Raw genomic sequence first — 41,217 nt, 5'->3', positions numbered from 1 at the left:
CGGTTAAAACGGGTTTTTGCTGACGTTATTTTAGTCGTGATAGCGTTGGTGCATGATGGGATATTGGTCATTTTTATTGAATACCAAATCAAGGCACGATAGTAAGGTGCAGCAAGTTAAGTGAGGCTACTTGTCGGGCTGTGGGGGCTGACAATGAGTCGTGTTATCAGTCATTGTATAGAAAAAGGGTACTTTAAAGCTAATTTCAAGCCTTAAAGCACCGCTAAAATAATGGGGGGGTTTACTGATTTAGTTCGGAATAAAATCCATAAACATTTCAGTTTCTATGACCGAATTATTCTCGATACTTGCAATAAAGATAGGGTATGAATCATAATCCACATGTAGCACCCACATTTTATAGCCATACTTTTCAATAAAATCTTGTAAGAGGCTAAACTTTTCTGCGAAGTAATCCGTACTGCTTTCAAACTCTTCATTCTCTAATTCACTGTTATCAACATGCTCTTTAAGCGTTTTGAACAGCTGTTCTTTTTCAAGGGTAGGATCAAATTGGGAGATCCGCTGAGACAAAAAGGTGATTAACTGATCATCATCATCTTCACCACGCCAATCAATAGCGACAACGATATTATGACTGTGACAGAAGATATCAAACAGTAGTTGTAACCTATCGTCGTCATCTTCATCAAACACAGCTTCTAAATCCGAATAGTTTGAATATTTTTCATCTTCTAAAACATCATCGGGATGATGAATAGCTTTTTGCAAAAGTGAATTCCACTCAGCGAGTTCGGAAGGCGGTAATATGGAAGAGGCAAGAGTACTGATTTGTTCCATTTCATCTTCATCAAAAAGAGTCGTATTTTGTTCCATGATCATAAGGCCCATGTTTAATTTTATTTATCTATTAAAGTTAAATTATACAATTTGATGAAAAGGCTGAACAAGATTATTCTTGTTTTTGGTTTTAGTTAAGTCAATGCTTTTTACTGATGATAATGAAAAGTATGAGTTAAATAATTAAGTAATTCGATAGGGGAATTAATTAACTGTAGGAGGAGATCAGATCTTTCAATCTTAGAGTTAGGGTTTAAAGCTATTTGTGAATATTTTTATATTAGCTATCGTTAAATAAGCGTGATTGATAGGGAGTTTTTAACAATAGGCGAGCATGGTTTAAAAACCATTTATGTATTTCCCCCAGACATTAAACAATCATGGCTGAGGGATTTTTTTATTCATCTGATTAACTGAGTGCAACTCGAACCCCGAAAGCAATAAGTACAACGCCAAGCACTTTATCGATATATTTTTGTACTTTAGCTAACCCTTTTCTTACAGGAGCACTCTGGATCAAACACACCAGCAGTGGCCAGTAAATAGCAGCAAGCCCCCAAATGATAAAGGCGATCCACAGCTTTTCACCAAACGTCGAATCAACACTTAAAACTTGAGTAAAAACAGCAAGAAAGAACAATGTTGCTTTAGGGTTTAAAACATTACAAAGGAAACCTTGCATAAATGCTTTTTTGAAAGTGACGATTTCGTGTTGTGTATTGTTGAGGTCTAGGTTTTGTCCTTTATTTGGCATCAAACTTTTAACACCAATCCAAATCAGATAAGCCGCTCCTGCGTATTTTAATACGTTAAATAACCAAGGTGTGGTGGTGATAAGAACCGCAAGCCCAGCGACACAATAAGTCATATGTAGGGCAACCGCACAAATGACGCCCATTGCAGTCATGAGCGCTGCTGAACGCTGATAGCGCGCTGAGTTTTTAACGATAAGAAAAAAGTCTGGCCCGGGGGAAAGCATGCCTAATGTGGCGATAGTGGCAATTAAAAGGGAGGTCTCGTACATTTGCACTCTCTATATTGATTTTATTTTTAATGTTATTTTTAGTCGGCTTTATCACTAACTGAGTATAAATTAATAATCACTTTTTAAGGAAGATTAAATTTAGTCGACGAAGCATTTCTGTTTACGTATAGTGAGCACAAATTTGTATATTAGCCTCTAAGGTGACTCAATGAATATTAGTTTAATCGCAGCGATGGCGATTGATCAGGTTATCGGCATGGAAAAAGCGATGCCTTGGCATTTACCCGGTGATCTTGCTTGGTTTAAACGTAATACGTTAAATAAGCCAGTCATAATGGGTCGAGTGACTTACGAATCAATTGGTCGTCCGCTTCCACAGCGCGTCAACATTGTATTAAGTAGTAAGCCGGGTTCGGATAAAAATGTTATCTGGGTCTCCTCCGTAGAAGAAGCATTGGCGGCGGCTAAGCAAACCAAGACAGGCTCTGACGATGATGAAGTCATTGTGATTGGAGGCGGAAAAGTTTACCAACAGTTTTTACCTCTGGCGAATAAGCTGTATTTAACTCACGTGGATGCAGAAGTGATTGGCGACACTCATTTCCCAATTTACGAGCCAGATGAGTGGGATTCTATTTTCACCGAGTACCATGAGGCGGATGAGAACAATTCACATGGTTATTGTTTTGAGATTTTAACCAAAAGAATTTAATAGCGTCGTAATTTTAAAAACGGAGCGTATTGCTCCGTTTTTGCTTATTAATATATGAAAGCAGCGAATTAAATCACTATTCAAAAATAAATCTAATGAATTTATTACCACTATTCAGTTTAAATTAAAAAGAATAGCTTTTAAGTTATGTCTATTTAAGGGAAATAAACATAACTTAATGATTAATCTTTACGGCGTTTTTGGTGTGATTTTTGGTGGTAATACTGTTTTGCTTCCCAATGGAACAGCGTCAATTCTCCCCCCCAGCAACAACCAGTATCTAGCCCATACACATTTTCTGGCGTATGTTTCCCTTCCAAAGACGCCCAATGACCAAAAAAGATAGAATAGCCTTCAGGGAGTTTATTGGGCAGTGCAAACCAAGGTTTAAGGGGAGAAGGGGCTTTGGCTGGACTTTCCTTACAAATCATATCCAGTTGACCATGAGGGAAACAGTAGCGCATCCGTGTTAATGCATTTGTACTAAAGCGTAAACGCGGTAGCCCCATTAAATTCTCAGACCAATTATTTGGCATGTCGCCATACATAGAATCAATGAATAGCGGATAAGCATCGCTTGATAAAACCGATTCTACTTCCCGTGCGCACATGCGTGCTGTCGGCAGATCCCACTGTGGTGTGATCCCAGCGTGAGCCATGATGATCTTTTTCTCTTCATCGACCTGTAGCAGCGGTTGGCGGCGTAACCAATTGATTAATTCATCAGCGTCGGGCGCATTGAGTAGCTCATCGAGATGATCTTTCGGTTTATTCCGGCTGATTTTGCAGTAAATACCTAATAAGTGCAGATCGTGGTTACCTAGCACTATGCGTACGGAATCACCGAGGCTTTTGACATAGCGAAGGACCTGTAATGAGTCAGGCCCTCGGGCAACCAGATCGCCAGTGAGCCACAAAGTATCTTTTTGCGGCTCAAAATTCACTTGTTCGAGTAATGCACGCAATTCGCGATAGCAGCCGTGTACATCACCAATAAGATATGTCGACATAATTAATTAATCAAAGTAGGTAAAGCAAGGCGGAATGGAGGAATATCCACATGAATGTGTTCTCCTCGGCTGTTTAACATGACGTAATAACCTTCCATTGTACCCATGGGAGTTTCTAATATTGCTCCACTGGTATAACGATATACCGCACCGGGCTGGATGATTGGTTGTTCACCGACAACGCCTTCGCCTTGAACTTCAGTTTTATGACCATCACTGTTAGTAATGAGCCAATAGCGGCTCATTAATTGTAGTGGCTCTCGGCCTAAGTTACGGATAGATATGGTATAGGCAAATACATATCGTCCTATTTCAGGTTGAGACTGGCTGACGATATAGACACTCTGTACTTGGATGCTAACATTAGGTTCGTTAAGCATAGTGCCTCCTTTTCGATACTTATTCAGACAAACTTGCTAGGTAGTTCGCCATTTTGCAATAAGCTTCAACGGAAATATTTTCAGCGCGAGTACCGGGATCAATGCCTAGCTCTGTGAGCTGCTCAACATTGAGTAAATCCCCCAAACTATTGCGGATCGTCTTACGACGCTGGTTAAATGCTTGTGTGGTAATACGACTGAGCATTTTAATATCTTTCAGCGGGTAAGGGTTCTCGCGATGAGGTATAAGTCTAACAACCGCAGAATCAACTTTTGGTGGCGGTGCAAAGGCCGTTGGTGGCACTTCTAACACCGGAACAACTTGGCAGTAATATTGCGCCATAACGCTTAAACGGCCGTAGGCTTTACTCCCAGGACCTGCAACTAGGCGGTTTACAACCTCTTTTTGCAGCATAAAGTTCATGTCAGCAATAGAGTTTGTAAAGGTAAATAGGTGGAACATTAGCGGGGTCGAGATATTATAAGGCAGGTTACCAAAAACACGTAAAGGTTGCCCTGCCTGCTTCGCTAATTCACCGAAATCCACTGTCATGGCATCTTGCTGGATAATTGTAAGCTTATCTTTTAACTGTGGGTGAACATGCAAGCGCGCAGCGAGATCACGGTCTAGCTCAACAACCGTCATCTTATCCATTCTACTACCAACAGGTTCAGTCAGTGCGCCAAGACCGGGGCCAATCTCGACGATAGCTTGCCCTGGTTGTGGATGTATTGCATCTACAATACTGTCGATAATAAATTGGTCAGTTAAAAAGTTCTGCCCGAAACGTTTGCGGGCAAGATGCCCCTGATGGACTCGATTATTCATGAATTCTTATATGTCATTTGGATAGCTAACTTCAATGCGGTAATAAAGCTGCCCGCATCGGCACGACCCGTACCTGCTAACTCTAGCGCAGTGCCATGGTCAACAGAAGTACGAATGAAAGGCAGACCCAGCGTAATGTTCACGGCTCTACCAAAACCTTGGTATTTTAACACAGGAAGACCCTGATCGTGATACATTGCGAGTACGGCATCCGCATCTTCTAAATATTTAGGCTGAAATAGGGTATCAGCGGGCAGCGGCCCGATGAGATTCATACCTTCAGCACGAAGACTCTCAAGTGTTGGGATAATGGTTTCTATCTCTTCCATTCCCATATGTCCTCCTTCACCCGCATGCGGGTTTAGGCCACAGACATAGATATTTGGTGTATCAATCGCAAATTTTGTACGTAAATCGTGATTTAAGATTGTAATCACTTCCCGCAGACTTTGTTGAGTGATTGCCGCTGAAACATCTTTTAAGGGTAAGTGGGTCGTGGCGAGAGCCACTCGTAACTCTTCTGTGGCTAACATCATCACCACACGGTGACAATGGCTCCTATCGGCAAAAAATTCAGTATGCCCGCTAAATGGAACCCCCGCATCATTAATCACCCCTTTGTGGACAGGGCCAGTCACAATGGCAGAAAATTCTCCACTTAGGCAACCATCACAGACCCTTGCTAATGTTTCAGTAACATACTTCCCATTGGCAATGTTTAGCACACCGGCTTGCGCTGGTGCTTTCAAATTGACGGGAAGGATAGACAGAGTTCCCGGTACTTGGGCGTCATGTTCATTACCTGATTGATAGTTTTTTAATGACAGTGGCAGGTTGAGTTGTTTGGCTCGAGCGAGTAGTAATTCAGGATCAGCACACGCAACAAGCTCAACAGGCCAAAACTCTTGGGCAAGTTGAATAAGTAGATCTGGGCCTACCCCGGCAGGCTCGCCGGGGGTTATTACGATTGGTTTATTGAGATTTTTCGTCATTAGATTGGTTATCACGTCCATCGATGACATTAACATATGCCGCCGCACGTTGCTCCTGTACCCAACTTTGTGCTTCTTCGTTGAATTTACGATTGAACAATAAACGGTAGGCTTGATCTTTTTGTGCCGCATCTGTTTTATCAACATTGCGGGTATCTTCTAGCTGAATAAGGTGCCAGCCAAAGTTTGAGCGAACAGGTTGACTGATTTCGCCTTTATTAAGTCTCATCAAGGCATCACGGAAAGCGGGATCGTATACATCTGGCATATTCCAGCCTAACTCACCGCCTTTAAGCGCACTGCCCGGATCTTCAGAGAACTCTTTTGCCGCATTTTCAAATGTGGTCTTGCCGCTACGAATATCCTGTGTGATCTGAGTGAGCTTTTGTCTCGCTTGGTTATCATCCATAATTGGTGATGACTTAATAAGGATATGGCGAGCTTTCACTTCGGTGACTGAAATGGTTTTATTGGCGCTGTTCATTTCGTTAACGCGCAAAATGTGGTAGCCAACACCAGAACGAATAGGGCCTACAACATCGCCTTTCTTCGCACTTTTCAACTGTTCAGCGAAAACAACTGGTAGCTCTTGTAGGCGAGACCATCCCATATTACCGCCTTTCAGTGCTTGTGGATCTGCGGAGTAAGCAATAGCCAGTTTGCCGAAGTTGGTGCCTTTTTTGATCTCATCCATGATCTTAGCAACAATCGCATCTGCTTTTTGTAATTGCTCTTGAGTTGGGTTTTCAGGTAATGGAATGAGAATATGACTTAGGTTAACGCTCGCTTCATAGTCTGCTTGGCTGCTGATCTGTTTTGCGAGAGACTCAACTTCTTGGGGTAAAATAGTCACGCGACGGCGTACTTCGTTATTACGCACTTCAGCGATCAGCATCTCTTTACGGATCTCACTACGGTATTTTGCCATATCAATACCATCCGCTTTTAGACGTGCTTGCATCTGCTCAAAAGTTAAACCATTTTGGCGAGCAATATCCGCAATTGTGGCATTAACGGCTTCTTCAGGGATATTGATTTGCATCTGATTTGCCATCTGTAACATGATGTTATCAGTGATCAAACGCTCAAGGATCTGGTGACGAAGAGTCTCATCATCTGGAATTTGTTGGCCAGCATTGCGTGCGTTCAGTTTTACTGTGTTTAACATATTCTGGACGTCACTTTCCAGCACAACTCCGTTATTGACTACAGCAGCAACTTTATCCATTTGCTGTGGTGCAGCCAATGCTGTGGAGCTTGCAAACATCAGTCCCAGAATAAGCGTTTTCCAATTCTTCATAATGGTCCTATCTATTGATTTAGGTTCCGCCAGAGGCAGGTTAATCGTTTTATTTATGCGACACTGCTTACTATTTGGCGAGCAGATAACTCGCCTTATTGTGAGTAAGCAGCGGCATCAAATAGCTTGTGTTTATTATCAGAAAGCACGCTGATAAGGGATGATACCTCTATTAAGCATTTCCTGACTACCTAAACTATGATTGTTATTTAGGCCTCTAAGTTCCACATTGAATGACCATTTATTATCATATTCACTGCTGAACTTGTCTTCTTGCCATCCAACAATCTTACGTTCATAACCTACATTGAACGCCCAACAACAAGTATTGTATTGTAAACCAATTAATTGGCTGGCGGATTGTTGCTGCTTAGTATCATAGTAATAAGAGCCAACAAAGCCCCAACGCTCACTTAATGGCCAACTTAATACCGCACCCACTTGGGAAATCCCTTTTTGGTATTCCGGTAGGGTATAAGTGTTGCCACCTGATTCATCACGACGGAAGGTCGCTTGAATATAGTCACGGTCGACAAAACGGTAGTTTAACTGTAACAAACGATCAGCATCAATGCGATACTCGGTCACAGCATTCCCCATGGTGACGTTGCCTAAACGGCGATCGTATTGTAGCCCACCACGGATCCCCCACTTATCGTTGATACGCCAGTAAGAGTCTGTTGCCCACAATAACGAGCCAGTATTACTTTTATCGTCGATTTTCAGGCTGGAGTTACCCGCACGCGGACGTTCAAAATAGTAGATTTGCCCGACAGAGAAGTTAAAGCGTTCGGCCAAGGATTCATCATAAATACGCGTTGTGATACCTGTCGTGATTTGGTTCGCGGAAGCGACTCTATCAAGACCACTATAAATTCGGTCACGGAACAAACCATTATAGTCTGACTGGAGTAAGGCCGAGTCATAGTTGTTAATGTTGTCCTGATCTTTATATGGAATATAGAGATATTGGACACGAGGCTCTAGGGTTTGAACAAAGTCACTGCCTTCAAGTAGATCTCGTTCGAAAACGACTTTGGCATCGCTCTTAAATATAGGAAGAACACGTGTGACATTTTTCTCTAAGCTGGCGTTGTTATTCGCTTTAGGAATATCTTGATCATAATGGGTTGCCAGCAATTTGAAGCTGTTGTTCATGTTCGCCCAGCCGTTTGACAGCGGAAGGCTTAATTCAGGCTCGATATGCAAACGCGTTGCATCTGGGTTATTTTTGCCAACACTGGTAAAGCGAGCAGCTTGCGCATAGGTGTGTAAGTCAAAGGCACCTAAATTATTTTTGTAGTAGTTAAAGTCCAACTGCGGCTCAGCTTTATAAGCACGGCGATTGGGATCTTCCACAAAAATTTGGAACTGCTTATGCGTTAGGGTTGCATTCCAGTTTTCAGCCGAATAGCCAGTACTGAATTTTTGCGTCGCATAACCGTCTGTTGTATTCCCGTATTGCGAGCTAAAGTCCGTAAAGTATTGGCGATCACTTACTTTGGTGTAATCGGCGTTGAAGTTCCAATGTTGGTTATAAGTTCCTGAATGGCGCCAGTAGAATAACCAGCGGTCATCACTGTCACGTGCATCACGTTTATTACGCTCTTTATCTTTCACATACGCGCGGTCGTGATTAATAAAATCGAAGGCGATAGTTCCCGTTCCCGGCGTGACCAAGTAACGAAATTCGTTATTTAATTTTATGCCACGGTGGGTCATGAATTGTGGGGTAATTGTCGCATCGTAATTAGGCGCGATATTCCAATAGTAAGGCAGTGAAAACTCTAGACCATCATTATTAGAGTAGCTTCCTGTTGGAATTAAGAAACCGGAGCGACGTTTGTTACCGATAGGTAATTGCATGTATGGGCTATAAAATACCGGGACATCACCCAAGCGAAAACGTGCATGCCAAATTTCAGCCACTTCTTCTTCACGGTCAATAATCACTTCGGAGCCTGCAACGCTCCAGCTATTATTGCCCGGTAAACAGGTGGTGAATGTACCGTCTTCCATAATGGAATAGCGGTTTTCACCACGCATTTTCATTTTTTTCGCTTCACCGCGACCCTGACGACCCACCATCATATAGTTGCCGTCATTCACGTCAGTATTTTTATTATTCAGGTTAGACCAAGCACTAGGGCCTTTGAGAATAATTTGTGGGTCATCATAGTGAACGTTACCTGTTGCAGTAACTTCACGGATTGGATCAGCACTATCAGGGTTAACCTGCGTCAATTTAACGCTATCGGCTGTCAGCGTTTGGTTACCTTGTTGGATATCCACATCGCCGCTGTATTCAATAAAGTTAGGGTATTCGCCCTGAACATCTTCAGCGGTGATACGGATCGGTAAATCTTTGGGATCGCCCTCAACTAGTGGTTTGTCATAAACCGGGACGCCCAGCATACATTGTGCTGCTAGGTCAGCATGCGCTTGCTGACTATAAATTGCCATCCATACCATGGATGCAAGTAGTGTTGGATAACTTTTTTTCATCATTAAATATGCGGTTCCGTCGTAATTGGCATAGCCGACAAACGCTCAAAGACTAACTTAGCCAACTACATTGCGCCAGTATAATGTATAAAACTTTACGCGCTTGTAGTTATGCACCGAGCAGAATGGATAGTATGATAATGCAAAATTGGATTCTGAGCATTGAAGAATTGAGGGATATATGCACTATTGGGGCAAAATTATTGGTGTCGTACTGGCAATAGCCTCTGGTTTTGGCATTTGGGGCACGCTAATTGGTTTAATTTTAGGGCATGGTTTTGATAAGGCCTTGGCACAACGTAAGTTTGCTAGTGCAATGAATAAACGTGATCGTCAGGTTATTTTTTTCGCCAGTACCTTCCAAATATTGGGTCATCTAACTAAGTCAAAAGGCCGTGTAACCGAGACAGACATTCAGTTAGCATCAAATTTGATGGATAGAATGCAAATACATGGGGAAACACGAAAAGCGGCGCAACAAGCGTTTAGGGAAGGTAAATCACCGGACTTTCCACTACGTGATGTACTGAAGCAATTACGTATGGCTTGCTATGGTCGTTTCGACTTAATTCAGATGTTTCTGGAAATTCAGTTACAGGCGGCATTTGCCGATGGCAGCTTGCACCCAAACGAAAGAAAGGTTCTGTTTATTATTGCAGAAGAGCTAGGGATCTCTAAAACACAATTTGAACAGTTTTTAAATATGATCCAAGGTGGCCGACAGTTTGGTCACGGCTATTCTCATCAGCAATCAGGCGGATACTATCAATCATCGAATGGCCCAACTCTTGAAGATGCTTGCAAAGTACTTGGTGTTTCTATTAATGATGAACCAACGAAAATTAAACGGGCGTATCGTAAATTAATGAGTGAACATCACCCTGATAAGTTGATAGCGAAAGGGTTGCCCCCCGAGATGATGGAACTTGCGAAACAGAAGGCTCAGTCAATACAAGCGGCTTATGATTTAATCAAAAAAGAGCGCGGCTTCAAATAAATTTTCTCGCCATATCGCACTCTGCGATGTGGTTTTTATTTAGCCAATAGGCCGTAGCATTGTTGCTATTACGGCCTAATAGTTGATGAATAAATTTAAAAATCGGGTTGGCAGCTAAAATGCATCGGTGTGCCATAGGCAGGGTGCGTGATGTAAAGCTCTTGGGCGTGAAGCTGTAAGCGAGGGGCAAGTGCTCGCGCTTGCTCATGGGCATAAAACCTATCTCCAAGAATTGGATGGCCTAGCGCTAACATATGTACGCGGAGTTGATGAGAGCGGCCTGTAATAGGGGATAGCTTTACACGGGTTGCTTGCTCTTCATATTCCAAGACCTGATACTCTGTTTGTGCGGCTTTTCCTGTTTCAAAGCAGACTTTTTGCTTTGGTCGATTTGGCCAGTCGCAAATAAGCGGCAAATCCACTAAACCTTCCTGCTTCTCTAAATGGCCCCAAACTCGGGCAATATAGTGTTTTTTAGGCTCTCGCTCACGGAATTGGCGCTTTAATTCCCGTTCAGCGGCTTTATTTAGTGCGACAACCATGACGCCACTGGTTGCCATGTCTAAGCGATGGACAGACTCAGCGTGTGGATGGTCGCGCTGTATGCGACTCATAATACTATCATGGTGTTCAGGGGCTTTACCGGGAACAGACAGTAACCCACTTGGCTTATTCACCGTAATGATATGTTCATCTTGATACAGAACATATAGCCAAGGATCAGTAGGGGGATGGTAAGGCTCCATCATAGACAATAAGGCTCCAAGATCTCACTAAATCAATGATCAGCATCGCGCGTGGATAAACGCCAAAAGCCAATTCATTGCGTTATCAGCAAGGTTATTTCTCCCTTAGTGAGAGAAATAACCAAGCGGTGTTAGTTTAATTAAAAACGTGTGACTACTGGTGAGTGACAACCACTAAACGAATAGCATCAAGACGCCATGTTGCTTGCCCAATATTGGTGAGCAGTTGCTGACGCTCTTCCTCGATCACATCCAACTCTTCATCACGGATATTTGGGTTAACCGCTTTCAGTGCTTCAAGACGAGCTAATTCTAGTGAAAGAGCTTTATCCGCGGCCTCTTTCGCATTCGCGATAAGCGTTTCGGCTTCTTTTTCCACCATCGCTTCGGACATTTTCAGGACCGAATGCACTTCATTTTGTACCGCATTAACCAATTTACTTGCCATATGGCGATTAATCGCATTGAGCTGACGGTTAAAACTTTCAAACTCAACTTGTGAAGAGAGGTTGTTCCCTTTTAAGTCAATCAACAAGCGGATCGGGGTTGCAGGCAAGAAACGGCTAATCTGCAAGTGCTTCGGTGCTTGTGCTTCTAGGACATACACCAATTCGGTAAGTAATGTTCCAACAGGAAGCGCTTTATTTTTAAGCAGAGAAACGGCACAGCTCCCTGTGTCACCAGACAAGACTAAATCTAAGCCATTGCGGATGATCGGGTGCTCCCAACTAATAAACTGGGTATCTTCACGAGATAACGCTTGCTCACGGTCAAAAGTGATTGTGCAACCATCTTGCGGTAGCCCTGGAAAATCAGGAACTAACATATGATCGGATGGGGTCAAAATCAGCAAGTTATCACTTTTATCTTCTTGGTTAATGCCAACAATATCAAACAAGTTAAGGGCAAAATTAACCAATTCAGTATCATTGTCTTCCGCACCGATCGTTTCGGCTAATTGAATACCTGATTCCCCCCCGTTGGAGTGCATTTCAAGTAGACGGTCGCGGCCTTGTTCTAACTGTGCTTTTAATGCTTCGTGCTCTTCACGGCAGGTTTTTAAGAACTCTTCAAAACCGTCGGTTACCGTTGGCTCAGCCATATATTGCAGCAGTTGTTGATAATATTTATCGTAAATGGAGCGTCCGGTAGGGCAAGTGTGCTCAAAAGCATCTAAACCTTCATGATACCAACGCAATAACACGGCTTGAGCAGTATTTTCTAAGTAAGGTACGCTTAAAACGATGTCGCGTGTTTGCCCAATACGATCTAATCGACCAATACGTTGTTCTAATAGGTCTGGGTTGAAGGGGAGGTCAAACATCACCAATTGGTTAGCAAACTGGAAGTTGCGTCCTTCAGAGCCAATTTCAGAGCAAAGTAGAACCTGTGCGCCATCCTCTTCTGAAGCAAAGTAAGCTGCCGCACGGTCACGCTCAAGTAGTGACAAACCTTCATGGAATACCGCGGCGCGGATCCCTTCACGTTCACGCAATACTTGCTCTAATTGCAACGCTGTGGCGGCTTTTGCACAGATCACCAAAACTTTTTCGTTACGGTTAGCCATTAGGTAGCCCATGAGCCACTCAACGCGAGGGTCAAAGTTCCACCAAGTTGCATTTTCACCTTCGAACTCTTGGTAAATTTGCTCTGGATAGAGCATCTCTTTAGCGCGTGTTTCGAGATCTTTTTTCGACCCCATAATACCTGCAACCTTGATTGCTGTTTGGTATTGGGTAGGAAGCGGCATTTTCAGCGAATGCAATTCACGACGAGGGAAGCCTTTAACCCCATTACGGGTATTTCTAAATAGAAGACGGCTAGTACCATGGCGATCCATTAACATGCTGACCAACTCTTGGCGAGCCGCGTTGCCATCTTCACTGTCAACATTAGCGGCTTTCAATAACGGCTCAATATCTTGCTCTTTGATCAGATCATTGAGTAGATTTTGTTGGTCATTGGTGAGTTTCTCACCAGTTAATAGCAGTGCGACCGCATCCGCAACAGGGCGATAGTTGGCTTGCTCATCAATAAACTCTTGATAATCATGGAAACGATTGGGATCGAGCAGGCGAAGACGTGCAAAGTGACTTTCTTGGCCCAGTTGCTCCGGCGTTGCGGTTAGCAGCAGAACAGAAGGGATATTCTCTGCCAAGGTTTCAATCACTTGATATTCACGACTAGGAGCTGCTTCACTCCATTGTAAATGGTGAGCTTCGTCGACAATCATCATATCCCAACCCGCTTCAACGAGCTGGTCGAAGCGCTGTTTGTTGCGACGTACAAAGTCTAATGAGCACAGCACCAACTGTTCTGTTTCAAATGGATTATCGCTGTCATGTTGCGCTTCACTATAACGACCATCATCAAACAGTGAAAAACGGAGGTTGAAACGACGTAACATCTCAACGAGCCATTGATGTTGCAAGCTTTCAGGCACAATGATTAACACACGTTCAACACGGCCTGCCATTAACTGTTGATGGATGATCATCCCAGCTTCAATGGTTTTACCCAGACCCACTTCATCGGCCAGTAATACGCGAGGGTGGTGGCGTTTACCTACCTCATTAGCGATATGTAGCTGATGTGGGATAAGGCTTGCGCGAATACCACGTAAACCTGTCGCTTGGTGCTTAACTTGCTCACTTTGAAATTTACGTGCGCGATAACGTAAAGCAAAGCGATCCATACGGTCAATTTGACCTGCAAATAGGCGATCTTGAGGTTTATTGAAGGTGAGTTTGCTGTCGAGAAAAACTTCTCTTAGGCTAACGCCTTGCTCTTCTGTATCAAGGCGAGTACCAATATAAGTGAGTAGGCCGTCATCTTCTGTGACGCTTTCGACCTTGAGTTGCCAGCCTTCATGGCTGGTAATGATATCACCTTCATTGAACATAACTCGGGTAATAGGTGCATCATTACGTGAATAGAGACGATTCTCACCACTGGCGGGAAAAAGTAAAGTCACCATACGGGCATCAATAGCCACAACGGCGCCTAATCCGAGTTCGCTTTCTGTATCGCTTATCCAGCGCTGACCAAGAGTAAATGGCATAGGTTTAACTCAGTTCCATAAATTTAATAGTTTATTTTTAGATTTTTTAAGACAAATTATATATTTGCCTTCACTCTGTGTTAGTAAACAAGGGCAATGTGAATATGAATTGTAGTCGCTGCCCAAAGGACAATTATTGTTAATTGTCTCGCAAACATAGTGTAGAAACGAAGTGCGAGATACCAAAGGGGCGTTATATTAATTCAAGCAAGGCTTATCGTCACCTGTTAAAAAAACAACAATACCAAAGCAATAGTGTTTCTCACTATTGTGCTATCAGGTATTTTCCCTTTTGATTCTAGCAATGAAGGTTTTCAACCAGAAGTTTGGTTGATGGTTTCCCATTTTAGCAAAAAATTGAGTAAAAATTAACCCCAATCTTAAAAGAGTAAAGTTATCTGACCCGTTAAAATAGTATCAAAATCATCTTGTAAAAAAGGTAAAATGGCGTCGGCAATAGGCTTTATCTGCTTCAAAATATAGTGCTCATAGTCAGGCTTTGCCGTGATAATTTCTAAAGGCTCAGGCCCCGCGAGAGTGATGATATAGCTTATCCATCCCCCATTTTGATACTGTTGTGGGCGCTGTTGTTGTAAATTGTATTCATCGGCTTTGCGAGCGGCTCTTACATGAGGCGGCACATTACGTTGATAATCAGATAATTTGCGGCGTAGACGCTTACGGTAAACAAGGCGTTCATCGTATTCGCCATTACGAATCGCTTGCACATAGTCACGGATAAATTCGCGGTAGGGTTGCCGATGAAAAATACGTGTATACAGCTCTTTTTGAAACAATTGTGCTAGCGGGGTCCAATCGGAGCGGATTGTCTCTAATCCCCTAAACACCATTTTATCCCCACTAAGTCCAGCATAACGCTTTTTACTGCCTGACTCGGAACCTCTAATAGTCGGCATTAAAAAACGTCGATAGTGGGTTTCGTACTCTAACTCAAGCACCCCTTCTAGCTGCCATTCATCCCGCAAATGCTGTTTCCACCAATTATTCACGTAATCACGCAGCTCGAAGCCAATTCTTTGTGCTTGCTCCTGTGTATGGGCTTCTTTCAACCAGACAAAAGTGGAGTCAGTATCCCCATAAATTACTTGATAGCCTTTGGCTTCGATTAATTGCTTGGTTATTTTCATGATCTCATGACCCCGCATGGTAATGGATGCGGTAAGACGGGGATCAAAAAAACGACATCCTTCAGCACCAAGGACGCCAGCAAAGGCATTCATAATAATTTTAAGTGCCTGAGATAATGGCGCATTACCTTCTCGTTTGGCTTTATCACGGCCTTGCCATATATGGCTGACAATATCAGGCAAACAGTGTGTTTTACGTGAAAACCAAGCTTGACGAAAACCGCGAACGGAATGTTGCTGATCAGGGTGAGCTAACCCTTCAATCATACCGGCAGGATCAATCAAAAAAGTACGAATAATCGAAGGGTACAAACTTTTATAGTCGAGTACTAATACCGAGTCATATAAACCGGGCTGTGAATCCATCACAAAGCCCCCGGGATTATGTTGTAGCTTTTGCTCTGTCAGGTTTGGTGCCACAAACCCTAAGCGATGCAGGCGGGGAATGTATAAATGTGAAAATGCCGCCACGGAGCCACCCATACGATCTACCGCCAGCCCAGTGACAGTCGAGCGTTCTTGCAAGAAAGCCATTAAATCGGTTTTTTCAAAAATACGATGGACTAATAGGCAGTCTTGAATATTGTAGTGAGCCAACGCGGGCTTATCATGATGAAAGCGGCGATTGATCTCATCCATACGGTCATAAGGGCTGTCAATGGCTTTCCCTTCACCCAGTAAATCTTGCGCAACAAACTCAAGACTGAATGAGGGAAAGTTCCATGTCGCTGCTTTGAGCGCATCTATGCCATCAATAATTAAACGACCTTCTGCCGAAGCAAAAAATACACCTTGTTTGAAGCCATGTTCACGCCACTCCAGCTTTTTCCCTTGGCGACCAAGCTGGAGTGGGATGCCATAACGTTCGGCGTGCTTTTGGAGTACATTTAAATCGAATTGGATGAGATTCCAGCCAATAATGGCATCGGGGTCATACTGTTGTAGCCATTCATTCAGTTTATCAAGCAATTGTGGGCGGCTATTCACATAAACAAGCCGATGGGTATTGTTGAGTGCAGAGCCTTGCTCTGGCCCTAACATAAAAACCACATTATCACCGCAGCCGGATAACCCAATTGAATATAATTCACCGTATTGGCTGGTTTCTATGTCTAACGATACAGCTTTAATCAGTGGACGATAGCTATCACAAGGTTTGAGTTGGTATTCACCTTGCTGATTTTGTGAAAACCATACAGGCGCAGTGATAAAACGCTCCATAAGATAGCGCTCGCAGGGGCGAATATCCGTTTCAAGCAATTCAATACCGAGTTCTTGGCAGCGTTTATCCAGATTTTGTAATTGGCGATATTGTTGACAATAAATAGCCGCAACTTTTTCACGACGAAAATCGGATAACTCAACGGGGCGATAGGATAAGTTTGCTTGTTCATCAAGCAGAGGTTTGATCGCCGGTAGTGATGAAAGGGGAACAAAAGCGATGGCTTGTTGCAGAGGAACCGTCACTTTACGAGGGCCATTATCAGTGATAAGCCAATAGCTAACCTCAACCCCATGGCGGGTGTCTTTCCAATGACGACTTAAAATAAAGCCTTTTTCAGCAGGAGACATAAATTGAGGCATAGAGAGGCTCGCATCAATAATTAACAAGCCTACTATACGACATGGGTGGGGTTTTATACAGTATTTTTTGTTATGCCTAATAATTCAGAGGCTGAATTACTACCTGATAACAGTGTTTTGGTACAGCCGTCATACGCCACAGCACCTTCATGAATCACTAGCGTTCTTGGGGCGATTTGTAGTGCATCTTCAATATTATGCGATACCATGACCAGTGTGATATCTCGTGATTGGCAGATCTCATCAAGGAGTAATAGCATCTCATTGCGTAAGGCGGGATCGAGAGCTGAAAAAGGTTCATCCAATAAGAGGATTGGCTGCTGGCGGATCAAACAGCGAGCCAGTGCAGCCCGCTGGCGTTGCCCCCCTGATAATTGGGCGGGTAACCTATCAAGAAACTCATCGAGGCTAACTTGCGTAGCAATTAATTCAACCTGTTGTATTTGTTCTCGGCTTAACCGCAGCCCCGGATGTAACCCTAATCCAATGTTTTGTCTGACCGTTAAATGAGCAAATAGGTTATTTTCCTGAAATAACATCGAAACTGGGCGTTTGGCAGGAGGCGTGAAGGTATGATCAGCCCCTGCTAGCTGAATTGAGCCGCTTTTGGCAAATTGGAAGCCACTAATAAGGCTAAGCAGTGTACTTTTGCCCGCACCGCTAGGCCCCATTACAGCAACGCGCTCGCCTACTTTGATGGAGAAATCAAATTGCATATTCAGGTTATCATATTGATAATCAATGTTATTTAACTTTATCATAATCTTTTCCTGATATACGTTCGAGTAGGCTAAATAAAGTAAAACATAATAAAAGGAGTAACATCGCTGTTACGGCACCGTCATTTGTTCGATAAGCCCCTATTTGCTGATAAAGGTAATAAGGGAGAGTACGAAAATCTTCATTACCGAATAACGCCACGACCCCAAAGTCACCAATAGAAATAACGCAAGCAAAAGCGAGAGCTTGAGCGAGGGGCTTTTTTAACGCTTTTAATTCAATGATCCGTAATCGATTGAAGCCACCAATCGCTAGTGATTGGCAAAGAGGGTTGTAGCGTTCAGCCAGATCCCGCATTGGGTTTTCTAAGACTTTTAATGCATAAGGGATGGCAAGTAGGGCATTAGTCAATATGATTAACGCATAGGGCGATTCAGGAATACCAATCGTTTCATTAAAGAGAATAAAAAAACCAGTCGCAAGTACGATGCCAGGCATGGCTAAAATCACAAGCCCACTTAATTCCATCGCTTGCCCTAATTTTATTGCATGGCGTAAGCGTAATTCGCGGCTACTCCATAACAGCATCATGGTGAGCAAGACACACAATAGGCCAGCACATAACGCGATAAATAGCGATGTGGAAGCGGCTTGCCAAAGCGCGGATTGGTTAAGAACATCCAACAAACGGCCATTAACCCCATCAGCAATAATTGCGAGCAGGGGCGGAAGCAGCAGCAAAATCGCGGCGGTGATCACAAGGGCATCTCGTACTCGGCGAAAAATATTGTCTGCGGGATCATACCAATGATTGTGTTGGCTATGACCAATAGAAAACAAACTGTTTATTTTCTGACTGAGAAACATTAATCCAACACAGAAAAATAACTGGATGAGCGCCAAAATTGCAGCACGCCCCGGATCAAAGTCGTAATTAAGAGCTTGATAAATAGCCAGTTCAATCGTCGTTGCTGCGGGGCCACCACCAAGAGCAAGAACCGTTGCAAAGCTGGCAAAACAGAGCATGAAAATTAACGCTGCGGTAGGTAGCATCTGTCTACGCAAATATGGCCACTCTAAAATACGAAATTGTTGCCACTCATTAAGCCCGAGTTGTGCTGCAATTTGCCGCTGCTCTATTGATATACTTTCGAGCGATTGCAGCAACATACGAGTAGCAAGTGGCATATTAAAGAAAATGTGGGCAAGTAAGATCCCCTTTAGGCCATAAGGGGTGAATTGGTATTCGATATCGACCAACTGAAAGAGTGATGAGAGCCAGCCTGTTTTTCCATAAACAGATAAAATACCAAAAACAGCGACAAGGACGGGTAAAACAAGCGTCATTGCACAGAGGCGTAAAAATAGCGTTCTACCGGGGAAGCGGCGTCGATAGAGCGCTCTGGCAAGGAGAATGGCAGGCAGTACAGAGAACAGCGCTGATAAAAAGGCTTGCCAAAAAGTAAAGCCGATCACATGCCATAAGTAGCGGTCGCTAAAAATCTCACTCCATGAAGTTTCAGGCGAAAAAAGCCACAGTGCACCAAAAGCCAATAGTGCAACAGACACTAATAAACCAGAGGCCAAAGCCCCCGGTATAAGTGATAAATTAATTAACGACTGACGACGGATTGCCATAAACGGACCCATGACTGACGTTCTTTGGCAACTTCTTGTGCACTAAATTGCAGTGATTTTTTAGGCACAGGAAGGACGTTATAAACTTCAGGGAGTGGTGTATCAATGACAGGATACATCCAATTAGTCGTAGGGAGTGTATTTTGGAATTCAGGCGTTAACATAAATTGTAAAAACTGCTTTGCCAGCTCAGGCTGCGAGCTATTTTTCAATCTTGCTGCAACTTCCACTTGCATATAGTGCCCTTCTTCAAATAAGGCAGCCGCATAATTATCTTTATTATCATTGAGTATTTGATAACCCGGCGATGAAGTGTAGCTAAGTACAAAGTCACCTTCGCCCTTGAGGAATAAGCCATAGGACTCACTCCAACCTTTTGTTACTGTTAGGGTTTTATTCGCTATTTTTTGCCACGCATCGGCAGATTTATCGCCATAGAGTTTTTCAATCCACAGCATTAAGCCTAAGCCGGGTGTGCTGGTTCGAGGGTCTTGGTAAATAATTTTCCATGGCTGCTCACTATTGAGTAGCTCATTCATGCTTTTGGGTGGGTTTTTGATTTTATCTGTGTCATAGATAAACGCAAAATAGCCATAGTCATATGGGATAAAAGTTGAATTATTCCACTCAATAGGTAATTTCATTGCATCAGTATTGATCTCTGCTGGCGCAAATAACCCTGTGTTCTCGGCAGAATCTATCAAGTTATTATCTAGCCCTAACACGATGTCCGCTTTACTTTTTTTCCCTTCCATACGTAAACGATTGAGAAGAGCGACACCATCTCCTAACGAAACGAGCTTAAGTTCACAATGACATTGTTTTTCGAAATTTTTTTTAATTTGTGGCCCAGGTCCCCATTCGGCAGCAAATGAGTCATAGGTGTAAACGGTTAAAGTCGGCTTTTCTGCCCATGCTATATGGGTAATACCGAGAGCAGTAAGTGCAAAGAGTGACTGAAGGAGCGATTTTTTAAACATGTTTTTTCCTGCGTTAGAGAGAAAGCACACAGGATTTGAGAGGGCACCATAACAAATTATGTTGATGGTAGCTCAAATCCCTACGCCGGCATTGCCCGGATCAGGTTCTACGGGTTAATTCTCAGCCTAAATAATGTTTGGCACCCCGTTGAGATAGACGCTATTGTAGTGTCTTTACTCATATCTGCAAACTCTATTGATATAGGTTTACCAGTTAGGGTATGTGTGAAACAATTAGTTATCTTTCAAATTTGGTTATTGAGGTAGTCTGGTGATCGATGATGATGGCTACCGCCCGAATGTAGGAATTGTAATTTGTAATCGGCAAGGGCAGGTTTTATGGGCCCGCCGCTATGGTCAACATTCATGGCAATTTCCTCAGGGAGGAATCAACCCAGGGGAATCGCCAGAACAGGCTATGTACCGTGAATTGTTCGAAGAGGTTGGCCTACAACGTAAAGATGTTAGGTTGTTAGCTTCAACTCGCAATTGGTTGCGTTACAAATTACCCAAGCGTTTGGTGCGTTGGGACACAAAACCTGTTTGTATCGGGCAGAAACAGCGTTGGTTTTTACTACAACTTCAATGCAATGAAGCAGATATAAACGTTCAGCGCAGTAAATCGCCAGAATTTGATGGCTGGCGATGGGTCAGTTATTGGTATCCTGTGAGGCAAGTGGTCTCTTTCAAACGGGAAGTGTATCGCCGTGTTATGAAAGAATTTGCACCTGTTGTCATGTCATTACAGGAACAAAAGCCAGTACAAAGACCTGCATTTACTCATCGTAGGCGTGGAGCGAGATAATATCATGTTGACGCGTCTACGTGAGATTGTTGAAAAAGTTGCCATGGCGACAAGTTTAACCGGAGCGCTAGAAGTTTTGGTCAATGAAACTTGTCATGCCATGCAGACTGACGTTTGTTCAATTTATTTGGCAGACCACTCACGTCAATGCTATTACCTAATGGCAACCCGCGGGTTAAAAAAGCCTAGCGGTGTTGCTATTCGCCTTGGTTTTGATGAGGGAGTCGTTGGTGCGGTTGGACGCCAGTCTGAGATGTTGAATCTTGCTGATATCCGTGAACATCCCGAATTTAAATACCTTCCCCAATTAAAAGAAGAGCGATTGAAAGCCTTTTTAGGTGTCCCTATCGTATATCGTCGCCAATTACTTGGGGTGTTAGTCGTTCAACAACGTGAGCGACGTTTCTTTAGCGAAACCGAAGAATCTTTTATGGTGACGCTATCCATGCAATTAGCCGTAATATTGTCGCAAGCGCAAACCAAAGGGGTGTTTGGTCAATATAGGCAAAGCCGTATTAAAGCCATTTCAGTTTCTCAGGGAATTGTCATGGCATATGGCTGGCAAGATAGCTCACAACCGTCATTCGACAGTATTTTTGAGGCGTGTGCCTTAGACCAAAATGCGGAAAAACAGCGTTTAATAACTGCGATAGAAAATGCCGCCTCAGAATGCCGCCGTATCAGCAAACGTTTTATTGCAAACTCCCAAAAAGAGAGTGCTGCGATTTTCGACCTCTACAATCATCTACTCCATGACCCTCAACTAAAAAAACGCTTATTTTCCGCAATCGAACAAGGCTCAATGGCGGAGTGGGCGGTTAAAATCGTTATTGAGGACTATGTTGAGCAGTTTTCACGCTTACGTGATCTCTACCTTCGCGAAAGAGGAGCCGATCTACGCGCGTTAGGACAGCGTTTGCTATTCCATCTGGATGACAGCTTGACTTCAATGGATCAGTGGCCTGAACGTTTTATTTTAGTGGCGGACGAATTGAGCGCGAGTTTGTTAGCTGAAATGCCATTAGAGCAACTTGCAGGTGTTATCGTGCGAGATGGCGCGACACACTCTCATTCGGCTATTTTGATACGGGCAATGGGGATCCCCGCGATAATGGGGGCGGATATTGACCCTTCATTGCTTCACAACCGCTTTTTGATCCTTGATGGTTATCGTGGTGAAATTTTCATAGAGCCTGAAAATATTGTTGCTCAGGAATATAAACAAATTATTGCAGAGGAAGATGTACTGAGTCGGCTCGCTGAAGGTGCACTTGAGCAGGAATCAGAGTTAAAAAATGGCGAGCGCGTACATATCCATCTGAATGCAGGTTTAAGCCCCCGTTATGAACAGCAGATCAATGTCGCTGTTGATGGTGTTGGGTTATACCGCACAGAACTCCCTTTTATGCTCCATAATGGCTTCCCGTCAGAGGATGAGCAGAAGCAGTTATACCAAGAGATTTTACAGTTATTTGCCGATAAGCCTGTGGTATTGAGGACATTAGACATTGGTGCAGATAAGCAATTACCTTATATGCCAATCAATGAAGAAAACCCATGCTTAGGTTGGCGAGGCATTCGCGTGATGCTAGATCAGCCAGAAATTTTCTTAATCCAGCTTAGAGCTATGCTACATGCAAATGTTGCAACACAAAACTTGCGCATATTACTGCCGATGATCACGAGTATCAATGAGGTGGATGAAGCGATCACATTGATTAAGCGGGCAAAAGAAGAAGTAAGTTTAGCAACGGGGCAAACCGTTCCTATGCCGGAAATTGGGGTAATGCTTGAAGTTCCGTCTTTACTGTTTCTTCTTCCTGAGTTAAAAAAACGGATAGATTTTATCTCAATTGGAACGAATGATCTGACGCAATATTTACTTGCAGTTGACCGCAACAATACGCATGTTGCCACCATTTATGACAACCTCCATCCTTCAATGATCCGTTTTTTAGCAAAAGTTCATGAAGAGTGTCAACGGGTTGGGATATCAGTCAGTGTTTGCGGTGAAATGGCGGGGCAACCCCTTGGGGTGATGGCGTTAATTGCATTAGGCTATCGTTCCTTAAGTATGAGTGGAAGAAGCGTACCAAGAGTGAAGTATCTTATTCGAGGGCTACAGCCTGAAAAAGTTGAGCAGCTAGTGCCTGAGCTTTTAACTGCGGAAACAAGCGACAGTATTAGGCAAATAATAAGTCTATTTATGGAGAAAAATGGGCTTGGTGGCTTTGCTCGAGGCGGGATCTAATCTGCCTTATTCACCTGCGTATGAGCTATGCTATGATGCGCTATGATTTTAGATTAACAAATAAAGTGGGGAACGATGAGTAACAGCTACTTAGCATTTCCGGAAATTGATCCCGTAATGTTCTCAATTGGGCCAGTATCACTACACTGGTATGGTTTTATGTATCTTGTAGGGTTTGTTTTCGCATTGTGGCTTGCTAGCCGCCGTGCAAGCAAACCAAATAGCGGTTGGACAAAAAATGAGGTTGAGAACTTACTCTATATTGGCTTTGTAGGTGTCTTTGTCGGTGGAAGACTCGGCTATGTTTTCTTCTACAACCTTCCTGTATTTTTAGATGACCCCCTTTATTTATTTAAGGTTTGGGATGGCGGTATGTCGTTCCATGGCGGTTTAATTGGTGTTATTTGTGCAATGATGTGGTTTGCGCATCGTACACGCCGTCGTTTTTTGCAAGTTTCAGATTTTGTCGCTCCACTGATCCCATTTGGTCTTGGCATGGGGCGGATAGGTAACTTTATTAATGGTGAGTTGTGGGGGCGTGTAACACTTGATACCCCATGGGCATTTTTATTCCCTAATTCCCGTAGTGAAGATATTCAACTTGCGGCACAAGACCCTTCATTAATCCCTATTCTAGAGCAGTATGGCGTGCTTCCTCGCCACCCATCTCAACTTTATGAGATGTTTTTAGAAGGCGTTGTGTTATTCCTTATCCTTAACTTATTTGTCCGTAAACCTCGCCCAATGGGCAGTGTTTCAGGTTTATTCTTAATTGGTTATGGTGCATTCCGCATTATCGTTGAGTTCTTTAGGCAGCCTGATGCTCAGCTAGGCTTATTCAGTGGGATCAGTATGGGCCAAATTTTATCAATACCGATGATTATTATTGGTGTGTTGATGATCATTTGGGCATATAAGTATGGTAAAAATGTTCCCGCACATAAGCCTGATAATAAAGAGCAGCAGCCAAGTAAATAAATCAATATAGGGTTGTCATACTCCAAGTAGTTAGGTTGTCGGCTAAGTTTCCTCACATTTAGCCACAACCTGAATGGTTGATTTATTTGCCGCCAAGCGGTACTTCGCGTTAGTTAAAATCTATTAATATTATAAGGTTACAGTTATCGGCAATTTTGTAGCCTATTGAGTAAGAGAGTGATTATGAAGCAGTATCTTGAGTTATGTCAGCGCATCATTGATGAAGGCCAGTGGGTTGAAAATAAACGTACAGGGGTACGTTGTTTAACTGTGATTAATGCTGATCTGGAATATGATGTTGCGAATAACCAGTTTCCATTAATCACGACCCGAAAAAGCTTTTATAAGGCAGCTATTGCCGAGCTATTAGGCTACCTACGTGGCTATGATAGCGCAGCTCAGTTTCGTGAAATTGGCTGTAATACATGGAATGCTAATGCCAATGAAAACCAAGCATGGCTAAATAATCCCCATCGAAAAGGTGAAGATGATATGGGGCGTGTATACGGTGTCCAAGGTCGCTCTTGGCAACGTCCTGATGGTTCACACCTTGATCAGCTTAAAAAGGTAGTTAATAACCTAAAAAATGGTATTGATGACCGCGCTGAAATCATTACTTTTTATAACCCCGGTGAATTTGAAATGGGGTGTCTGCGTCCTTGCATGCACACCCATACATTTTCATTATTAGGTGATACCCTCCATTTGACCTCTTATCAACGTAGTTGTGATGTACCACTAGGTTTAAACTTTAACCAAGTGCAGTGCTTTGTATTATTGGCATTAATGGCACGAATTACGGGTCATAAAGCAGGTAAGGCGTACCATAAAATTGTGAATGCGCATATTTATGAAAACCAATTGCCATTGATGCGTGATGTACAGCTGAAGCGTGAACCTTTCCCTTTGCCTTCATTATCGATAAACCCTCAAATTAAAACGTTGGAAGATATTGAAACTTGGGTTAGCACTGATGACTTCACCCTAGGGGGGTATCAGTGCCACGAAGCTATCAAGTATCCATTTACGGTATAACGCAACCTAGAGATACGTTGATAAACCAAGGCGTATGGTCATTTTGAACCGCGCCTTGGTTTTTTTTACCTTTTCCAAATTCAGTTTGTTACCTCTTTTTTTCGCCCTCATCATTTTTTGCGAAGCGCTTCCTAAAATAACGAAACAGCTATTATGAATTTCATAATAGTTTGCGAAAGGCTATGTAGAGTGAACTAATCACGCTGTTTTTATTTGCCATCGTCGACAATATTAAGTGCACATTTTGCGAAGATAATGGCGGCGATATATGGAAATTCGAATAGTGAAAGGAGAGAAAGGCTTCACGCTCATTGAGCTTTTAGTGGTGTTATTTATTTGTTCTTTAGCTTTGTTACCCGCGTTATATAACTGGCAGCAACAACAGCAAAAGCTACGCTTAATTGATGCTGCACGGCAGGTTACCGTATTTATTTACCGTCATTTGATGGAGAGTGTTTATTTAAATCGACATCGCATTTTATCGATAGCACTCTCTCAAGGAGAATGGACGTTAAGCATCAAGGAGGCCGGAGCTAGAAAATCCATTGCAGCATTAGCATCGACCCAATTTGAAGGCATTGAAATTAAAACGGCTTCTCGTTTATCTGTTGATTTTTATGGGAAGCAAGGGACTAGCCACTCTTTTCGTCTTGAATTGAAAAATGATTTTGGGCAGATCACGGTATTCATGTCAGCGATGGGGCGGATCAGGGTGTGTAGCAATGATAAACTGACTGGAATTCCGCGTTGTTGAGTTTCTCTTATGAAAATCAATGAACAACACGGTTTTTCCTTAGTTGAAACATTGATAGCAATGGCTATCAGTAGCTTAGTTTGTCTTGCTGCCATTGCTGTTCTCCCGAATTTGTTTAAACAGACTCACCAATCTTATATTCAGTATCAGGTAGATAGGGAGGTTAGGCAGGTGCTTATTAATATGGAAAAGGATTTTAGGCGTATTGGCTATTGTAGTAGTTTCTCTTGCCAAGGAGAGCCTATCAAGATCGGTGCTAAATTTTTAGGTCGTCACCCTAATTCCTGCATTATTTTCGCTTACGACCAAAATTTATCAGGTACATGGAGACCTGTCAGAGGCAGAAATAAGGAGTCTGATTTTTTTGGTTACCGGCTCAATGATAGAAAATTAGAGTCAAACCGTAATGTGATGGATTGTGATGGCAATCGGTGGTTATCCTTGTTTGACCCCTTAATGATTAAAGTGAATTCAATGAGATTTACTTGGGATCAATCACAATCAATACTTGAAATGAGCCTTGATATTGAAAGCCCTCATTTGCCTCACAAAGTGCTGCATTATCGTACCGCTGTTTTGCTGAGAAACTTACGATGAGGCGAGTTGGGGAGCAAAGAGGAAACATTGCGTTAGTCATGGTCATTGTGTTGATGACTATGGGGTTATTATTATTAAAAACCTTACATTTTTATCAAGATAATGCCCGTGATGAGTTTTTTCGTGAAAAAAACTATATCGAAGCTTTTAACCAAGCAGAATCAGCGCTAGCGTGGGGGTTAAAGCAATCTTGGCGGTTAACGACGTACAGAGGGGCAAATTGGCAATGCCAACGACCACCAACTCAAACGTGGGTGAGCTGTATTAAACATTATAAGAGTGGGCAGTTTGTTTTATCGGGCAAAGGTCTATATAAAGGGCGGCACTATGTGACGGTTTATCGTTGGGTCGCGCCTATCTCTAAAACCCAAAAAGTCAGGCCACGTATAAAAGGTTGGTTGGATTATTGCCCTGTTAATCAAAAAGGATTTTGTTCATGAGGTCGCCCACCAGTCAACAGGAAGGTTTCGCATTAATAGAATCAATGATCGCCCTCGTTGTTTTTGCTATTTTGTTAATTGCTCTGTTAAACTACAGCCAATATATTACCTTGAATTTCAATTGGATATTTCATAATTCAATAGCATTAAGAGAGTTACAGAGCAATTTGGAACGCACAACGGTGGGTGTGGTGCCCATCCCTGAAAATTCAGGGGGTATGTACCCCGATTGGCAGCTAAGCTCACAGACATTCACCGTATTAGATGGTTGTCGTGATATCAAAGTAACCCTATCAACGACTAGGCAAGCACTTTCTCTAAACCGCTGGTTTTGTAGAACAGGAGATAACAATGTTTCAGGTTTATCATTCTAATCAGTTAGAGCTGTTAAAGGAACTGATAGCTCACTTAATGGAGAATGAGCCTCTTTCTCACCCGTTCGAACAAGAGATAATCTTGGTACAAAGCCCCGGTATGTCTCAATGGTTACAGATAGAATTAGCAAAACGCTTCGGAATAGCAGCGAATATTTATTATCCATTACCGGCAACCTTTATTTGGGATATGTTTCGACGGGTATTACCGGATATACCAAAAGAGAGCGCTTACACTAAGCAGGCGATGACATGGAAGTTGATGAAAATCTTACCTGAAGTGATCGATGAAGATGAATTTGAGCCACTACGCCATTACCTTCATAATGACTTAGATAAACGTAAGCTACATCAACTTGCTGGGCGTGTCGCGGATCTATTTGACCAATATTTAGTATATCGGCCTCAGTGGATTGAAAAATGGCAACAAAATGAGCTTATTGATGGTTTAGGAACCAATCAGCTATGGCAGAAACGGTTATGGCTGCGGTTAGTTGCTTATACTGACTCACTTGGGCAATCCCCATGGCACCGAGCGAATCTTTATCAGAGCTTTATCGATAAATTGTCCACCACTCAGGGCGTACGAGATGCTCTACCAAAACGCATTTTTATTTGCGGTATCTCTTCATTACCACCTGTTTACCTGCAAGCATTGAATGCCATTGCAGAACACACAGATATCCATTTAATGTTTACTAACCCTTGCCGCTACTATTGGGGGGATATCCATAGCCACGCTTTTCTCGCAAAACTTCAAAAAAGAAAACTGCATCATTATATTGATAAGCATGAAATATCACGTTTTAAAATAGATGAGCATGCTCAAGGGTTATTTAATGCAGAGGGAGAGCAAGAGTTAGCGAACCCACTGCTGGCATCATGGGGAAAATTGGGGAGAGATAACCTCTATTTTATTTCACAAATCGATGGTGCAAATGAAATTTCAGCATTTGTGGATACCGATCGTAGTTGTTTACTAGAGCATTTGCAGCAAGACATTTTAGATCTCGAAAACCATGCTCAGCTAGGAACCACATTAACGGATTACAATACAAGTCAAAATAAGCGGGTATTAACCTTATCTGATCAATCCGTCACATTTCATTCTTGCCACAGTGCTCAAAGGGAAGTGGAAGTTTTACAAGACAAATTATTGGCGCTGTTTGAACAAGACCCCTCATTGACCCCGAGGGATATCATTGTGATGGTTTCGGATATTGATAGTTATACTCCATTTATCCAAGCCGTCTTTGGTAATACCGCGTCTAAGCGATATATCCCGTTTTCTATTTCAGATAGAAAAGCCTTACAAGCACACCCAATCTTACAGGCATTTATACTGTTACTCGACCTGCCTCAAAGCCGTTTTTCAACGGAGCAAGTACTCATATTACTTGAGGTCTCTGCTTTTGCTGCACGCTTTGATATTGATGAAAGGGAATTAGGCTTGTTACGCAGGTGGGTTAATGAATCAGGTATCCGCTGGGGATTGGATGATGACAACGTTCGCGCTTTATCGCTTCCAGTGATAGGGCAAAATACCTGGGAGTTTGGTTTAAGTCGCATGCTGTTAGGTTATGCGATGGACAGTCGATATGGCCCTTGGCATGATGTTCTACCGTATGATGAGAGTAGTGGTTTAGCTGCTCAATTAGCAGGTAAACTCGCTTTATTAGTGAATACACTAAAAGAATGGCGAACCTTACTAGACGTTGAAAGAACTCTTGATGAGTGGAAAGAGGTTTGCCAGCAGCTAATTGATAGCTTCTTTCACGTTGACGGAGATACTGAGTTAGTACTTACTCTTGTTACAGAGCAGTGGCATAAAATTATCCAAAATGCGCAGGGCTCTGGCTATGATGAACAGGTTCCTTTACGCTTAATTCGGGATGAATTGGCAGTCTGTTTCGATGAAGAGAAGATCAGCCAACGCTTTTTAGCGGGAGCTATCAATTTTTGTACACTAATGCCTATGCGTTCAGTGCCCTTTAAGGTGGTCTGCTTGCTAGGCATGAATGATGGTATCTATCCTCGAACAATTCCGCCATTAGGGTTCGATTTAATGGCAGAAAAACCAGCTAGAGGGGATAGGAAGCGTAGGGATGATGACCGTTATCTGTTTTTGGAAGCATTGAATTCAGCTGCACAACAGCTCTATATCAGTTATATCGGCTTATCTATCCAGGATAATCAGGTGTGTAACCCATCGGTATTGGTTACCGAGTTGTTAGATTATATTTGCCAGAGTTTCTGTCTGGAAGGCGATGAAGCCCTTAATATTGATGACAGCGCGATAAAATTAAAAGAGCATTTGGTGTTCCAACACAATAGAGTGCCATTTGCGAAAGAAAACTTTATAGCTAATTCACCCTATCAAAGCTTTGCGAGTGAGTGGTTACCAGCGGCCAAAACAACTTTTCAAGGGAACAAATCATTTATCTCTACCTTGGATGAACGAGAGCCAGTGACCGATATTTCGATTGAACAACTGTTACGCTTCTATCGGCACCCAATTAGGGCTTTTTTCCAGCAGCGCTTAAAAATTCATTTTACGATTGAAGAAACAGAGCTACCAGAAGATGAACCTTTTATTCTGGATAGGTTACAGCGCTATAAAGTGAATGAGCGACTTTTAGCCTTACTCATTAAAGATGAGAATCCGGCACCTTTATATCAGGCATTAAGGGCGGCGGGGCAGCTACCTGCAAAACAATTTGGTCAGCTTTTTTGGGAGCAGCAAGTTAAGGATATTGCGCCACTTGCAGAGAAGATTAAAGAGCAGAATGCACAACTATTTGATCACGTTATTGATATTCAAATTAATGGCATCAAAATTAATGGGGTATTAAAGAATATTCATGAAAAAGGGGTGTTGCGCTATCGGCCTGCCTATTTAACCGCAAATGATGGCGTTCAGCTGTGGGTTGAACACTTATTATTTAATTTTGCTATCGCTGAAGGTGAGAGTATCGCGCTTGGTAGAGAGAATAGCATTTGGCACTTTTCTAGTGTAAAACAAGACGATGCGAAAAAATACTTAGAGCAATTAATCACAGGTTACTGTGATGGGCTAAATTCACCATTATTATTGTTAAATCAAAGCGGTTGGAACTGGTTGTCCGCTTGCTTTGATAAAAAGAGCAAACAGTATGACTTTGTTTCTGAGGAGATTCAGCAAAAAGCACTGTCCGCATTAATGCAAAGTCTTCAAGGTTCTTCAATGAAAAGAGGTGAAATGGAAGACGATTATGTTTTACGAGTTTGTAGAAACATCGATCAGAACTTAATTCAGGCGCTGTTGGAAAATACTCAGCGTTACCTTCTGCCAATGGCAGAACATTTAAAATAAAAAGGGGAGCATTAAAGGATGCTACGTTTATCCAAAAGTATCGCTCAATTTTTCTTGTTGTTGGCCTTAGTGGCTTGGGGGGGAGCGGTAGCCGCACAACCCCTTTGGCAAGTTTTACCTGAGACTATCAATAAGAGTGAAAATGACCCAAGAACTTATCAAGCCATCAAGTTAAATAATGGCATGGTTGTTCTATTGGTGTCCGATCCTAAAGCGACAAAGTCATTAGCGGCGGTATCCATTCCTGTTGGAAGTCTAGAAAATCCAGATAGTCAATTGGGGTTAGCGCACTATTTAGAACACATGGTGTTGATGGGCTCTAAAAAATATCCAGAACCAAGCAGTTTGTCTGAGTTTTTGCAAAAACACGGTGGTAGTCATAATGCAAGTACTGCCGCTCATCGTACTGCTTATTATTTGGAAGTTGAAAATAGTGCACTTCAACAAGCAACCGATCGATTGGCTGATGCATTGGCAGATCCATTGCTCGACCCAACTAATGCAGACAGAGAGCGTAATGCGGTCAATGCTGAACTGACGATGGCGCGCTCCCGTGATGGCATGCGGTTATGGCAGGTTCGTTCGGAAACGTTAAATCCTCAGCATCCGAACTCACGTTTTTCCGGTGGGAACTTAGAGACGCTACAAGATAAACCGAACAGTAAATTACAAGCAGAGCTGGTGGGTTTTTATAAGCAATACTACTCTGCAAATTTGATGAATGGTGTGCTTTATGGCGACCAGTCTATAGAGTCATTGGCAAAAATAGCAGCAGAAACCTTTGGACGCATCCCAGATCGTCAAGTCACTGCACCATCGACAGATGTGCCAGCCGTTACAGATAACGAAAAGGGGATTATCATTCACTATGTTCCCGCTCAGCCACAAAAAGCAATTCAGCTTGAGTTTAGCATAAAAAACAATATGGCTGACTTTCGTAGTAAAAGTGATGAGTATATTGGTTACCTAATTGGGAATCGCAGCCCAGGTACGCTTGCTGATTGGTTAATATCTCAAGGGCTTGCCGAAGGGATCAGTGCGTCATCAACACCAAATGCAGATCGCAATGATGGTGTTTTCTCAATTTATATTACGTTAACCGATAAAGGGTTAGCAGAGCGCGATCAGATTATTGCGGCTGTTTTCTCTTATATCGATTTACTGAAAAAAGACGGTATTAATAAAAATTATTTTGAAGAAATTGCTAATGTACTGAATCTCTCTTTTCGTTATGGCTCCATTGTCAGAGATATGAATTACATTGAGTGGTTATCAGACCAAATGATCAATGTACCAGTGAAGCATGTACTGGACTCAGATTATATTGCTGACAAGTATGATCCTGCTGCCATTAAGGCTCGTCTATCTGAATTAACGGCAAAAGATGCGAGGATTTGGTTTATTAGCCCGGATGAGCCTCATAACAAAAAAGCTTACTTTGTGAATGCACCTTATCAGGTTGATAAAATTACAGAAAAGCAGTTAGCACAATGGGATAAATTGGAATCTAAAATGAAATTTAGATTGCCTGAATTAAACCCATACATTCCTGATAACTTGTCATTAATTAAGGTTGATAAGACATATAAGCACCCAGAGCTTATCTATCAAACAGATAACACTCGAGTGCTCTATATGCCTAGCCAATATTTCGCGGACGAACCGAAGGCAACAATTAATTTATCTCTTAGAACGAAAGAGGGGATGCAGGATGCTAAATCGCAAGTGACAGGCGCGTTACTGCAATATATCGCTTCTTTAAAAATGGATGAATTGCAATACCAAGCATCCGTTGCTGGGATGTCTGTTTCTGTTTCCCAAGGACTTGGCTTACAGTTTAATGCGAGTGGTTATACACAGCATTTACCTGAGTTGTTTTTATCAATGACCAAGCTTTATGTCAGCTTTGAACCTACCGAAAGGGAACTGGCTCAGGCGAAATCTTGGTATCAGGAGCAAATTAAAGTTGCTAATAATGCCAAAGCTTATGAATTAGCGATGCAACCACTGCGTCGTATCGATACCGTACCTTATTTTGAGCAAGAAGAACGGTTATCAGTGCTTGATAGCATTTCGCTAAAAGATATTACAGATTATCGTAGCAAAGTTGTGGATAGTGCAGCGCTACAGGCGATGGTTATTGGTAATTTAACCGATAAACAAAGTGTGAAAGTGATCCAAGATGCCCAAAAGTTACTTAAGAGCAAAGGAACAAATTGGTGGCGTGGTGATATCGTCGTTGTTGATAAACCATATTTAGCGGATTTCCATCACCAAGCTCAAAGTACAGATAACGCTTTGGCAGAGATATTTATCCCTGAAGGTTACAGCCGTATTGAAGGGGCGGTATTGTCTGGCCTTCTGTCTAATATCATTCAGCCTTGGTTTTACGATCAACTAAGAACAAATGAGCAACTTGGGTATGCGGTTTTTGCTTTCAAAGTTGGGTTAGGTGACCAGTGGGGAATTGGTTTCTTATTGCAAAGTAACGCAAAAACACCGGACTACTTGAACTCTCGTTACCAAGAGTTTTATCAAGTTGCGCTCGATAAGCTGAACAAACTACCAGCCCAAGAGTTTGAACAGTATAAACAATCGATTATTACTGAAATGAAACAACCTCCACAAACTTTCTATGAAGAGGTTGGACGTTATTCTTCAGACTTTAACCGCAATATTTTTACGTTCGATACCCGAGAGAACGTACTCGCGTTATTTGAGAAAGTGACTCAGCAGCAAGTGATTGAGTACTACCAAAAAGCGGTGATGAAACGTCAAGGGTTAGCGTTGGCATCTCAAGTTATTGGTCAAGATGTCAATGAAAAAACAGGATATGCACCACTAAAAGGCTGGGTGTTCTATCCGAATGCGTCAGAATTTCAAAAAATCTTGCCAGTTAAGGAAGATGCGAAGTGAGTAAAATGCAGATAAGTTCCCAATTGTTAGATGCTTTTTCGTTACCATTACAAGGCCAACGGTTAATTGAAGCCTCTGCGGGTACAGGCAAAACCTATACGATAGGGATACTCTATCTGCGTTTACTATTAGGGTTAGGGGGGGAGAATGCTTTCCCCCGACCTCTTACAGTTGAAGAAATTCTCGTAGTGACATTTACAGAAGCCGCAACTAATGAATTACGAGGGCGTATACGTGAGCGAATTCATAAAATGCGCCTTGCTTGTATCCGTGATGGGGTCGGTTTCGAAAAAGAGCCGGAATATTTAGAGCTACTCTCGCAAATTCCAACACCAGAGCAACGTGAGTTTGCCATAAATTGGTTACTTACCGCTGAGCGTCAAATGGATGAAGCTGCGATTTATACCATTCATGGCTTTTGTCAGAGAATGTTAGTTCACAATGCTTTTGAATCAGGCGTTTTATTTGAACAGACGATGATCCAAGATGAACTTCCGATTCAAAAGCAAGCTTGTGCTGATTTTTGGCGGCGTCATTTCTATCCACTCGATTATTCAATGGCAAAAGTTGTTTTGTCACAATGGAATAGTCCGGAAGCATTACTGGCGGATATTAAGCCTTTTTTACAAGGTGATATGCCATACATAGTTAATGAAACGCCAAATAAAGAAACCTTTGAAGAGCGTCACCAGCGTTTAATCGAACTCATTACTCAAGTGAAGTCTTTATGGCTAGCAGGGGGCTCTGAAATTGAAAAACGGATTGTTAGCTCGGATGTTGATAAACGTAGTTATAGCTCGCGCTTTTTACCGAGCTGGTTAGATAAAATGGCACGCTGGGCAGAGGAAGAAACACAAGATTACCAACTGCCAAAAGAAATTATTCGGTTTTCGCAAGCTGCCTTACATGATAAATCGAAAAGTGGCTCAGGCCCTGAGCACGAGGTATTCGCGCTCATTGATGAACTTCTTTCGCAATCCCTAACCATTAAAGATCTGATTATTCCCGTTGCCATAACAGAAGTTAGGCAAAACATTGCCCGAGAAAAACACAGTAGAGGCGAAATGGGGTTTGATGATTTGCTCACTCGCTTAGATAACGCATTAAAAAAGCAGGGCGGAGATTACTTAGCTAAAGCCATTAGCCAGCGTTTCCCTGTTGCGATGATTGATGAGTTTCAGGATACCGACCCTCAACAATATCGTATTTTTCAGCGGATTTATCATGAGGTTGAAAATAGTGCATTGTTATTTATTGGTGACCCTAAACAAGCTATTTATGCGTTTCGCGGCGCTGATATTTTTACTTACATTGCAGCGAAAAAGCAGGTTAGTGCTCACTATACACTAGAAACTAACCATCGCTCCTCCGAGCAAATGGTTGAAGCTGTTAACCGTATTTTTAGCCATTGCGAAAAACCTTTTATTTTTGAGCAGATCCCATTTAACCCTGTCAACTTTGCAGCCAAAAATGCGGGCAAGATATTAAAGCATCATGGTCAAGCAGTAAAAGCGCTAACATTTTGGCAAATTGATGCAGAAGCGGTTTCTATTGCTGATTATGAGCAAACAATGGCATCACAATGCGCCGCACAGATCAGTCAATGGTTACAAGGGGGAGCTGAGGGAACAAGCTTATTTCAGCATAGTGATGGAAAACAACATCCGGTTTCTGCGGCTGATATTACAGTCTTGGTGAGAAGCCGACGTGAAGCAACACTGATCCGTGATGCACTCAATCAGTTGGGTATCCCATCTGTCTTCCTATCGAATAGAGAAAGTGTTTTTGCGACCCAAGAAGCGCGTGACCTTTTATGGATCTTACAAGCGGTACTGTCGCCAGAAAAAGAGCGTATTTTACGTAGTGCACTAGCAACGGGAACTTTAGGGCTAAACGCCAAAGAGATTGATGCGCTAAATTACGATGAAAAGGCATGGGAAGCGCTGGTGGATGAGTTTTCTCAATACGCGCTAATTTGGCGTAAGCGCGGGGTTCTGCCGATGCTTCGGGTTCTGATGGCGGAGCGCCATATTGCAGAATCATTGCTTTCTGCCGTGGAAGGTGAACGTCGTTTAATGGATTTGATGCATATTGGTGAACTGCTTCAAGAGATGTCTCTTCAATTAGAAGGTGAGCACACATTAGTGCGTTGGTTAACACAGCAAATTGCTCATCCTGATCATCAATCGAACGCACAGCAAATGCGTTTAGAAAGTGATAAACACCTAGTTCAAATCAGTACCATCCACAAATCAAAAGGCCTTGAATACAAGATTGTTTGGCTGCCATTTGCGAGTAATTTTTTACCACAATCAAAGGCGCTGTACCATGACAGGGAGAATTACGGCACTCATTTAGACTTAGATGATAGTGAAGAGAACGTTGCGCTTGCGGATGAAGAGCGTTTGGCGGAAGACTTACGGCTACTCTATGTTGCCTTAACACGTGCAATCTATCATTGTAGTGTTGGTATTGCGCCAATAATTAAAGGTAACCGCAAGAAAAGTGGTGAAACCGACCTACACTTATCTGCTTTGGGGTATTTAATTCAAAAGGGGGAAGCGGGGGATTTTAGCTTACTCAATAAAGGATTAGCAGAGCTTGCCGGTACTGCGATTAGTGTGGAGCGCATTGAGTATACAGAATCTATCTCAATGTCTTTTGATCAAGATGATAATGAGTCATTGTCAGCTAGGGATATTACTCGCTTCTTTGACTACCATTGGAGAGTAACCAGTTATTCAGGGTTGAGCTATAGTAGTGGTCATAGTGGCAGTGGTAATGAGCAAGCGATAAGTGCTGAGCAGCTTGCGACCTCACTGGCACCTAAAATAGATGTGGAAGCTAGCTTAGATGCCACTTTACCAGAAATCGATGAATTTACGTTGACACCACATCTGTTTCCCCGCGGAACTGCACCGGGAACTTTTCTTCATGAACTTATGGAAGAAATGGACTTTTCACAAGAGATCCCCCTTGAATGGTTAGTTGAGAAATTGCAAGGAGCAGGGTTTGATACCAAATGGGCTGACATGTTACAGGCATGGTTGGCGGCTATTGTGGATGCGCCACTGGCAGATGATGGTTTATGCTTGTCTGCATTAGCGCCTCAAGATATGTTAGATGAACTACAGTTTTATCTTCCTATTGATAACTTGCTTCAAGCTGAAGATGTTGATCGCATTACTCATCGATATGATCCGCTATCTGCGGCTTGCCCTCCGCTTAATTTTGAAAAAGTACAAGGTATTTTAAAAGGGTTTATCGATTTAACGTTTTTATGGAAAGGGAAATTTTATCTCCTTGATTATAAATCAAATTACCTCGGTGATGATGCGGCTAGCTATACGCAATCTGCGATGGCTGAAGCGATGATTGACCACCGTTATGATCTTCAATATCAATTATATTCATTAGCGCTGCATCGTTACCTTAAACAGCGATTACCTAACTATCAGTATGATGTTCATTTTGGTGGCGTCTATTACCTCTTTCTTCGTGGCATTGATCGGGTAGAGTCAAAAAATGGTATTTTTTATTATCGGCCAGAAAAGGCATTTATCGACGAACTGGACCGACTATTTCGTAACGCACAAGAGGGAAGTGAGCCATGATGAAAGCGCTGTTTAATAAAGCGCTCGAAGCGCGATTATTCACTCCCCTTGATATCCAGTTTGCTTATAACATTACACAAGAGCAAAACCCAACATTATTACTGCTTACCGCATTATTGAGTGCTGAGACGATGGCGGGGCATGTCTGCTTGTCATTATCTGATTTCAGTCAGGAAAAACTGTTTGCAGGGCGCCATCCTGAACTTGCAGACGAATTTTGGCACGCAATAGGCACACCTGATCCAGAAACCATTTATCACCTAGTTAAAAACGCCCCTTTTGTCTGCCTAGCGGGGGAAAGTGAATTATCCCCCTTGGTGTTATCGGGGGAGTTTTTATATTTTCAGCGGCTATGGCAATATGAGCAAAGTGTTTCAGACTACTTTTCACACACCGGACTACCTCAATATGATGCTCAGCGCATTAAAGGAATATTAGACGCTCTTTTCCCGCAAAGTGATGAAATTGACTGGCAAAAAATAGCTGCCGCAGTGGCTGTCACTAGCCGAGTTTCCGTGATTTCAGGGGGGCCTGGCACGGGGAAAACAACCACAGTTGCTCGAATTTTAGCGGCATTGGTTAAATTGGCTGTAGAGAATAAACAACGTATTCAAATTGAATTAGCAGCGCCGACAGGTAAAGCTGCGGCACGTTTAACAGAGTCGTTGGGGGCAGCACTCGATGGCTTGTCATTGACCGATGAAGAGCGACATATGTTGCCTAATCAGGCAAAAACACTGCATAGGCTATTAGGGGCACAACCTGAAAGCCAGCAATTCCGCTATCACCGTGATAATTTATTAACACTGGATATTTTGATTGTTGACGAGGCTTCCATGGTGGATTTACCCATGATGGGTAAATTAATCGAAGCCTTGCCAGTAAATGCCAAATTGATCTTTTTAGGGGATAAAGATCAATTAGCATCCGTCGAAGCGGGGGCTGTACTTGGAGATATTTGCCAATTTGCGGATCAAGGATATAGCCCTCAACGTGCCCAAGAATTGGCTCAACTGACAGGATACGCACTCGATCACTTTACATCAAATACAGGCCCTTTGATCAGAGATAGCCTCTGCCTACTGCGTAAAAGTTACCGTTTTTCGGCTTCTTCGGGTATCGGGCAGCTTGCTTTTGCGGTTAATGATGGAGATACCAAGCGTGCTGAAAAGTTATTAAACAGCACATTAAATGACGTGCATACTTATTTACAAGAAAGTGAGGATGATTATGCACAGATGTTGATAGCGGCATCTAATTTCTATCGAGATTATCTTCTATCAGTAAAAGCTAGACAGGATCCGGCTGAGATTTTATTTAAATTTAATCAATTTCGTTTGTTGACAGCTTTGAGAGATGGCCCCTATGGTGTAACAGGGATAAACGAAAAATTAGAAAAACTGCTTCATCGGCAGGGGCTTATTCATCGGCCATTAAACCAAATAAATAAACATTATGCAGGTAGGCCAATTATGATCAGCCGAAATGATAGTCCATTAGGGCTATTTAATGGCGATATAGGGATAATCCTGCCTGATGAAGAAGGGGCACTTAGAGCTTATTTTCAGTATCCCGATGGCTCAATTAAGGGGATCCAACCTAATCGGTTGCCTTTACATGAAACAGCATATGCAATGACTGTACATAAATCACAAGGTTCAGAGTTTGCTCATACCGCCTTAGTACTACCGAAGGTATATTCACCAGTCGTCACTCGAGAGCTTGTGTATACTGCAATAACTCGCGCCAAAAAAGAACTTTCTTTGTATTGCACGATTAAGATTTTACGCCGTGCCATTGAGACACCGACGAAACGACGTAGTGGCTTAGCAATACAGCTCATGAATGTAAAATAAACGTAGTAGCCTTGGCTACATAATTAGACTTAAATGCAAAAGGTAATAATATGGATACCCAGCCAACAACGACGGCAATAACAGTCACACTTAAAGCGAGAATTCAGCCAGAAAGACGTGCAGACTTAGAAGATGCCTTTATGCATGTTATGCAAAGTATGGAAAAAGATATTCATGTGACAGGTGGTGGCACGTTACTTTCAGACAATGGTGAAATTGATGAGTGTGATATTGAGTTATCTGTTGCAGAGGCGAATGATGAAAATATCAGCTTAATTATTCAATTGTTTTCATCCATGTTGGCGCCGAAAGGATCACGTTTAGTTATTCATGGTGAAGACATTGTGATTGAATTTGGTGATGAAGAAGGGTTAGCCCTTTATTTAAATGGTACTGATTTGCCCGACGAAGTTTATGAAAATAGCGATATTAACGATATTTTCGATAAATTAGACGAGGCTGTAGAAGATATTGGTGCGATCCATGGTGTGTGGGAAGGCCCTACAGAAACAGCGTTCTATTTCTATGGCGCATCATTTGCCGAAATGTCATCACTGCTACAACCTTTAATCGATAGCATACCGCTATGCCAAAAATCAAGAGTGGTACAAATCGCCTAGGTTGATTGACTAACCTGACAGTAAGTAAATTGTCAGGTTAGTCGAGCTAAAGTCTATTTATCGGCTTTTGCATGTAAATCTAGCATCAAAATTTTAGAACGGCGTTGGTAGTTATATAGCGCCTGTTTTTTCAATGGCAACATCTCAATCTCTGCGGGAATAAAGCCCCTTTCTTGGAACCAATGAATACTACGTGTGGTTAAAACAAATAGCTTTGCTAACCCTAATTGCTTAGCCTGTAGGGAAACACGATGTAAAAGTTCTTCTCCCCGCGAAGAGCTACGGTAGTCAGGATGCACGGCGACACAAGCCATTTCCCCCAGTTTTTCTTCGGGGTAAGGGTAGAGAGCCGCACAAGCAATCACTAAGTTATCTCGTTCAATGATCGTAAATTTATCGATTTCCATCTCAAGTTGCTCCCGTGAACGTCTTACAAGGATGCCTTGCTGCTCAAGAGGGCGAATTAACTCAAGAATACCGCCGATATCATTAATATTAGCACGACGGATTTGTTCGGCGCTTTCCATGACAATTTGCGTACCAATGCCATCGCGCGAAAAGAGCTCTTGGATTAGCGAGCCATCTTCTTGATAACTTAATAAATGGCTGCGACGAACACCGCGGCGGCAAGCTTTCGCCGCGCCACGTAAAAAGCGCACAGTACCTGAATAATAATCCCCTTCGGATTCCAGCTCTTGGATCCTATCTTCGGCTTCATCGGGAAATAATTCTGATAAAATATTGCCATCTTTATCAGCGACTCCTTGTGAAGAACAAAAGCCGATTAACTTTTCAGCCTTCATTTTCACTGCGAGTTGAGTGGCTATTTCCTCAGAAGTGAGATTAAAACTTTCACCAGTAACAGACACGGCAACCGGACCAATAAGTACGATAGAGCCATTATCCAGTTGTTTATTGATAGCATCTTCATCAATGCGGCGGATACGCCCGCTATGGCAGTAATCAACGCCATCATCCACACCGAGTGGTTGCGCGATCACAAAGTTACCGCTGACAACACTAATATGAGCGCCTTGTAAAGGTGTGTTACTCAGACTCATCGATAAACGAGCCGTAATATCAAGTAATAAGGCACCAGAGGCTTGCTTAACGTATTCAAGTGTATTCGCATCCGTTACGCGGGTATGTTTATGATAAACAGCCTCATAATTATGCTCGGCTAAAATATCTTCGATTTGAGGGCGAGCGCCGTAAACTACGATGATGCGGATACCAA

Annotated in this window: 30 protein-coding genes and 1 riboswitch (1 of these 31 cut by a window edge); of the genes, 15 read left to right on the top strand and 15 right to left on the bottom strand. The window is 42.6% G+C overall.

Annotated elements, in window-relative coordinates:
* Positions 1 to 249: 249 nt before the first annotated feature.
* Together PR699_RS17040 and PR699_RS17035 are read right to left on the bottom strand one after the other, a co-directional pair.
* On the bottom strand, positions 250 to 837 hold the full coding sequence (locus tag PR699_RS17040) for a hypothetical protein (protein ID WP_223854678.1): 588 nt from the start codon (positions 835 to 837) through the stop codon (positions 250 to 252).
* Between the two features lie 373 nt (positions 838 to 1,210).
* The gene (locus tag PR699_RS17035) at positions 1,211 to 1,825 is read right to left on the bottom strand and encodes a LysE family translocator (protein ID WP_014657654.1); all 615 of its coding nucleotides are present in this window, start codon (positions 1,823 to 1,825) and stop codon (positions 1,211 to 1,213) included.
* 169 nt (positions 1,826 to 1,994) lie between these two features.
* Between PR699_RS17035 and folA the strand changes: the two genes are divergently transcribed.
* Positions 1,995 to 2,498, top strand: a complete 504-nt coding sequence (gene folA, locus PR699_RS17030) for a type 3 dihydrofolate reductase (RefSeq protein WP_004925009.1) — start codon at positions 1,995 to 1,997, stop codon at positions 2,496 to 2,498.
* A gap of 182 nt (positions 2,499 to 2,680) precedes the next feature.
* On the opposite strand, the gene apaH is transcribed toward folA, so the two are convergent.
* The 6 genes from apaH to lptD all read right to left on the bottom strand — a co-directional run bounded on the left by apaH (position 2,681) and on the right by lptD (position 9,514).
* Complete coding sequence (gene apaH / locus PR699_RS17025) at positions 2,681 to 3,508, bottom strand: bis(5'-nucleosyl)-tetraphosphatase (symmetrical) ApaH (RefSeq protein WP_004925002.1); 828 nt, start codon at positions 3,506 to 3,508, stop codon at positions 2,681 to 2,683.
* A 2-nt stretch (positions 3,509 to 3,510) separates the two neighbouring features.
* Positions 3,511 to 3,888: a Co2+/Mg2+ efflux protein ApaG gene (gene apaG / locus PR699_RS17020; protein ID WP_004924999.1), complete on the bottom strand. Its 378-nt coding sequence runs from the start codon at positions 3,886 to 3,888 to the stop codon at positions 3,511 to 3,513.
* 19 nt (positions 3,889 to 3,907) lie between these two features.
* The gene (gene rsmA, locus PR699_RS17015; RefSeq protein ID WP_014657655.1) at positions 3,908 to 4,717 is read right to left on the bottom strand and encodes a 16S rRNA (adenine(1518)-N(6)/adenine(1519)-N(6))-dimethyltransferase RsmA; all 810 of its coding nucleotides are present in this window, start codon (positions 4,715 to 4,717) and stop codon (positions 3,908 to 3,910) included.
* Positions 4,714 to 5,709, bottom strand: a complete 996-nt coding sequence (gene pdxA / locus PR699_RS17010; RefSeq protein ID WP_014657656.1) for a 4-hydroxythreonine-4-phosphate dehydrogenase PdxA — start codon at positions 5,707 to 5,709, stop codon at positions 4,714 to 4,716. Before pdxA ends, rsmA begins: the two co-directional genes overlap by 4 nt.
* Entirely contained in the window at positions 5,690 to 7,009 is a 1,320-nt protein-coding gene (gene surA / locus PR699_RS17005) for a peptidylprolyl isomerase SurA (protein WP_004924993.1), read from the bottom strand. The genes pdxA and surA overlap by 20 nt, the downstream gene beginning before the upstream one ends.
* A 138-nt stretch (positions 7,010 to 7,147) precedes the next feature.
* Positions 7,148 to 9,514, bottom strand: coding sequence for an LPS assembly protein LptD (gene lptD / locus PR699_RS17000; RefSeq protein ID WP_014657657.1), 2,367 nt, complete (start codon positions 9,512 to 9,514; stop codon positions 7,148 to 7,150).
* Positions 9,515 to 9,695: 181 nt separating this feature from the next.
* Between lptD and djlA the strand changes: the two genes are divergently transcribed.
* Positions 9,696 to 10,511 (top strand): co-chaperone DjlA, encoded by an 816-nt coding sequence (djlA, locus tag PR699_RS16995; protein ID WP_004924988.1) that lies wholly within the window; start codon positions 9,696 to 9,698, stop codon positions 10,509 to 10,511.
* Positions 10,512 to 10,606: 95 nt separating this feature from the next.
* Here djlA and rluA read toward each other — a convergent pair whose 3' ends face one another.
* From rluA to thiB, 6 genes are all read right to left on the bottom strand, one after another.
* Positions 10,607 to 11,260 (bottom strand): bifunctional tRNA pseudouridine(32) synthase/23S rRNA pseudouridine(746) synthase RluA, encoded by a 654-nt coding sequence (gene rluA / locus PR699_RS16990; protein WP_004924987.1) that lies wholly within the window; start codon positions 11,258 to 11,260, stop codon positions 10,607 to 10,609.
* A 151-nt stretch (positions 11,261 to 11,411) separates the two neighbouring features.
* The gene (gene rapA / locus PR699_RS16985; protein ID WP_014657659.1) at positions 11,412 to 14,318 is read right to left on the bottom strand and encodes an RNA polymerase-associated protein RapA; all 2,907 of its coding nucleotides are present in this window, start codon (positions 14,316 to 14,318) and stop codon (positions 11,412 to 11,414) included.
* 380 nt (positions 14,319 to 14,698) lie between these two features.
* Complete coding sequence (locus PR699_RS16980) at positions 14,699 to 17,050, bottom strand: DNA polymerase II (protein WP_004924981.1); 2,352 nt, start codon at positions 17,048 to 17,050, stop codon at positions 14,699 to 14,701.
* Between the two features lie 53 nt (positions 17,051 to 17,103).
* Positions 17,104 to 17,811: a thiamine ABC transporter ATP-binding protein ThiQ gene (thiQ, locus tag PR699_RS16975; RefSeq protein WP_004924979.1), complete on the bottom strand. Its 708-nt coding sequence runs from the start codon at positions 17,809 to 17,811 to the stop codon at positions 17,104 to 17,106.
* A complete protein-coding gene (gene thiP, locus PR699_RS16970; protein ID WP_014657660.1) occupies positions 17,795 to 19,408 on the bottom strand; it encodes a thiamine/thiamine pyrophosphate ABC transporter permease ThiP in 1,614 nt (537 codons plus the stop codon). Before thiP ends, thiQ begins: the two co-directional genes overlap by 17 nt.
* Positions 19,384 to 20,388, bottom strand: a complete 1,005-nt coding sequence (gene thiB, locus PR699_RS16965; RefSeq protein ID WP_014657661.1) for a thiamine ABC transporter substrate binding subunit — start codon at positions 20,386 to 20,388, stop codon at positions 19,384 to 19,386. Before thiB ends, thiP begins: the two co-directional genes overlap by 25 nt.
* Positions 20,389 to 20,447: 59 nt before the next feature.
* A riboswitch (TPP riboswitch) is annotated at positions 20,448 to 20,546 on the bottom strand.
* 113 nt (positions 20,547 to 20,659) lie between these two features.
* On the opposite strand from thiB, the gene rppH reads away from it, so the two are divergent.
* The 13 genes from rppH (at position 20,660) to PR699_RS16900 (ending at position 39,980) form a co-directional block, all read left to right on the top strand.
* Positions 20,660 to 21,193, top strand: coding sequence for an RNA pyrophosphohydrolase (gene rppH / locus PR699_RS16960; protein ID WP_004924973.1), 534 nt, complete (start codon positions 20,660 to 20,662; stop codon positions 21,191 to 21,193).
* A gap of 4 nt (positions 21,194 to 21,197) precedes the next feature.
* The gene (ptsP, locus tag PR699_RS16955) at positions 21,198 to 23,444 is read left to right on the top strand and encodes a phosphoenolpyruvate--protein phosphotransferase (protein WP_014657662.1); all 2,247 of its coding nucleotides are present in this window, start codon (positions 21,198 to 21,200) and stop codon (positions 23,442 to 23,444) included.
* 75 nt (positions 23,445 to 23,519) lie between these two features.
* Complete coding sequence (gene lgt, locus PR699_RS16950; protein WP_004924969.1) at positions 23,520 to 24,422, top strand: prolipoprotein diacylglyceryl transferase; 903 nt, start codon at positions 23,520 to 23,522, stop codon at positions 24,420 to 24,422.
* 183 nt (positions 24,423 to 24,605) lie between these two features.
* Positions 24,606 to 25,457: a thymidylate synthase gene (locus PR699_RS16945; RefSeq protein WP_014657663.1), complete on the top strand. Its 852-nt coding sequence runs from the start codon at positions 24,606 to 24,608 to the stop codon at positions 25,455 to 25,457.
* A 268-nt stretch (positions 25,458 to 25,725) separates the two neighbouring features.
* The gene (locus tag PR699_RS16940; protein WP_004924961.1) at positions 25,726 to 26,211 is read left to right on the top strand and encodes a prepilin-type N-terminal cleavage/methylation domain-containing protein; all 486 of its coding nucleotides are present in this window, start codon (positions 25,726 to 25,728) and stop codon (positions 26,209 to 26,211) included.
* 9 nt (positions 26,212 to 26,220) lie between these two features.
* Positions 26,221 to 26,808: a prepilin peptidase-dependent protein gene (locus PR699_RS16935; protein WP_004924958.1), complete on the top strand. Its 588-nt coding sequence runs from the start codon at positions 26,221 to 26,223 to the stop codon at positions 26,806 to 26,808.
* A complete protein-coding gene (locus PR699_RS16930; RefSeq protein WP_004924954.1) occupies positions 26,805 to 27,248 on the top strand; it encodes a YgdB family protein in 444 nt (147 codons plus the stop codon). The genes PR699_RS16935 and PR699_RS16930 overlap by 4 nt, the downstream gene beginning before the upstream one ends.
* Positions 27,245 to 27,622 (top strand): prepilin-type N-terminal cleavage/methylation domain-containing protein, encoded by a 378-nt coding sequence (locus PR699_RS16925; RefSeq protein WP_004924951.1) that lies wholly within the window; start codon positions 27,245 to 27,247, stop codon positions 27,620 to 27,622. Before PR699_RS16930 ends, PR699_RS16925 begins: the two co-directional genes overlap by 4 nt.
* Complete coding sequence (gene recC, locus PR699_RS16920) at positions 27,600 to 30,974, top strand: exodeoxyribonuclease V subunit gamma (RefSeq protein ID WP_014657664.1); 3,375 nt, start codon at positions 27,600 to 27,602, stop codon at positions 30,972 to 30,974. Before PR699_RS16925 ends, recC begins: the two co-directional genes overlap by 23 nt.
* Before the next feature lie 18 nt (positions 30,975 to 30,992).
* The gene (gene ptrA, locus PR699_RS16915) at positions 30,993 to 33,890 is read left to right on the top strand and encodes a pitrilysin (RefSeq protein WP_014657665.1); all 2,898 of its coding nucleotides are present in this window, start codon (positions 30,993 to 30,995) and stop codon (positions 33,888 to 33,890) included.
* 5 nt (positions 33,891 to 33,895) lie between these two features.
* Positions 33,896 to 37,504: an exodeoxyribonuclease V subunit beta gene (gene recB, locus PR699_RS16910; RefSeq protein ID WP_237069602.1), complete on the top strand. Its 3,609-nt coding sequence runs from the start codon at positions 33,896 to 33,898 to the stop codon at positions 37,502 to 37,504.
* Entirely contained in the window at positions 37,504 to 39,360 is a 1,857-nt protein-coding gene (gene recD / locus PR699_RS16905) for an exodeoxyribonuclease V subunit alpha (RefSeq protein WP_180977811.1), read from the top strand. The genes recB and recD overlap by 1 nt, the downstream gene beginning before the upstream one ends.
* Positions 39,361 to 39,410: 50 nt before the next feature.
* Positions 39,411 to 39,980, top strand: coding sequence for a hypothetical protein (locus PR699_RS16900; protein WP_004924935.1), 570 nt, complete (start codon positions 39,411 to 39,413; stop codon positions 39,978 to 39,980).
* 53 nt (positions 39,981 to 40,033) lie between these two features.
* Here PR699_RS16900 and argA read toward each other — a convergent pair whose 3' ends face one another.
* Positions 40,034 to 41,217 carry the 3' portion of an amino-acid N-acetyltransferase gene (gene argA / locus PR699_RS16895; protein ID WP_014657668.1) on the bottom strand. It continues 160 nt past the right edge of the window, so 1,184 of the gene's 1,344 nt are visible here — the last part of the coding sequence; its start codon lies beyond the right edge, outside the window — the gene reads right to left on this strand; the stop codon is at positions 40,034 to 40,036.

Origin of the sequence: Providencia sp. PROV268 (assembly GCF_028477805.1) — a bacterium.
Classification (GTDB): domain Bacteria; phylum Pseudomonadota; class Gammaproteobacteria; order Enterobacterales; family Enterobacteriaceae; genus Providencia; species Providencia stuartii.
Note: the sequence above shows the minus strand (reverse complement) of the source record. Positions and strands in the feature narration are given on the sequence as shown.

Excerpts from the sequence above, each read along its gene's own strand:
- thiB (WP_014657661.1), bottom strand. The coding sequence starts at position 20,388 with ATGTTTAAAAAATCGCTCCTTCAGTCACTCTTTGCACTTACTGCTCTC.
- lptD (WP_014657657.1), bottom strand. The coding sequence starts at position 9,514 with ATGAAAAAAAGTTATCCAACACTACTTGCATCCATGGTATGGATGGCA.
- folA (WP_004925009.1), top strand. The coding sequence starts at position 1,995 with ATGAATATTAGTTTAATCGCAGCGATGGCGATTGATCAGGTTATCGGC.
- PR699_RS16940 (WP_004924961.1), top strand. The coding sequence starts at position 25,726 with ATGGAAATTCGAATAGTGAAAGGAGAGAAAGGCTTCACGCTCATTGAG.
- PR699_RS16935 (WP_004924958.1), top strand. The coding sequence starts at position 26,221 with ATGAAAATCAATGAACAACACGGTTTTTCCTTAGTTGAAACATTGATA.
- rluA (WP_004924987.1), bottom strand. The coding sequence starts at position 11,260 with ATGATGGAGCCTTACCATCCCCCTACTGATCCTTGGCTATATGTTCTG.
- recD (WP_180977811.1), top strand. The coding sequence starts at position 37,504 with ATGAAAGCGCTGTTTAATAAAGCGCTCGAAGCGCGATTATTCACTCCC.
- pdxA (WP_014657656.1), bottom strand. The coding sequence starts at position 5,709 with ATGACGAAAAATCTCAATAAACCAATCGTAATAACCCCCGGCGAGCCT.
- rsmA (WP_014657655.1), bottom strand. The coding sequence starts at position 4,717 with ATGAATAATCGAGTCCATCAGGGGCATCTTGCCCGCAAACGTTTCGGG.
- PR699_RS16980 (WP_004924981.1), bottom strand. The coding sequence starts at position 17,050 with ATGCCTCAATTTATGTCTCCTGCTGAAAAAGGCTTTATTTTAAGTCGT.
- apaG (WP_004924999.1), bottom strand. The coding sequence starts at position 3,888 with ATGCTTAACGAACCTAATGTTAGCATCCAAGTACAGAGTGTCTATATC.
- rapA (WP_014657659.1), bottom strand. The coding sequence starts at position 14,318 with ATGCCATTTACTCTTGGTCAGCGCTGGATAAGCGATACAGAAAGCGAA.
- PR699_RS17040 (WP_223854678.1), bottom strand. The coding sequence starts at position 837 with ATGGAACAAAATACGACTCTTTTTGATGAAGATGAAATGGAACAAATC.
- recB (WP_237069602.1), top strand. The coding sequence starts at position 33,896 with ATGCAGATAAGTTCCCAATTGTTAGATGCTTTTTCGTTACCATTACAA.
- PR699_RS16900 (WP_004924935.1), top strand. The coding sequence starts at position 39,411 with ATGGATACCCAGCCAACAACGACGGCAATAACAGTCACACTTAAAGCG.
- lgt (WP_004924969.1), top strand. The coding sequence starts at position 23,520 with ATGAGTAACAGCTACTTAGCATTTCCGGAAATTGATCCCGTAATGTTC.
- PR699_RS17035 (WP_014657654.1), bottom strand. The coding sequence starts at position 1,825 with ATGTACGAGACCTCCCTTTTAATTGCCACTATCGCCACATTAGGCATG.
- PR699_RS16930 (WP_004924954.1), top strand. The coding sequence starts at position 26,805 with ATGAGGCGAGTTGGGGAGCAAAGAGGAAACATTGCGTTAGTCATGGTC.
- PR699_RS16925 (WP_004924951.1), top strand. The coding sequence starts at position 27,245 with ATGAGGTCGCCCACCAGTCAACAGGAAGGTTTCGCATTAATAGAATCA.
- PR699_RS16945 (WP_014657663.1), top strand. The coding sequence starts at position 24,606 with ATGAAGCAGTATCTTGAGTTATGTCAGCGCATCATTGATGAAGGCCAG.
- thiQ (WP_004924979.1), bottom strand. The coding sequence starts at position 17,811 with ATGATAAAGTTAAATAACATTGATTATCAATATGATAACCTGAATATG.
- surA (WP_004924993.1), bottom strand. The coding sequence starts at position 7,009 with ATGAAGAATTGGAAAACGCTTATTCTGGGACTGATGTTTGCAAGCTCC.
- apaH (WP_004925002.1), bottom strand. The coding sequence starts at position 3,508 with ATGTCGACATATCTTATTGGTGATGTACACGGCTGCTATCGCGAATTG.
- recC (WP_014657664.1), top strand. The coding sequence starts at position 27,600 with ATGTTTCAGGTTTATCATTCTAATCAGTTAGAGCTGTTAAAGGAACTG.
- thiP (WP_014657660.1), bottom strand. The coding sequence starts at position 19,408 with ATGGCAATCCGTCGTCAGTCGTTAATTAATTTATCACTTATACCGGGG.
- djlA (WP_004924988.1), top strand. The coding sequence starts at position 9,696 with ATGCACTATTGGGGCAAAATTATTGGTGTCGTACTGGCAATAGCCTCT.
- ptrA (WP_014657665.1), top strand. The coding sequence starts at position 30,993 with ATGCTACGTTTATCCAAAAGTATCGCTCAATTTTTCTTGTTGTTGGCC.
- ptsP (WP_014657662.1), top strand. The coding sequence starts at position 21,198 with ATGTTGACGCGTCTACGTGAGATTGTTGAAAAAGTTGCCATGGCGACA.